This is a genomic window from Rhodopila sp., from assembly GCF_035548095.1.
Classification (GTDB): Bacteria; Pseudomonadota; Alphaproteobacteria; order Acetobacterales; family Acetobacteraceae; genus Rhodopila.
Map to the genome: position 1 here is coordinate 173015 of NZ_DASZUV010000028.1, position 56103 is coordinate 229117.

Here is a 56103-nt window from a genome sequence, read left to right on the forward strand (position 1 = left end):
CGTAAATACGGAATGACTATCACCGGCGTCCGCCCGGCCAACGTCACCGGCCCCGACAAGGTGCGCGGATCGGTCGACCATGTGAACTGCGTCACCCAGCCGGCGCGCGGCAAGCCGATCTCCTTCCCCTTCGCGGATGCGATGCGCTGCCCGATCCATGTCGACGATATCGCCGAGGTCTTCGTGCGGGTGCTGCTGAAGGACAAGCCAGCCCACAGCATCTACAACTCGGGCGGCCAGCCGATCAGCCTGGGCGCGCTGGCGGATATCGTCCGCGGCTACCTGCCGGACGCGCAGATCAGCTTCGACAAGCAGACCGGCGGCAAGGAAAGCTCCGGCAACTACCTGATCGACAACCGCCGGCTGGTGGAGGAATTCGGCGTTCAGTACCGGCCCTACACGGAACGCGTGTTGCAGATCATTAACGAAGTCCGTGCGCAGGAAGGGCTGCCGCCGGTCAAGGCCTGACCGCGGGGGCCGGCCAACCGGCCTGACCGCTCGCGACCTATGCCACCGTCTCGGCACGCCCGAACGGGTGACACAGCAGCGGCGACACCGGCACGGCGTCCAGGGTCACGAAGCGCGTTCCGGCCTCGCGCAGGGCGGCGATCCCGGCCGCCAGGCCTTCGCCGCTGGGCCGGTGCGGCTGGTTGACATGCCCGATGATGACATCGCCGCTGACCGCGGCCTGAACGCGGTGCATTACCGCGGCGGCGGGAAGCGAAGCACCCTGATCGGCGTTCAGGGAATAGGCGGCCACGCGAAAGCCCAGCGCCTCGATCGCCTGCATGGCATCCGACGAATACAGCGCAGTCGCACCCCGATACCAGGTTGGCCGCGGGGCGCCATGCGCGACAACCGCGGCAGCGCCCGCCTCCACCTCATGCCGGATCACCTCCAGCGTTCCCGCGACAGGCAGGCCGTAGATATGCCGCTGTCCCAGGATCGGCGGCAGGTGGCGTTCCCCGTGATCCTGCAGGCTGAACAGGTCGGGCCGCGCCATCAGGGACGCCAGCACCGGCGCATTGCCGCGCAGCCACAGCGCGGTGACGAAGATCGTTGCCGGAACCGCATGGTCCAGCAGCACCCGGATCACCCGCATGTCCGAACCGCCGCCACAGGCATCCAATGTCAGCGCCACGGTGCGCGGGCCACCGAGCGGTATCGCCAGACGCATGCGCGGATCGATGATGATGTCCGGGTTGTTCCCCGGACCGCTCCTGGAACCGTTCGCGAACCCGTTCCCGAAACCGGCCCCTGGCAGGCAGCCAGACACGCCCGCGGCGGTGAGCAGCCCGGCGGCGAGCAGCCTCTGACCCAAACGACGCCGAGACAGACCGCCGCAGACATTACACATAGACAGCGTCCATGAGACAGCGTCCATTCCAGGCCGATGATGGCCGATACGGCGCAGCAAGCACGCGCGACCCAGGGGGTTCAATGGAAAAGACCAACGACACGCCCAATGCCGGTCTGCGCCTGACGCATGTGGATGATCCGCCGCCCGAATTCCGAGCGGAACTGGGTCAACGGATCAATGCTTTCCATGCCCGGACGGTGCCGTTCACCTCCAGCCGCTTTGGCCTGCGCCTGACCGACGGCGCGGGCGAACTCGCGGGCGGGCTCAGCGGCCTGATGTCGTGGGGATGGCTGTTCATTGATGCGGTCTGGGTTCGCGCCGACCAGCGCCGGCGTGGCACCGGCCGCCGGCTGATGAACGCCGCGGAACGCCACGCCGCGGCGCAGGGCTGCCACGGCGTCTGGCTGGACACGTTCCAGGCGCGCGGTTTCTACGAAACCCTCGGCTACGAAGTCTTCGGCGCGCTGAACAACTATCCGGGCGGCCAGAGCCGTTACTTCCTGCGCAAGACCCTGCTCGCCGCGCGGGATCAGGACGCGGCCGGCGGATGATGGCGGCTCAGATGGCTATCGACCTCCATTCTCAGCTCATCCACCATGGTGGCGCTGACCGGATCGATTGCCTCGATCGCGGTCAGGATGGTCTGGCAGGTTTCGCGCAGGGCCGCCAACAGCCCGTCGCCGGCTTCCGCCAGCACGGCGTGCAGCCGCGCGGCATGCGCGACATGGCCCTTCCCGGCGAGTGCGTCCGCTACCCGCCGTGCGGAAGCCAAGGTATCGTCCGGCATGGCGTCTCTCTCCCCATCACGAACCAGCCGGTCGGTCCGCCGGCCGATGCACCTTCATATGGTCCACCACATCCGCCACACCGGGCGCGGCCCAGGCAGCGGTCTCGGCAATCCGGCGCTGCACAAAGCTGGGCACCGTGCCGGACAGCGTGACCCGGTTGCCGTCCACCTCCACCACGACGGCGCCGGCGTCCAGTTCCGAATGCCGGGCGAACGCGCGCAGCACGCGATCCCGCAGTTCGGCGGCCACGCCCGGTCGCGCACGCACCTCGATCCGATTCTCGATGCCGACCACCCCTTCGAGCTGGTGCACCCGCTCTTCGGCCACGCTCCGCAGATGCGGCCCGTCCACCGTGCCGGTCAGCGTGATCACGCCGGACGCCGCACTGGCGGCGATCGCATGGGCCGGGATCAGCGAATCCCACGCCAGCAGCCGGGCCGCCCGGCTGGCCAGTTCGAGATCCGATGGCTGTGCCGGCGGCTGCACGGCCAGGGAATCGCGCACGCCGACCACGCCGCGCAAATGCCAGATCGTGCGGTTGGCGATCTTCTTCTCGGCCAGGGACCGCACGATGCCGGACAGATGCACCACCCCGTCATGCACCTGCACCGTGATCCGCTCGGCGTCGAGATGTGGCGCCCATTCCAGTTCCTCTGCCACAGCGTGCTGCAAGGCGCTGTCATCCATGACGAAACCCCTTTCGAGCGCGACTCCCTTACGGAGACACCCCTTTTGACGGACGGCCTTTCACCGGTAGCATGGGGCCCGATGCTGCGACCGGCATTGAGGCAACTCAAGACCCCGCATTGGCGGCCAGGCCATCGTCGCAACGCGGACCGGGAATAAGCGGATCAGGAATAAAGGGGGATCATATGACGAATCGCACCGGCATCATGCCGCTGCTGCTTGGCGTGGCGGGCATGCTCGCCGCCGGCACATCCATCGCCGCCGCGGCCGGGGATCCCCGGGGACAGAAACTCGCAGAGCAATACTGCACCCGCTGTCATGTGATCGATCAATCCGGCAAGGCCGGCTGGACCAACGCCCCATCCTTCATGTCGCTCGCCAACCGGCCCGGCACGACCATGCAGTCGCTGGAAAAAGTCATCGGCCAGCCGCACATGGACATGGTGAACCTGCCCCGCCCGCCGGCGGAAACCCAGGCGATCGCCGCCTATATCATGAGCCTGCGCACACAGTAGAATATGGTCATGTGGACCATGACAGGGTCGGTCCGGTCCTGTCATGGTCCATTCATTGTGTCATCACAATCATTCACCGTCCGGCCGTCCTTCCCCGGGCGATCGTGCCCCGCGGCGGTCACAGGCGGGGATCGCACCCTGGCGCCTGATCACGGTACCAGAACGGCCGCGCCCTCGATCTGTCCGTTGCGCAGCCGGTCCAGCGCGGTGTTCGCCTGATCGAGCGGGAATGTCTCTGTCGTGGTGCGGACCGGCACCTGTGTCGCCACCGCCAGGAATTCGTCACCATCCTGGCGGGTCAGGTTGGCCACGGAGCGTATGACCCGTTCCTCCCACAGGATGCGATAGGGAAACGTCGGAATGTCGCTCATGTGGATGCCGGCGCAGACAATGGTCGCACCCTTGGCGGAGGCGCGCAGGGAAGCCGGCACCAGCGCACCGACCGGGGCGAACAGGATCGCGGCATCCAGCCGATCCGGCGGCATCTCATCCGATCCACCGGCCCAGACGGCCCCCAGTCCGCGCGCGAAATCCTGGCCGGCGGTATCCCCGGTCCTGGTGAAGGCGTAAACCTTCTGGCCGCGAAACCGCGCCACCTGCGCGGCGATATGGGCGGCGGCGCCGAAGCCGTACAGGCCCAGGCGCTCCGCATCCCCCGCCATGCGCAGGGCGCGATAGCCGATCAGTCCGGCACACAGCAGCGGCGCCGCCTGGACATCGCCGAATCCCGGCGGAATCGGAAAGCAGTAGCGCTCATCGGCAACCGTATACTCGGCATAGCCGCCATCGATCTGATAACCGGTGAAGCGTGCGCGGTCGCACAAATTCTCCCGTCCCGACTGGCAAAAGGCGCAGGCGCCGCACGTCCAGCCCAGCCAGGGGACACCGACCCGGTCGCCGATCCGGATGCCGGTGACGCCGTCGCCCAGCGCCGTGACCGTGCCGACGATCTCATGGCCCGGGATCAGCGGCAGCTTCGGTTCGGTCAGGTCACGATCCACCACATGCAGGTCGGTGCGGCAGACGCCGCAGGCATGGACGCGGATCTGCACCTGATGCGAGGAAGGCTGAGGCAGCGCCTTGTCGGGGTCCAGGCGCAGCCTCGCCTCGTGACCATCGAAGACCATGGCTCGCATGTCGTCGCTCCATCAACACCACAGCAATGCCGGGCGCCAGGGTAGCGGCATCCGCGCCCCGGCGCACCTTGCGTGTGCCGGCCAGGGCCTTCCGGTCAGCGGGGCGGGCGACCGACATACAAGCCTACGACGCGTGCCAGGATGATCGCCGGATAGAGCTGGCCCAGCAGGCCCTCCAGATTGGCCAGGCTGCGCGCCAGCGGGTGCACCGGCGCGATGTCGCCGTAGCCCACCGTCGTCAGCGTCGCCATGCTGAAATACATCAGATCGCCGGATGCCTTCTTCACGCCGAAATCGGCCGGCATGCCGGTGAAGGATCCCGGCCAGAGCTCCCAGATCAGCCGGTAGAACGCGGTGAACAGCAGGGCGATGTTCAGATACAGCACCACGGCGCCGACGATCCGATGCCGATCGATCGGGCCTGGGGAGAACACCAGGCGGATCACCACCCAGCTGAGGCCGGCGATCGCCAGCACCGACCCCAGGGCATTCACCCAGAAGGTGGAGACGGTCACGTGCGGCAGTCGCACCAGGACGATGGAAGCGCCGTCGAAGGCCAACGCCGCCAGGACCGCGATCGCCGGTCCCAGACTGGGTGCGGCCAGGATGACGATGGCCACGATCGTCACGAATAAGGTTGCCGAAACGGTCGTGGAGATCGGCAGCCCGAATTCCAGCATCGGGCCGACGGCAAAAATGAGGAAAACCTGAACCGCCAGCAGCGCGGTCAGTGACCAGCTGCGGAAGCGCGCCCGGGCCGCGGACAGATGTTTATGCGGTCCGCGATGTGTCAGGCCATTTCCCCCTGCATGCCGTGTGCATGCCGTCCCCGCACTGTCCCGGCACGATCACCTTGAAGAATGTTACCCTATCTGATCGCCGGTTGCGCGGACACGCTCCGATCGCCACCGGCGGGACGGGCGGCCTGCCACCGCGCCCCGCCGGCAACCGGCATCAGTTCATGATCGACAGTTCGACGCGACGGTTCTTCGCGCGGCCAGCCGCGGTCTTGTTCGACGCGACCGGATCCTTCTCACCGAAGCCCTTCGCCTCCACGAGGTCGGCGTTCGCACCCTGCGAGACGATGAAATCGCGTACCGCTTCGGCGCGCTTCTGCGACAGGATCTCATTGGAGGTCACGCCCTGGGCGGCCAGCGCCGGCGAGATCGGCACATTGTCGGTGTAGCCGGCCACCAGCAGATGGTGCTGCATGGTCGGCGCCAGCTTCTTGGCAAAGCCGGCGATGATCTGCTTGCCGCGGTCGCTCATGGTCCAGCTGCCCGAGGCGAACAGCAGGTCGCTGTTGACCGTGTACTTGATGGCGCCCTGCAGGCGCGCCACCGCGGCGTTCGCCGAATCGAGCTGCTGCGTCAGCGAGGCGTTCTGCTGCTGCAACTGGCCGTACTGCGCCTGCAGATCGTCAAACTTGCTTTTGGACACGCAGCCGGTGAGCCCGAGCGCGGACACCATCAGGACGGCGGTGAGCCGGCCCTTCGCGACATTGAACATAGGTTGGTCCCATTCATGAAAACGTCGATCCGTGCCGGCCGGCACGGGTTGCTTTTCAGCGGAACGACGCGTGGAGCTAGATTCCGTGCCGTGTCAATACGGGTGGGTTTCATCTCTGATATGCGACGTCTTTTCAGGCGGCATATTTTTGGCTTGCCTGCTTGAGATTCGGTGCAGGCCGCGGCTGTGTGATATTCCTGTCATGTACCAAAAGGTGACAGATCGCCATTCATCACGACCTGGTCGGTGCCGTTAACGAATCCTTTGCTGATTTCGCATAGACATGCATTCCAAGTCGGGTACGGGTCCCGCGGCGCGTCGCTGGACCCGTGATTTTGAGGAGAGACCAGAATGAACCGACTCTCGATCGCCTGCTGCGCCATCCTCGGCGTGATTTTAGCCGGTTGCGTCTCGGCACAGAAATATGACGCCCTGGAAAACGACTATAACCAGCTCAGCCAGCAATTATCCGGGGAGATTGCTTCGGATCAGGTGCGCATCACCCGTTTGCAGGGGGCGATCAAGGTGGCGGTGAACAGCGAATTGCTGTTCCCCTCGGGCGGGTGGGAGATGCCGCAGCAGGCACAGAAGCTGATCGCGCGCATCGCCCCGATCCTGGTGCCCATCCAGCAGACGCAGCTGCTGATCAATGGCTACACCGACAATGTCCCGATCGGGCCGGAGCTCAAGGCTCGGGGTATCAGGAACAATGAGGAACTGTCACTGAAGCGCGCGCAGGCGGTGGCCGACTTCCTGATCGCCCAGGGCGTGAAGTCGAATCTGGTCTATGTGAAAGGGTTCGGCGACGCGAATCCCGTTGCTTCCAACGACACCCCGGCCGGCCGGGCAAAGAACCGCCGGGTGGAAATCACCCTGAACGGACCAGGAAACTAGGGCCTTGCCCCGGAAGCGCGATCCGCATCCTCCGACCGCCGGATCCTCTGACCGCCGGATCCTCTGACCGCCGGTCGGGGCGATCGCGCTTGGGCAATGCCCCGCCAGCGCACCCGCCCGCACCGAGGCTTCCCATGAGACACACCGTTCTGCTCGCCGCCTGTGTCGGCTTTGTCTGCGGCGTCGGGGTCGCCAAATCCGAAGCCTGGATGCGTTCGTATAACAGCGGCGCCGCCATCCGGATGGAGCCCGGCCAAGGGACCGTCCTGATGCCGGCGATACCGGCCGGCCTGCCGGGCGACAGCCAGCAGGGCCGATACCAGCGCGACCTTCAACCGGAACCCCTTGACCCGCGCCATGGCGGCGCTCGTGATCCCGGGACCACCGCGGCGCCCGCGATACAGGCGCGGGAGATAGGGGCGCGGGAGATAGGGGCGCGGGAGATGGGGGCGCGGGAGATGGAGGGGGGCGGCCCGGCCGTCGTCGCGCAGGGGCAAGGGGCCCCATCCGGTTACGGCGGGTATTATCCCGCCACGCCGACGCATCCCGACGCTGCCGCCAGGGGATTCGGTCACGGCGGTTACGGCCAGCCATCGCCACCACGGGGCGATGGCATTGGCTGCCCCGGATGTGGCGGCGGATGGAACCCGGCCGCGGCCGCGGCGGCTGGTGCCGCGGTCGGCGCAGCCACCGGCGTCATGATCGGCGGAGCCGCGGGTGCCGTGGCCCCTTCGCCGGCCTATGCGCCGCCACCGCCCGCACCGGCGCCGCCGATCCATGCCGCGGTGCCCAGCGGCTGCAGCTACGACATTCTGGCCAACCGCTATACGTGTGCCGGCGGGCTGACGCTGGCGCCGGTCTACGGTCCGAACGGCATATCCTATCAGGTCGTGCCAGGCCCCTGACCCGCCGCGCCGCCAGCCGGTTGCCGGCCCAGGCATCCATGGCGCTTGATCATGACAGGGCCAGGCCGGAGGTATTGTTTCGGATATAATACGCCGGTTTCCTTTGATTCCGACCGTTCCGTCCCGCCACGGCGGGCGGACGCCCGACACCCATGCCTTTGCCGAAAAGGCACGGTACGGACCGGGACTTTCGGCGGAAGGCCGCGGCGGCGGGGCCGCATCCGGCGTGACGAGCGGCCGGTGATGAAGCAGGATTCCGCGCCGCCTGTTAGTGCACGCGCCCGGTTTGACAAGGCACGGCAACGCAGGCTTAACCGCGTCGGCCGCTCTCCGTCCTCCGACAGGTGGCTCAGCCACCCGGGCGGCCAGGCCGGCGGAAGGATCGACAGATGTCTGAGACACATGCGGCAGTGACACCGGCAGCCGACGGAACGCTGCCCCCGGAGCGCAGCCGGAAGCTGAAATCCGAATTCGGCCGCTGGCTCCTGCAGGCCCTGCCATTCCTCGTGCTGGGCATCGGGGCCCTGGTCGGCATGGCCTGGACCACAGCAACCGGCCAGCCGAGGCGCGAATATTGGATGTTCTATACGCCGCTGGCGATGGTGATCTGCATCGTCGAGGGGTACCGCAGCGCAAGGACGATGAAGGACTGGGGAATCCTGGTCCTGACACAAGTCCTGCAATGGGGCGCCGTCGGGATCGCCATGTACATCCTGATGGTCACCGCCGTCCGCGGGATGATGAACGAAGATTCGGTCGGCCTGACCTTGTTGACGCTGATCGCCCTTGGCGTCTTCCTGTCTGGCCTGCATGAACGTGTCGGCAGGCTGTGCGTCCTTGGCATTTTCCTCGCGGCGGCCGTGCCGGTGATCGCCTGGATGGAGTCCGCCGTCCTGCTGATGAGCGGCGTTTTCCTGCTGCTATGCGTGCTCGGCTTCGCGATATGGTATTTTACCCGGCGCTAGCGCGATCACGCCGCCCCTTTTCACGCCGCGGCGGCCAGGATCATGCGCGATGCCTTCTCCCCGATCATGATCGACGGCGCGTTGGTGTTGCCGGATGTCAGCGTCGGCATGATGGAAGCATCCGCCACGCGCAGTCCCTGAATGCCGCGCACGCGCAACTGCTCATCCACCACCGCCATCGGATCCTGCCCCATCTTGCAGGTGCCGACCGGGTGATAGGTCGTCTCGGCATTGTTGCGGACCCAGTCCAGCAGCTCATCGTCGGAGTCGATGTTCACGCCGGGTGCGAGTTCATCGGTGGCGATCCCCTGCATGGCCGGCGCGGTCATGATCTTGCGGGCGATGCGCATGCTGCCCACCGTCACGTCACGGTCCAACTGCGCCGACAGGAAGTTGAACTTCACCGCCGGCGGCTGGTTCGGCGACGCCGAGGTGATGTGGATGCAGCCGGTACTTTCCGACCGCAGGATATTGGTGATGACGGTGACGCCGGACTCCTTGGCCAGCTTGTAATTGTATGTCGAGAGGAAGGGAATCCAGGAGATCGCCGCATCCGCGGCCTCCAGCCCTGGCCGCGTGCGCACATACGCCCTGATTGGCGAAGCCGGCAGTTGCAGCAGCCCCTTCTTGTTGAACTGGTAGTTCAGCGCCTGCCAGACCAGCCCCAGACCCCGCGCCTTGGCATTGTATGTCATGTTGAGCCGCCGTGGCACCGCCCATTTCAGCCGGGGCGAGTAATGGTCCCGCAGATTCTCCCCCACCCCCTTTAGCGCGTGCTTCACCTCGATCCCGATCGCCTGCAGCACGTCGGGATTGCCGATGCCGGACAGCTCCAGAAGCTGCGGCGAGTTGATCGAGCCAGCGCTGACGATCACCTCGCGGCCGGCCCGCGCCTCCTTCTCCTCACCGTCCACCGTATAGCGGACGCCCACGCAGCGCGTGCCTTCCAGCAGCAGGCGCTGGGTCAGCGCGTTCGCCTGGATGGTCAGGTTCGGCCGGCCGCGCGCGGGATCGAGGTAGCAGACGGCGGTGCTCATGCGACGGCCACCGCGGATGGTCGTCTGCGTCATGGCGATGCCATCCTGCCTGGCACCGTTGTAGTCCCGATTGTATTCGATGCCGACCTGGCCAGCCGCCTTGATCAGCGCGTCATACAGCGGACCGGTCTCATTGTTCTCGGTCACATGCAGCAGACCGTTCCGGCCGCGATACTCCGCGTCGCCGTCACCCTGATAGCTTTCCATGTCGCGGAAGATCGGCAGCACCTCACGATAGCTCCAGCCGCGGTTCCCCAGCTGTGCCCAGGTGTCGTAGTCCTGCGACTGGCCGCGCACGAACACCATGCCGTTGATGGATGAGGAACCGCCGAGCAGCTTGCCGCGCGGGATCGGAATCCGGCGCTGGCCGGTGCCGGCCTCGGGCTCCGAGGAATACAGCCAGTTCGCTTCCGGATTGTCGATCAGCTTGGCGAAACCGATGGGGATGGGGGACCAGCGATGGGTCTCGCGCCCGGCTTCCAGCACCAGCACCTTGAAATTGGGATTCGCGCTCAGCCGGTTCGCCAGCACCGAACCCGCCGAGCCGGCCCCGACAATGACGTAGTCATAGGTCTGGCTTTCCATGGTGTCCCCCGCTGTTGATTTCGCCGCGTTGATCAAGTGGTAGCAGCGGAACCACGCGTGTCAAAGGGACCGGCCGGTCCGGGGTCGGGGGCTATTCCCAAGGAAGAATAGCGCAATCGGACCGGGACGGCGCCGGAACCGGGTCGATACCGGCACCTTCCCCCACCCCTTCGCGGAAGGGCGCGACCTGGGCTTCAGACTCGCCTGACATTCAGCGGCAGCACGATGCCACGCCTGATATCCGTCAAATCCTTCCGGTAGCCGGTGGCGGACAGATATTGCCCGAGTGGAATATACGGGACGTCGACGAAGAACTGCCGCTGGATGTCCGCCGCGATCGTTTTCTGCGCCGCCATGTCGGGCGCGTCGAACCACGCTTCCCGCAGCTCTTCCAGCCGCGGCGCGGTGGGCCAGCCGAACCAGGCGTCCTTGCCGTTGCCGCGCAGCAGGACGTTGCCGGCGGGCGTCATGAACTCGGCACCGCTGAACAATGCGATCAGCACGCTCCAGCCGCCCTGGTTCAGTGGCGATGTGTTGGCTCTTCGTTGCAGCAGCGTACCCCAGTCCGAGGTCGCATCGGTCGTCGCGAAGCCAAGCTGGCGCAGCATGTCGATGCCGACCGTCATCAACGCATCCTGGTTCGGCACATTGGTCGCGTGCAGGGCGACGATGGGGGCGCCGAAATGACCCGACGCGCGCAACGCCGAGCGCGCCGCGTCCAGATCGCGCGGAGAGGTCAGTGCGTCCATGCCGACATTCGAGGCCAGCGGCGTGTCCGCCGGAAAGACCCCGACCCCTTCGCGCCACATGCTGGGGTCGGTTCCGGCCACCGCGGTCATGAAATCGGATTGCTGCACCGCCTTCAGCAACGCCCGCCGCGCGGCGGGATCGTCAAATGGCGGCAGAAGATGGTTGAACCGAAGCGAGGCATACAGACCCAGTTGTTCCGGCTCATCCAGCACCACCTGCGACGACCGGGCAAGCAATGGACGCAGATCGGGCGTCACCGTCTCCCACCAGTCGATCTCCCCCGATTGCAGCGCGGCGGCGGCGGTCGCCGCGTCGGTGATGATCTGCCATTCCTGGCGCCTGAAGCCGGCGAGCTTGGGGCCGGCCATCAGGCTGGGCTTGCCCACCGGGGTCGGGCTGTAGCGGTCGAACCGTTCATAGACCAGTTGCGCACCCGAGACATGCTCGCCGGCGACGAAGCGGTACGGCCCCGATCCGACGACTTCGGTGAACGGCTTGGTGGGATCGATGGCAGCGAAACGTTCCGGATAGATGAAGCAGGGATAGGACCAGGGCTTGGCCAGCGCGTCCAGCATCGGGCCGAAGGGACGTGTCAGCCGGATCTCGAAGCGCCGATCATCCAGGACCTTGATGTCCTGCAGGCGCTGCGCCAGCACCTGTCCATGCGAATCCCGCGGCAGCCATCGCCGGATCGATGCGACCGCATCCTGCGCCCGGACCTTTTCGCCGTCATGGAACAGCAGTCCGTCACGCAGGGTGAAGGTCCAATGCTTGCCGCCATCCTCGACCACATGGCCTTCCGCCAGCTGTGGCGACGGGGCGAAGGCTTCATCCAGTCCGTACAGCGTATCCCAGCACATATGGCCGTGATTGCGCGTCGTATAAGCCGTGGTCGCCAGCGGATCCAGGATGGTCACATCCGCTTGCGGAATGAACCGCAACGTGTCGGCGGACGCCGCGGCGCGGGCCAGGAAGGGCCGGCCGAGCGCCAGGGCGGCGGAACCGGCCAGCAGGTGACGACGAGTTGGGGTCATGATGTCTCCCGACGGATATCGGCGCCGGCCCAATCCTCCATGAACCGGGCCACGGTACTCAGGTCCTGCGCGCCGGCGCCCTGAGAGGCGGCGAAGCGCCAGACCCGCGCGGCCTGCTCCAGGGTCCACATCGGCACGTCCAGCGCGGTCGCCTCGGCCAGGCCGAGCCGGACATCCTTGTCCAGGACCGTGATCGCGGCGCCGAAGGCGAACCGGCCGGAGATGATCTCTTCCAAGACCCGCTCCGTCGCCATGCTGCGGCCGGTGCCGGCATTGACCATCGCCAGCATGGTATCGGCGTCGAGCCCGGCCTTGGCGCCCATGGCGAAGCCTTCGATGGCAGCGATCAGGTTGGCGGCGAACAGCAGGTTGTTCACCAGCTTCATCACCTGCGCCTGGCCGGGACGGTCGCCGATGACGAACACGCTCTTGCCGATGCGCAATTGCCAGGGTTTCAGCGCCGCGACGGCGTCCGGCGCACCGGCGGCCAGCATCGCCAGGGTGCCGGCGCGGGCGCCCGGCGGGCCGCCGCTGATCGGCGCGTCGACGAAGCCGATATTGCGTGCGTCCATCATCGCCGCGATCCGCTCCATGGTCTCGCGGCCAATGGTGGACATATCGGCGTAAAGCCGCACGGCGCCGCCGCCGGCGACCTCGGCGGCCACGGCCTCACTGATCTTGCCGCTGGGCAGGCAGGCGAAGACGATCTCGGCCTCGGCCGCCACGGCCGCGGGCGAGGAGCAGGCGACGGCGCCCTGTTGTGCGAATGGCAGCATCGCCTCGGGGCGCGGATCGTAAACATACAAGCGCACGTCCGGCGCCAGCAGCCGCTCGGCCATCGGCGCGCCCATCTGTCCCAGTCCCAGAAAGCCGATCGTGGTCACGTTTGACATGGTATGGACGGGCTCCGGTTGTGTGGAGGCGGAATCCTGGCTTGCTCCGGACGGCGCTGGCAAGCCGCCTTGTCGACCAGGCCCAGTCGTCTCAGCCGTGCCGGCGCCCCCGTGCCGTCCGCGGTCAGGCCGACGCGCCGGCCACCACGCGGTCGCGCCGCACCGTCACGCGGTTGCCCGGCCGCTATGCGACGGCTTCGGCGGCCGTGACCAGCACAAAATCGGCGGCACAGCCGACGGCGGTGCCGTGCTCCGCCAAGCCGAGGGCCTTGGCCCATGGGAGCGGATATGGGTGACGCCATGGGAGACGGCGAGCCTGGCGTGACACTCCGACGGCTGTCTCGGGTGGTTTCCCCGACAGACCCTCCTACACGTCCAGATTCGCCACCTTCAGCGCATTGCCGACGATGAACTCCCGCCGTGGCTCCACCACGTCGCCCATCAATGTGCTGAACACCTGGGCGGCGTCCTCGGAATCGCCGACCTTCACCTGCAACAAGGTGCGCACCGCCGGATCCAGCGTGGTCTGCCAGAGCTGATCGGGGTTCATCTCTCCCAGCCCCTTGAACCGCTGGATCGACAGGCCGCGGCGCCCGTGGCCGATCATCGCATCGAATGCGGTCGCCGGACCAGCCACCGATACTTCCCTGGCGTCCAGCTTCAGCGTCGCCGGCTCCCCAAACCGCTCCGCCAACCCTTGGGCGCGATCGGCCAGCCAGCGCGCCTCGGCGCTGCGCAGGGCGGCGGGATCAAGGAAATAGCGCTCCGCCACACCGCGCACCGTGCGCGACAGCGACAGGCCGTTATCGGCCGCCACCACCCAGCCCTGCTCTGTCGGCAGCGACACCGTGTTCAACCGGCGGGCGAATTCGGGGGCGTTGGCGGTGGCGCGGCCGGCATCGGCGGTCAGCACACCGGCGATCGCCGCCTGCTCCAGCAGCGCCACCGGGATCACCGAGGACAGGCGCTTCAGGTTCAGCGTCGCCTCCCGCAGCAGCGGAATCTCGGCCTGCAGCTCGTCCTTCTCCAGCACGCGGCCGCTGGCATAGGTCAGCCGCGCATCGGCCAGCGCCTTGTCCAGCAGAAATGCCTCCAGCGCCGCGTCATCCTTCAGGTAGCGTTCGTCGTTGCCGCGCTTGGCGCGATACAGCGGCGGCTGGGCGATATACAGGTGCCCGCGCTCGATCAGCTCCCGCATCTGGCGGAAGAAGAAGGTCAGCAGCAGGGTGCGGATGTGGGAGCCGTCGACATCCGCATCCGTCATGATGACGATGCGATGGTAGCGCAGCTTGCTGACGTCGAACCCGCCCTGCTCCACCGGGCCCTGGCCGATGCCCGTGCCCAGCGCGGTGATCAGCGTGCCGATTTCCTGGCTGGACAGCATGCGGTCGAACCGCGCCCGCTCCACGTTCAGGATCTTGCCTTTCAACGGCAGGATCGCCTGGAATTTCCGGTCGCGTCCCTGCTTGGCGGACCCGCCGGCGCTATCACCCTCGACGATGAAGATCTCGCATTTCGCGGGATCGCGTTCCTGGCAGTCCGCCAGCTTGCCCGGCAGGGTGGAGACATCCAGCACGCCCTTGCGGCGGGTCAGCTCCCGCGCCTTGCGGGCGGCCTCCCGCGCCGCCGCGGCATCCATCACCTTCTGGATGATGCCCTTGGCTTCCTTGGGGTGCATCTCGAACCAATGCGCCACGGCATCGGCGACCGCCGCCTGGACCACCGGCTGCACCTCGGACGACACCAGCTTGTCCTTGGTCTGCGAGGAAAATTTCGGATCCGGCACCTTCACCGACAGGACGGCGGTCATGCCTTCGCGCATGTCGTCGCCGACCAGCTGCAACTGGTCCTTCTTGCCCATGCCCTCGGCGTATTTCGTCACCACGCGGGTCAGCGCGGCGCGGAACCCGGCCAGATGCGTGCCGCCGTCGCGCTGCGGGATGTTGTTGGTGAAGCACAGCATCGTCTCATGGAAGCTGTCGTTCCAGGACAGGGCGAATTCCACCTTGATGCCCTGCGTCTCATCCGCCGTCCGCAGGCTGATCGGTGGTGTGAAGACCGGGTTCTTCGACCGGTCCAGCCATTCCACGAAGGCGACGAGGCCGCCCTCGTAGTGCATCACCGCCTCCACCGCCGGCGCGTGGCGTTCGTCGCGCAGCACGATGGTCATGCCGGAATTCAGGAAAGCCAGCTCCCGCAGCCGCCGCTCCAGCAAAGTGAAATCGAAATCCGTCTTCGTGAACGTCGCCGGGCTGGGCTTGAACGTCACCTCGGTGCCGCTGGGCCGGTTGGAAGCGCCGAGCACGGCCAATGGCGCCTCGGCTTCGCCGTGGCGGAAGCGGATCATGTGCTCCTGCCCTTGGCGCCAGACGCGTACCTCCATCCATTCGGACAGCGCGTTCACCACCGCCGCGCCGACACCGTGCAGGCCGCCGGACACCTTGTAGGAATTCTGGTTGAACTTGCCGCCCGCGTGCAGCCTGGTCAGCACGACCTCGGCGGCGGAAATGCCTTCCTCGGGGTGGATGTCGGTCGGGATGCCGCGCCCGTCGTCACGCACGGTCACGCTGCCATCGCCGTTCAGGATCAGCTCGACGCGCTTGGCATAGCCCGCCTGGACCTCATCAACGGCGTTGTCGATGATCTCGAAGGCCATATGATGCAGGCCGGAGCCGTCATCGGTGTCGCCGATATACATGCCCGGCCGGCGACGGACGGCGTCCAGGCCCTTCAGGACCGAAATCGACGCGGCATCATAGGCTTCCGGATCGGACTCAGGCGGCGGAACGGCGTTATCGGACATGCCGGGATGCGACTCCAAATTGTCGAGTGGATACTCTAGATATATAGCGCCTACAGCGCCCGAGGGACAGGGACTTCGCCGCGAAAACGCGTGTCCCGGTGTAACGCCCCATCGCCTGTCGCATAGGCATCCGCCTGACCCGCCAGCGGCAGGAAGATGTCGGCATCGGTTCCGGTGACCACGGTTTGGGCAGGTGACACCGCCAGCGCCTCCCATAGCGCCTGGCGCCGGCCCGTATCCAGGTGGACGGCCGGTTCATCCAGCAGCAGCAGCGGCGGCGCGCCGCGGGCGGCGGCGATCAGGCCGGCATGCGACAGGACGACCCCGATCAGCAATGCCTTCTGCTGGCCGGTGCTGGCCAGGCCGGCGGCCAGCCCGGTCGCCGCATCGGTCAGACGCATGTCGGTGCGGTGCGCCCCCAACGCCGCGGCGCCGGCCCCGGCATCCCGGCCACGGCCGGATTCCAGTTCCGCCCGCAGCCAGTCCTCCACCGCCAGCGCCGGCTCCCGCGCCAGCCGCTCGGCGATCGGGCAGTCCAGGGCGATATGAGCCCGTGGGAAGCCGAACGTCGCCTGGTCGTTCAGCCGGTTGACCAGCGCCATCCTGGCGGCGGTGGCGGCAACGGCATGGCGGGCGATGGCGTCCTCCACCGCCGCCAGCCAGGCGCGGTCACGGCGGCCTTCGGCCAGCAGCCGGTTGCGGTTCGCCACCGCGGTGTCATGCGCCGCCATCTCCCGTGCATGGCCCGGCTCCATCGCCCAGACCAGCCGGTCCAGGAAGCGGCGCCGGCCCGACAGGCCCTCCTGGAACAACCGGTCCATGCGCGGCGTCAGCCAGACGGCGGACAGGCGCCGCGCGACCTCCGCCTGGCTGCGCGGCGTGGCGCCGTCCAAGCGGAAGACACGGCGATCATCGGTGCCGCCGGGCGGCGTCCCGGTGCCGATTTCAGTGTCTCCATCCGGCATCGCCAGCCGGGCGGCGACGGCCCAGGCGCCGCTGCCGCCCTGGCGCGGCAGATCGGCATGACGCGCGCCGCGCAGGCCGCGGCCGGGCACCAGCAGCGACAGCGCCTCCAGCAGGTTCGTCTTGCCGCTGCCGTTCGGGCCGTACAGCACGCTGACGCGCGCCTCCGGCCGCCAGGTCAGCGCGGCGTAGTTGCGGAAGTCGGTCAGCACGAGTCGGGTCAGGCGGGGCACGGGTTGAACATGGCGATCCAGCGCCGTCCGGGGAAGACGAAGCGGACGGTCCGGGCTGGGGAAGATGGCGAACAATTCGCGTGCAGTCCCTGCGCTTCCTCACTACGGTGCAGGCGGGTCGCCGCCAGGGCACCCGATCCATGTCGATAAGGTAACGTGGCCGGCAATGCACCGGCGGCGGCAGGGAGGCTTCATATATGACAAAACCACGTGCAATCGCGCGGCGATCGGTATTGGCCGGAAGCGCCGGGCTTCTGATGGCACCCGCCATCACCGGCCGGGCCGCCGCCGCCACGCGCGGCGTCACCGATTCCGAGATCGTCATCGGCACCATGACCGATCTGTCCGGCGTCACGGCCGTGCAGGGCGTCAACAACGCCAATGCCATGCGCATGGCATTCGATGAAATCAACGCACGCGGCGGCATCCATGGCCGAAAGATCAGATGGATCGTCGAGGACAACGAATACATCGTCCCCAAGGCGGTGCAGGCGATGAACAAGCTGCTGAACCGGGACAACATCTTCTTTGCACTCGGCAACGGCGGCACGCCGCACAATGAGGCGGTGATGCCGGCGATGTTCGAGAAGAACGTGCCGAACGTGTTCCCGCTAACCTGCGCGCGGTCGATGTATGAGCCCCTCAACCGGCTGAAATTCGGCCAGTTCTCCTCGTACTATGACCAGATGCGCGCGGCGGTGAAGTTCTTCGTCACCCAGCGCGGCAAGAAGACGATTGGCTCGATGTACCAGGACACCGACTTCGGCAAGGACGTGCACGCCGGCGCGGTGGCGCAGCTCGACGCGATGGGCATGAAGCTGGCCGGCTTCACCGCGCACCGGCCGACCGATACCGATTTCAATGCCGCGCTCGCCAGGCTGCACGATGCCGGCTGCGACATGATCTGCATGGGCACCATCGTCAAGGATTCCACGCTGATCCTGCAGACCGCGCGCAAGATGGGCTGGAACGTTGATTTCTGCGGCCAGTTCGCCAGCTACTCGACGGCGGTGGCCGAGGCGCCGGGCGGGGCGACGGAGGGATTCTATTCGATGGCGCCGGCGCTGTACCGCTATCCTGATTTCCCCGACCCGAAGGTGCAGGCGTTCACCAAGGCATTCCGGAACCGCTACGGTATCGACGTGAACTATCTCGGCGAAGCCGGGTACACCGCCGTCGCCTTCATCGCCGTGGCGCTGGACAAGGCCGGCCCCGACCTGACGCTGGACAGCTTCATCAAGGGCATGGAAAGCATGAAGGACTGGCGTGACATTTTCGGCGGTCCGCCACTGTCGCTCAGCGCCACGAATCACCACGCCTCCAACCAGTCCTTCCTGTCGGTGGTGAAGGGCGGGCGCTGGGTGCCGGTGATCGACGCGCCGCTGAGCTTCTGATATCGCCGCCCCATCTTTCAGCGATGGGGCGCGGGCGATAGGCTCCGCCCGCGATCAGTCGATCGCAATCAGTCGCCGGCGATCAGTCGCCCGCGATCAGTCGATCGCAATCAGTCGAAGGAAACCGACCCGTGGCCGCCACGATCTATCACAATCCCAGCTGCGGCACGTCGCGGAACGTGCTGGCCATGCTCCGCGACGCCGGGGAGGAACCGGAGATCATCGAATATCTGAAGACGCCGCCATCCAGGGCGACCCTGCAGGATCTGCTGAGGCGCGCGGGGTTGAAGCCGAGCGAGGCGGTCAGGCGGAAACAGCCCCAGTTCGCGGAACTGGGGCTGGACAAGCCGGGGGTGACCGAAGACCGGATCCTGGACGCGATGGTTTCGACACCGATCCTGATCGAGCGGCCGATCGTCGTCACCGGAAAGGGTGTGCGGCTGTGCCGGCCGAAGGAGAAGGTTCAGGAGATTCTGTAGCCGCCCAGAGATTCTGTAGCCCCAGATTCCGTGGCCGCCCAACCCGGCCTGACATCCCGCAACCCTTGCGTGCGGTCCCGATCCGTGCGGGGATCGTGCGCTGACAAGACGCAAAGGGAGGCGGACATGGCGGAGGTGGCGGTCTCACCGCGCATGCGGCGCATGCAATGGATCGCGATCGCGCTGGCCACGGGGGCCATCGCGCTGAACTACATCGACCGCTCGACCCTGGCGATCGGCAACCTGCCCATCCGGCAGGAGTTCGGGCTGAACGCCACCGCCATCGGCGCGCTGCAATCCTTCTGGTCCATTACCTACGCCATCTGCCAGGTGCCGATCGGCTTCGCGCTGGACCGGCTGGGGCCGCGCTACCTGATCGGTTTCGCGCTGGTCCTGTGGTCGGCGGCGCAGGCCGCGGGCGGCCTTGCCGCCACCTATACGCAGCTGATGTGGGCGCGCATCGCGCTGGGCGCGACCGAGTCGCCGGCTTTTCCGGGCGCCGTGCGCATCACCTCCGACTGGTTCCACGTCAAGGACCGCGGCAAGCCGACCGGCTTCTACAACTCGGGCGGCAGCATCGGCCCGGCCATCGCGCCGCCGCTGCTGACCTTCCTGATGCTGAGCTTCGGCTGGCGCGTGATGTTCATCGCCATGGGCGCCGCCGGACTGTTGGCCGCCGTGGCGTGGTTCAAGCTGTACCGCGATCCGGCGAAGACGGAGCTGGAACCGCGGGACGAGGCCTATCTGCGCGCCAACCGGGAGGCCGAGGCACCGGTCGAACTGCGCAACTGGGGCCGTTTGTTCCGCTTCCGGCCGATGTGGGGCCTGATGCTGGCGGCGTTTTGCGGCGGCTATGCGGTGTGGATGTACCAGACCTGGCTGCCGGCTTATCTGGAAATGCAGCAGCATATCAGCATCGCGAAGACCGGCTTCCTGGCCATGATCCCGCTGTGCTTCTCGGTGCTGGGCGCGCTGGCCGGCGGCTGGTTCACCGACCGCCTCGCGCGCTCCGACATGGACCTGATCGCCAGCAGGCGGCTGCCCTCGATCCTGGGGCTGCTGTTGTCCGGGCTGTGCACGATCGTGGCGACCCAGGCCGGCAACGCGACAGAGGCGGTGATCTGCATCTCCGCGGCGATGTTCTTCCTGTCCGCCGGCATTGCCGGGAAATGGACGCTGATCACCGCCGTGGCGCCGCAATCCTATTGCACATCGGTCGCCAGCATCCAGAATTTCGGCGGCTACCTGGGCGGGACGGCATCCCCGCTGATCACCGGCATGGTGGTGGACATGACCGGCTCCTTCGTCGCCGCCCTGGCGATCGGGGCCGGCATGACGATCCTGGGCGCGATGATCCTGCAGCTTGGCGTGCGATCGCCGATCGCGTCGGAGGAGCTGGACCGGACCGGGACGCCGCGAGCGGCCAGCGCGGCGGCCGGAAGTTGACCGGACCGGAAGTTGACGGGACCGGAAGTTGACGGGACCGGAAGTTGACGGGACCGGGAAGATGGGGGCCGCCGATCGCGGCCTACCGCGTGGCGACGATGAACAGCCGGGGAAAGGGCAGCAGCACGGACCCGTCCGGCAATGTCGGGTATTCGCGGGCGATGCCGGTCCGGTACTCGGCCAGGTAGTCGTCGGTCTCCGCCGGGTCGAGCGGAGCGAGGAACGGCCGCAATCCGCTGCCCTTGAACCATTCGATCACCGCGTCCGCCCCACCCGGCAGGACGTGGTGGTAGACGGTCAGCCAGACATCCACGCGTCCGGCGTGCGGCTTCAGCAAGCGATAGTACCAGTCCGCCCCGCGGCGCGGCGTGCGTGATCCGGCCGCGCCGGCCAGCTTGGCGGCAAAGCGGGGCAACGCCGCAACCTCCCGCATCAGGCGATGCGCCGGCTCCTCCAGATTGTCGGGCATCTGCACCGCCAGGCTGCCGCCGGGCGCCAACCGGTCCAGCAGGGCCGGCATCAGCGCCTCGTGATCGGGTACCCACTGCAGCACGGCGTTGGACAGGATCACGTCATAGGTTTCCGCCGGCGCCCAGCTTTGCAGGTCCACCAGGTCAAACCGCATGTCCGGCATCCGCTTGCGCGCGGCGGCGATCATGTCGGCGGAGTTGTCGAGGCCGGTGATGGCTGCCCCCGGATAGCGCGCGGCCAGAACCTCGGTCGAATTGCCGGGGCCGCAGCCCAGGTCGATCGCGCGCCTGACATCGGTATTGGGAACCGCGGCCAGCAGATCGCGCACCGGGCGCGTGCGCTCGGCCTCGAAGTTCACATATTGGGCGGCGGACCAGCTCATGACGGACGTCTCTCCCGCGCTGTTCAGACGGCACCCGCGGACCGCAGCCCGGCGCGCTCGGCCTCGTCGTAGCCCAGTTCGGTCAGGATGTCGTCGGTGTGCTCGCCCAGCGCTGGCGCCGTGCGACGGATGGCGCAGGGCGTGTCGGAGAATTTCACCGGAAACCCCAGCATGCGGACGCCGCCGATCCCCGGATGCGGAACCTCCATCACCATCTCCTGCGCCAGGATCTGCGGGTCCTGGAACACCGCGGGGATGTCCAGCACCGGCCCGCAGGGGACGCCGGCGGCGTTCAGCGCCTCGACCCAATGGGCGGTCGTGTTGGTCGCCAGCTTGCCGCCGACGATGGCGTTGATCTGTGCGCGGTGGGCGACGCGGGCGGTCTGGGTGGCATAATTCGGATCGGTCTTCAGCCCGGGCTCCCCCAGCGCGTCGGCCAGCCGGCCGAAGAACGCGTCATCCGGCGGAGCCAGCGCGATCTGCCCGTCGCGGGTGGCGAACAGCCCGTAGGGCGCGGCGATCGGATGGTCATTGCCGGCACGCGGCGGGACCTGGCCGGTGGCGAAATAATTGGTCGCGATATAGGCCAGCAGGCTGACCAGCCCGTTGGTCAGGCTGACCTCGGTCCGTTGCCCGCGCCCGGTCAACCGCGCCCGCGGCACCGCCGCGGCGATCGACAGGGCCGCGTAAAGTCCGGCGATCAGGTCGCTGATCGGCAGGCCGGAGCGCAGCGGCGGGTCGTCGGGACCGCCATTCACGCTCATGAAGCCGCTCATGGCCTGGGCGATGAAGTCGAAGGCCGGACGGTCGCGATACGGCCCGGAGGAGCCGAACCCGTTGATCGAGGTGATCACGAGGCGTGGCTGCAATGCGTGCAGGCGAGCGTCCGAAAACCCCATCCGCTCCAGTACGCCCGGCCGGAAATTCTCCACCAGCGCATCGGAGCGGGTGACCAGCCGAGCGAGGATATCCTTTGCCTGGGGCTTGCGGAGGTCGAGCACGATGGAGCGCTTGTTGCGGTTGAACTGGGCGAAATAGCCCGAAAACCCGTCGATGACGGCGCCCTGGCGGCGGACCGAATCGCCCTCCGGCGCCTCCACCTTGATCACGTCGGCCCCCATGTCGCCCAGCAGCGCGGTGCAGAACGGGCCGGAGAGCACGCGCGTGAGGTCGAGGATGCGGACTCCGGTCAAAGGCATGGCTGGCGTTTCCCTGATGGTCGGGCGCCAGTTTCCCATTACCGGGGGCAAACCGCCAGATTGCGGCGATTTAATCCGGATCAGCATCGTTTGCCACGATTCCGCCGCCGCCCCAGCGCGCTGGCGTCATAATCGGGGTCTCTTCTTCCGCCATCCGGAAGGAGCTCGAACCCCCTTCCGGCCGAGAAAGGATGATGATGATGAAGCGTCTTCTGACAGTGACCGCGGGCGGCCTGTTCGCGGCGATGGCGGTCCTGCCGATCGCGGCCTTCGCGGCCGACGTCGGCACCGCGCCGGCCGCCGACACGAAAGCCCCGGCGGCGGTGACCGCGCCCACGGATGCCAAGACCCCGGATGCCAGGACCCCGGATGTCGGGACCGACGCCCACGCGGCCGCCAAGACCACCGCGCCGGCGCATGAGACGAAGACCGAGGGCAAGCACCACAAGGTCGAGGCGAAGGCCGGCAAGCATGAGGGCGCCGGACACGAAGGCACGGCGAAAGCGCCGGCCGGCCAGTCGAGCGTTCAGCCGAAGCAGGTGGAACCCGGCAAATCGTGATGCGTTGCCGCCTTGTCGCCCGGCTCTCCTCCTCCTGAGCCGGGTGATCGAGGTCACCGGGCCGGTGGTACCCTCCCCAGCCAGGCCGGCACCGGTGATGTCAGGGCCCGCCTCTCAACCGGCGGGCCCTGCTTCACACCAGTCCGGCACCGGCCGGATGGAGTCTCCGGCTATTCCGCCGCGGCCTCCAGCGCCGGGCGCTCCTGCAGCATCTCCAGGGCCGCCTCGGTTTCGGGGGACAGCCGGGTGATGGCGATATCGGTGTAGGGGTTGACCAGATGCTCCGCCTCGATGCGCTTGCGCACGCGGTTGACCTGCCACAGCAGCCTGCCCAGGCGCAGCAGCTTGGCGAAGGTGTTCGACCAGTGCCACAGGTAGAACAGCGGCGGGACGGCGTGCACGACGCTGGCGGGCGATCCCGGCCGACGGCTGCGGCGGATTCGGCGGCGGATATAGCCGCCCTGCAATGGGTGGATTTTCTCGATCAGCGGCATGCCGCAGAACACCACCAGGCTCAGCATCAGGCGCTTCACCGGCAGCCCATCCGCCACGGCGCGGCGCAGCAGGGTCTCCATGTGGTCCAGGCTGTAATACTGGGTCCAGGCCTGCTGATAGACCCCCTCCCATTCGGCCTCGCTCATGCGCGCATGCGCGGTGCAGACATGTTCCAGGTCGTACTGGTTCATATCCGTGTTCATGGGCACGTTGCCGCGGGTCAGCTTCTGATGATCCTCCGACCCCGGCAGCGGCGTCAGGATGAAGAACTCCAGGCAATCGACCGGCAGTTCGCGCTTCAACGTCTCGATATCGTGCCTGATCGATTCGACCGTGTCCTCGGGGAAGCCCAGGATATAGCCGCAGAAGGTGATGATCCCCACGGCGCGCCAGGCCTGCAGCATTTCCCGGTATTTGCCGATCTTGTTCTGCCGCTTCTTGGCGTGCAGCAGGTTGGCGGCGTTGATCGTCTCCAGCCCGATGAAGACGCGCGAACAGCCGGCGCGCTTGCACTTCTCCACGAAGCCGGGGATGCGATAGGCCTGGGCGTCGACCTGGATCAGGAAGCCGAATTGCAGGCCCTCCCGCTCCCGCATCTCGATGATGCGGTCCAGGATCTCCTCCCAGTTGCGGTTCCGGGCGAAATCGTCGTCGGTGATGAAGAACCGGGTGACGCCCTTCTCCAGGTGCGCGCGCAGCAAGGCTTCCACGTCGTCGGCGCTGCGATGGCGGGATTTGCGGCCCTGCACGTTGATGATGGTGCAGAAGCTGCACTGGAACGGGCAGCCACGGCCCGCGTCGAAGGAGCCGATGGGCGGCGAGTAGCGCCGCAGCCGCTCCGCCGGCAGAAACGGCGCGACGGCACCTTCCAGGTTCGGCAGGTCTTTCAGGTAGTTGTAGATCGGCTTCAAGGCGCCGGCCTGGGCATCCCGCAACAGGTCGGCGATGCGGTCCTCGGCTTCACCGGCGAACAGGGTGATGCCCAGATCCAGCGCCTCCCTCAGATCGGCGGGCAGCGTCGGCAGCATCGACAGGCAGCCGCTGACATGGAAGCCGCCGATCATCACGTCGATGCCCTGGGCCCGGAACACGCGGCCCAGGTCCAGCGCGCGGGGGAACTGGTTGCTCTGCACGCCCACCAGAAAGACGATGCCCGCCCCGGCCTTCCGAATCCGCGCGACCACCCGCCGCTCGGAGATCACCGTGTTGCACTCGTCCCAGCCATCAAAGGTGATCGTCACGTCCTCACCCAGCGGCCTGGTTTCGGCGGCGGCCTGGACGATGGCGTAGAGGCTGGCCAGCGAATTGGACGGGATCGAGGCCTTCCACCACTGAATGACATAGCCGTCGTCATCGTAATGAGACGGCTTGATCATCTCGACGTGGAAGGTTCGGGCCACGATCGGTCCTTCAGGAAATACGTATACAACGGCACTTCCCTAGATTGTGAGCTGCATCAAGTCCACGCCTATTCGGCGGCGGTTCACATGCCACCGTCCATTTTGGTCGGAGCCGTGTCTCCGGCTCCGCACCCGTACGCGTGGCTGCTTCCTTACAAAGCCGTTATCGTTGACCCAACGGCCCCTGGGTCCTATCTGACGAGGGTCTTACGCCGCCGAACCCGGCTTACGCGCCCCTGGACCCGCCCGAATCGCGACCTTCGGCATTCGGGGCGGGGTCTGCGCCGCTGAGGTTTCCCGCTGGAAGGTCTGTATGCTCGCCGCCATCGCCCGTGCCATTTTCGGCTCCGCCAACGACCGCTCATTGAAGACGTATCAGCGGCGGGTTGCCGGCATCAATGCCCTGGAACCCGCCATGCAGGCCCTGTCCGACCAGGCCCTGGCGGCCAGGACCCAGGAGTTCCGTGAACGGCTGGCTCAGGGGGCGACACTGGATGAGCTGCAGGCCGAGGCCTTCGCCGTGGTGCGCGAAGCCGGGCGGCGGGTCCTGAACCAAAGGCATTTCGACGTGCAGCTGGTCGGCGGCATGGTGCTGCACGACGGCAAGATCTCCGAGATGAAGACCGGCGAAGGCAAGACGCTGGTCGCCACCTTGCCGGTCTACCTGAACGCGCTGTCCGGCAAGGGCGTGCACGTGGTCACCGTCAACGACTACCTGGCCCGCCGCGACGCCGAATGGATGGGCCAGATCTACCAGTTCCTGGGCATGAGCGTCGGCGTCATCGTCCATGGCCAGGATGAGGAGACCAAGCGCGCCCAATACGCCGCCGACATCACCTATGGCACCAACAACGAGTTCGGCTTCGACTACCTGCGCGACAACATGAAGTTCCGGCTGGAGGACATGGTCCAGCGGGATTTCAACTACGCCATCGTCGACGAGGTCGATTCCATCCTGATCGATGAGGCGCGGACCCCGCTGATCATCTCCGGCCCGGCCGAGGACAGTTCGGACCTGTACCGCCATGTCGACGTGGTGGTGAAGGAACTGGTCAGGGATCCGGAGACCTATGACAAGGATGAGAAGTTCCGCACCGTCTCATTGACCGAGGCAGGCAGCGAGAAGGTCGAGGACATGCTGCGGGAAGCCGGCGTGCTGACCGAGGGCAACCTGTACGACATCTTCAACGTGTCCCTGGTGCATCACGTGCAGCAGTCGCTGCGCGCCCACACGCTGTTCCACCGCGATGTCGACTACATCGTCCGTGACGACCAGGTGGTGCTGATCGATGAGTTCACCGGCCGCATGATGACCGGCCGCCGCTATTCCGAGGGCCTGCACCAGGCGCTGGAGGCGAAGGAGCACGTCACCGTCCAGGCCGAGAACCAGACGCTCGCCTCCATCACCTTCCAGAATTATTTCCGCCTCTATCCGAAGCTGGCCGGCATGACCGGCACGGCGATGACCGAAGCCGACGAATTCGCCGAGATCTACAAGCTGGACGTGGTGGAGATCCCGACCAACGTCGCCGTCCAGCGCAAGGATGAGGACGATGAGGTCTACCGGACGGCGCAGGAGAAATATGAGGCGGTCGCCACCCTGATCGACGAGGCCCGGTCCAAGGGCCAGCCGGTGCTGGTCGGCACCACCTCCATCGAGAAGAGCGAGGTGATCAGCAAGCTGCTGAAGCACAAGAAAGTGCCGCACGCGGTGCTGAACGCCCGGTTCCATGAGCAGGAGGCCGAGATCGTCGCCGATGCGGGCGCCCCCGGCGCGGTGACCATCGCCACCAACATGGCCGGCCGCGGCACCGACATCAAACTGGGCGGCAACCTGGAGATGCGCCTGCGCAAGGAGCTGGCGAACATCCACGACGAAAGCGACCGCGCGGTGCGCGAGGCTGAAATCCGCGATGAGCTGGCCGTCGCCCACCAGAAGGTGAAGGAGGCCGGCGGCCTGCTGGTGATCGGCACCGAGCGGCACGAAAGCCGCCGCATCGACAACCAGCTTCGCGGCCGGTCGGGCCGCCAGGGCGACCCGGGCCGGTCCCGCTTCTTCTTGTCGCTGGAAGACGACCTGATGCGCATCTTCGGCTCCGACCGGATGGGCGGGCTGCTGCAGAAGCTGGGGCTGAAGGAGGGCGAGGCGATCGTCCATCCGTGGATCAACAAGGCCCTGGAAAAGGCGCAGAAGAAGGTCGAGGCGCGCAATTTCGACACCCGCAAGAACGTGCTGAAATACGACGACGTGATGAACGCCCAGCGCAAGGAGGTCTATGCCCAGCGCAAGGAGTTCATGCGGGCCAACGACGTGTCGGAGATGGTCGACGACATGCGCCACGACGTGGTCGCCACCATGGTCGCCGCGCGCGTGCCGGAAAAGGCGTTCGCGGAGCAGTGGGCGCTGGGCGACCTTGCCGCCGATGTGCAGCGCGTGTTCGGCCTGAACCTGCCGGTGGAGGACTGGGGCCGCGAGGAAGGCATCGACGAGGTTCATCTGCGGGAGCGGATCGGCAAGGCGGTGGATGAGATGATGGCGGCGAAGGCGGCCAACATGGGTCCCGACCTGATGCGCTTCATCGAGAAGTCGCTGCTGATCCAGACGCTGGACGCCGTGTGGAAGGAGCACCTGTACGCGCTGGACCACCTGCGCCAGGGCATCGGCCTGCGCGCCTATGGCCAGCGCGACCCGCTGAACGAGTACAAGGCCGAGGCCTTCGCCCTGTTCAACGCCATGCTGGACGAGCTGAAGGAGCGCGTGACCTCCCTGCTGTCACGGGTCGAGCTGGCGCCGGAGCAGCCGCAGCTGTTCAACCCCGAACCGATCACCACGCGGATCATGGTGGAAAGCCATCCCGAACCGGCCTCGGCGCTGGGATCGGACCTGTCGCCGGTCCCGATGCCCGAGGATGACGGCGGCATGGTCGCCACCCTGCCGGTCCGTACCCCCGCGGTCGATCCCAACGACGAGTCGACCTGGGCGGCAACCCCGCGTAACGCCGCCTGCCCCTGCGGGTCGGGGAAGAAATACAAGCACTGTCACGGCCGGCTCACCTAAGCCCAGCGCGCCGTGCCGGACGTTGCACAAGCGGACCGGGCACGCACCGAAGGACTGCGCGCGGGCACGGTGGGCGCGGGCACGGTGGGCGCGGACAAGGTGGGCGCGGACAAGGTGCGCGGGGACCGGATGCGCGCGGGATGGGCAAACGCCGTTACCAACCCGATCCTGATCCTGGGCGCCCCGCGCTCCGGCACGACATGGCTGGCGAAGATCATCGACAGCCATCCTGACGTGCTCTACCGACACGAGCCGGACGAGACGCTGCCCAGCCCGGCGGTGGTGACGCCGGAGAGCCTGCCCGCGCTGCTACGGTCCTGGATCGCGGACCGGACGCCACGCAGCGTCGCCAAGCGGCCGTTCTTCGCCAAGTCCTGGCAGCCCGCGCCGGGTCGCTGGCTGCGCACTGCCTGGGCCGGTGCGGCCGGCCTGTCGTCCCGCCTGCCGGTCCCGTTCAGCGTGCTTGGCCATTTGCCGATACCGGACCTCGCGATCCACCCGCCACCCCGGGTGGCGTTGAAATCCGTGCGCTGGACGCAGGGAGCGCCGGTGCTGGCGCGCGCGATGCCCGACAGCCGCATCCTGTTCATCCTGCGCCACCCGTGCGGCCAGGTTGCCTCGGTGATGCGCGGCAACCGCCAGAACCGCTTCGATCTGCGCACCGAGGGCACCGACATGCCGTTCGATGAGGAGCGGGCGATCCGCCACGCCGCGGCTTTCGGGGTGGACGAGCCGAGCTTCCAGGCGCTGCCGGATGCGGGGAAGTACGCGTGGAGCTGGCGGGCGTTCAACGAACCCGCTGATGCCGCCCTGGCCGGCCTGCCGAACGTGCTGATCGTGCCATATGAGGCGCTGTGTGCGGCCCCGATGGCGGAAAGCCGCCGCGTGATGGCCTTCGTCGATCTGGCGTGGAACCGCCAGACCGAGGATTTCATCGCCCGCAGCACGACGCATGACGGCGACGCCGGCTATTATGCGATCTTTCGCAACGCCGTCGCCGCGGCCGGCCGGTGGCGCACGACGATGCCCGAGGCCGATCAGCGGGCGGTGCGCCATGTCGTCATGGCCTCGCCGCTGGCCCGGTACTGGCCCGACCTGGCAGCGGCCAGCCCCGCGGCCGGATAGCGGCGGACCCCCGTCGGCCGGAAGCCGCCTTGCCCGCAGCCGGACCAGGCCGGATGCCAGACAACTCCGGGTCGGACGATCCAGGATCAGGCGGCCCGGGACCAGGCGCCCAGGGTCAGACGACCCAGGGTCAGACGACCCAGGGTCAGACGGCCCAGGGTCAGGCGGCCCAGGGTCAGGCGGCCCACAGGTTGGGCACCATGTCGGCCGAGTATCCCGAAACGAACGGGCGTGCGGTGCCGGTGGCGGGATCGAAGCCGTGCCGGCGCATGGTGCCGATATTGCCGCCATACAGATGAATCGAGATCGACGGGCGGTCGGCCAGCGCGTTGGCCACGGTGTGTATGTCGCCCAGCATCGGTGAGACGGCATCGACCATCCCGGGCCGCAGACGCCGAGCCGGGCCGGCTTCCAGTCCCATCCGATCGGTTCGGGGCGTATAGGCCACGGCCTCCTCCTCTCCGCGCAGCATGCCGACCAGTCCCCAGATCAGGTGATCGTGCACCGGCGTCCGCTGGCCCGGCCCCCAGACGAAGCTGACCAGCGAAAACCGCTCCAGCGGGTCACAGTGCAGCAGGTATTGCCGATAGTGCTTCGGGTCATGCGCGGCGAACGGCTCCGGCAGCCAGTCGTCGTAAGCGATCAGGCTGCTCAGGATCTCCCGCGCGGGTTCCAGGACGGCATCCTCTCTGTTTCCCTGTCTCTCCACCAGACGTGTCAGGGCGCTGACGGCATTGCGCAGCCGGGCGATGGACATCTTCACGTGTCCCCTTTCTTGACCGGCCACACGGTGCAGGAACACCGATCCCGCGACAAGCCGGCGGCATATGTCGCCGCCGCGCGCCGGTCACGCCGGTTCAGCGCGTGACAATCCGGCGTCGAAGGCTCAGTATCGCGCCGTGAACAGCCTGTCCCCGCCACAGATCCGCCTGGGAATCGAGGTCGTCCATGACCTGGTGTGCCCATGGTGCTATCTGGGGGTCCGCCGCCTGGTGCGGACGCTGCGGCGGCGGCCGGACATCCAGTTCGAACTGACCTGGCGTCCGTTCCTCCTCAACCCCGACATGCCGCGTGGCGGCATGGCGCGACCCGATTACGTGGTGCGCAAGTTCGGCGGGGAGGATCGCGCGCGCCGGCTCTATGCGACGATCTCCGAGGTCGGGCGGAGTGAAGGGGTCGAATTCCGCTTCGACCGCATCCGCCGCACCCCGTCATCGATCGATGCGCATCGCCTGGTCCGCTACGCCGCCCGCTTCGGACAGGCCGATGACATGGTGGATGCGCTGTTCGCCGCCCATTTCACCGAGGGACACGATATCGGCGACCATGCCGTCCTGGTCTCGATCGCCGCCACCTTCGGCCTGGACCCGGTTGCGGTGCGGCGGTTCCTGGCCGCGGAGCAGGAGACGGAAGCGGTGCACGCCGATAATCTGCGCGCCCACCGGCTGGGCATCAACGGCGTGCCCTGTTTCGTGGTGGACGGCGCGCTTGCCATCGCCGGCGCCCAGGAGCCGGAGGTGATCGAGCGGTTGCTGGACGTCGCGCTGGTGGATCTGAAGGCCGCCACGAACGCCGTCGCGCCCTGATCGCCGGCCTGATCTTGCCGGGTCGGACAGAGCCGCCTACCGTCGGCGGATCAGTCAGAATGGAAATGTCCGCATGCCCGTCCAGGCAACCTCTTCGATCGTCGCGCAACTGGCGCCGCACGGCATGCTGCGTGCGGGCATCAACATGTCGAACTTCCTGCTGGTGACCGGCCGCACCGCCTCCGGCGACCCCGAGGGGGTATCTCCCAGCATGGCGCGCGCGATCGCCGACCGGCTGGGCGTGCCGGTACAGTACGTGCCCTTCCCGAAGCCGGGGGAACTGGCCGACCAGGCTGGCAACGATGTCTGGGATATCGGCCTGATCGGCGCCGAACCCGCCCGCGCCGAGAAGATCGCCTTCACCGCCGCCTATTGCGAAATCGAAGCGACCTACCTGGTGCCCGCCGGCTCGCCGCTGCGGAGCATCGCCGATGTCGACAAGCCGGGCGTACGCATCGCGGTGACCGCGCGCGCCGCCTATGATCTGTGGCTGGAGCGGAACATTAAACATGCCACGCTGGTGCGGTCCTCCAGCCTCGACAGCGCGTTGGAGCAGTTCATCGCCGACAAGCTGGAAGCCCTGGCGGGGCTGCGGCCGCGATTGATCACGGATGTGACGAAACTGCCCGGCGCGCGGATTCTGGACGGCCAGTTCACGGCGGTTCAGCAGGCCGTCGGCACGGCGAAGGCCAATACCGAGGCGGCGGCGTTCCTCAGTGCCTTTGTCGAGGAAGCGAAGGCGACCGGGCTGGTGGCGAAATTCATCGAGCAGCACAAGGTAAAAGGCTTGTCGGTCGCGCCGCCGGCCTGAACGGCCGACCTGATTGCCCGCGGCCTGAACGGCCGACCTGATGCCCGCGGCCTGAAGGGCCGACCGGCACGCGCGCCGTGCCGACCAGGAGGGCGGCGCGCGAAACCCGTCGATGAGACCGGCGCGGCGCCGACGGACCGTCACCACGGCGGAGCGTCATCACGGCGTCACGGCTGCGGCATCATGGTTGCGGATGCGGCCTCATGGCGTGTCCGGCTGAGAAACGTAGACCTGGCGGGACTTGAATGAGAGCCAGACCCGGCGGCCGGCCAGGAACTGCTCGCCCAGCAACGCATCGCCAAAGCCGGCATCGCCGGGCATCACCATCATATAGGATGGCTGATACGCGACCGGTCCGATCTGCAGCAGGTTGAACCGGTGCAGGCGCGCCATCACCTGGTTCGGTCCGACGCCGTGCTGCATCACCCTGGGATCGCCGTCGAAAGCCTGCTCCGACAGGCCCATGCGCCGGATCATGCCGCCGCTGACCAGATTGACCTGCGCGCCGGTGTCCAGGATCGCGGTGCCCGCCGTGCCGTCCAGCGTGAAGGGGATCAGCAGACGGTCCTTGCGTGCGCTGATGCCGGGGATCTCCACCGCCGGCGTCGGCCAGGGCGGCTTCACCGCGGGACAGACGGTGGCGTGATACAGCGTCAGGGTGCCGCCCGGCACGTCGATGTCCAGGTCGAAGGCCAGCAGGATATCGGCCCCCAGCAGCCCGTCCGCGTCCAGCCCGCGGCTGTTCTGCAGGTTGAAATCGCCGACCGCCAGCCGCTGCAGCGGGAACCGCACGCCGCCCAGCACCAGCCGGTCGATCTTGGCATCCTTCGAGGTGGTGATGCCGCCGACACCCAGGGAGCGGGTGGTGAAGCGCTCATCACGCGCCAGCCCCAGACGTTCGGCTGCCTTGCTGGACAGGGTGGTGCGTTCCGCGCCGGTATCGACGACGAGCTTGGCCCATTGGCCGTTGATCCCGGCCGGGACGATCAGCAGATGGTCCTGCACTTGCATTGGCATTTGCGCGACAACGCGCAGGTTGCAATCGATGATATCCGCGCCACTGGTACAGGCGGCCAGGACCAGTGGGACCAGCAGGCGGAACAGCAACCGGACATGCCGCATCATCCACAAATCCCAGCCCCGAATATCCAGTCCCGAATCCCAGCCCCAAATTCCAGCATCGAATCGCAGCGTCATCGGGCGCCAGTCTGCCACAGCGCGCACGGGTACGCCACGCGTTGACGCAAGCGGCGTGAAGCATTTCACAACCCGTGCTGATGCGAATCGAAAGTGGTTGACAGCATTCATATGATTGTGAGAGTGCACCAGCATAAAGCGCGCACCTTGATTGAAGCCGAAACAAAGGGGGGTTTCGTGACGGGAAGCGAAATATTTCAAAGTCTGTGGAGCATTGTCCGGCTTCCGCTGCAGATCATCCTGACCGGCCTCGCCATCATCGTTGTTGTCCTGATTGCCCGCTTTGTCTTTCCCGGCATCTTTGAATCCGGCGGTTCCGACACATTGTTTACCGGCAACGGCGCCACCCTTGTCGTCGGCACCCTGGTCTTCCTGCTTGGCATCGCCGCCTTCGCCTTTCTCTGGTGGCTGGTCAAGGCCGGATACGATCTGCTGGGAAACCGCGACATCGACGATACCCGCCTGCAAAGCTTGAATGAGCTGCCGCTTGGCCTGCCGGAAGGCACGGTCCGGGCTGTCCTGGCGCTGATCGTCGGGATGGTGGGCATTCCGCTTCTGCTGTTCTCCGCCCCGCTTGGCATTCCGCAAGGAACGGCCGGAATGATCGCAACGATCGTTTCGGGCGTCTTTGCCTATTATTTCGGAAGCCGCGTCGCCGGCGGCTCGGTCCAGACCGCCCGCAACCTGTCCACGGCCGTGGGGCAACTGCAGACGGACAACAGCCAGCTTCAGCAGGACAACACCACGCTGAAGGGGCAAAGCGAGCAACTCGCCAGCCAGAACCAGGCCCTGGCGGAGTCAGCCTCCACCGGCCGGAAGACCGCCCTCGCCAATCATCTCACGACACTCAGCGGTTATGTCGCCGTGCTCGATGTGCTGGTGAACACGTTGCAGCCGGTGCTTCCGAAGGGCCTGCTTCCCGCCGGTCTCGATACGTTACTGGGCCAGGCGAAATCGACGCTGGATACCGCGTCACAGCTGGCCGACGGTGACATCACGGACGAAACCATCTCCAAGGTGACCGGCATGATCGGCAGCATCGCCAGCGCCTCGCCGTTGGGCGGTCTGCTGAAGGCGGCGGCGCCGCTGCTGGGTCCGCTGGCCGCGGGCGCCGGGCCGCTGGGCGCGGTGGCGATGGTCCTGACGGTCGGCTGGGGCTTGACCGAGTCCGCCTATAAGCGCTGGTGCGCGCGCGTGCTGAACGCCCCCTTCCAACCCAACCTGGTCGATGTGGGCAGCATCTCGGCGGCGTCCGCCGCGCTGTGCCTGTCCGAATCACCGATCTTCAATGCCGCCTTTGCCGGCCTGAAGGACCAGCCGGGCTTCTATGCCGGACTGCTCAATGCCGTTCTGGCCGACCACGCGGCGACGGATCTGTGGGCGAAATACGGACCGCAGGGCTTGTTCACCGATCTCTCACAGGTACAGCAGGGCCTGGACGAGTTCCGCAAAGCCCTGCTGAACGACGCCTCGGCCGGCGACATCTCGGCCTCCGTGGTCCAAGACGCGGCCAGGAAACTCGCCAGCGGCGGCCCCGATGTGCAGCCGGGCAACCTCGGCATGTCGGACCTGGACAAGGCGATCAACGACCTGCCGACCGCCGCCGGAACGGATGACCAGAAGGCCGCCCTGGATGCCCTGGTTTTGCTGTCCACGACGATGCATGACAAGGACGTCGATATTGGCGGCATGATCGCCGATCTTTCCAAGGCGGGTGGGGCGCAATGAAAACGGCTATAATCAGTCTGGCACGCACAGGTCTTGCCCTCGCCGGGTTGTCGTTGGCGGGATGCCAGCAGGTTGCCAGCGTCGCCAATCCGGACATTGCGCAACTGGCCCGTTTCCAGGCAGCGAACGCCTCGCCGCAGGCGATCGCCGGGGAAACCGTCGTCCCGACCTGCGGCCCCGACACCTGCGCCAGGCTCTACGCGGCCCATGGCGTGGCCAATCTGCAGCTGGCGATGGCCGACCGCGCCGCGCCGGCGACCTGCCCGCCGCCCAGCCCGGCGGCGCAGAGCCAGCTGGACGCGGCGATCCATGATCTGGGCAAGGCGCTGGCCGACCTCGCAGGCATCGACCAGGCAGGGCAGACGCGGCTTTGGCGCGACAAGGCCCAGGCGCTGTATTGCAGGGCCGAACAGGATCGTCCCGCCAGCGGTCTGACCTTTGCCGTCCAGGCGGAGTCCGCCGCGCAGCGCGCCGAGCCGCCCGCCGGCAACGTCCTCGCCGGATGGGCGGCGCTGTATGTCGCCGTGTTCGCGCCCGACGCTTCCACCCGCTGTGACGCCGCCGCCCGCGCCAAGGCTGCCGCCGAGTCGGGGCTCAAGGCGGGTCCGGACGCCGCCAGCCGGGCCGCGCTGACCAGGATCGGCAACGATGCCCGCCAGTCGGCTGCCGCCGCCGGCTGTCCACTGTCCTGACGGGAGGTCACCATGGTTCTGCTCAGGGGCGATCTCGCCTTCCGCCTGCCGATGCAGCGGGGGGAGGATGTGCGCCAGACCCAGCTTGCCCTGGCACGGGCCGGCGTGTTCACCGGCGTCGCGGATGGCGTGTTCGGGCCGATAACCCGCACCGCGGTGGTGGCGTTCCAGACCCAGCTGCATATCCGCAATCCGAAGATCGTCGTCGACGGCATCGTCGGGCGCGACACCTGGAGCGCGCTGTTTCCCGATGACGCGCCGGTGGAGACGTCGGCGGGCCTCAAGGTGCCCCCATCGGTCATGCGCCCGACGGGAATGCTGCCGTGGCGTGTGAGCCTGGGCACCTATCTGCCGCGGCTGACCGCGTCGCACGGCTCGCCGCTCGGCCGCGGGCCGAAGCAATGGCAGTTGACCCCGCAAGGCATCTGTCTGGACGGCAACCCGTCCCCACCCCGGACCCAAGGCGCGCCAACCACGGCGGCCAATGTCTGGACGCGGTTCCGGACCGCGCTGGAGAAATGCGCGGCGGCCTATGGCGTGCCGGTGGAACTGCTGATTGCCACCGCCTGCACCGAGTCCGGCGGCGATCCTTCCAGGTCCCGGCAGGAACCGGGTTTCGTCTCCGATGACAGCACGCCGGACAAGGTGTCCCCCGGTCTGATGCAGACCCTGATCTCGACCGCCCGCCATGCCACCGGCGACCCGACGCTGACCCGGGACCGGCTGTTCGACCCCGAGACCTCCATCCGAGCGGGAGCCGCCTTTATCGCGCAGCAGGCGACGCGGGCGAGCATACCCACCGGCTTCGACCCGCCGCTTGTGGCAATCGCCTATAACGCGGGTTCGTTGAGAGAGGCGCAGAACCCGCCGCCCGCCAATAGCTGGGGCCTGGTGCAGACCGATCGCGGCGGCGGGGTCATGCACACCGATGCCTTCGTGGCCTATTTCAACGACAGCTTCGCCGTGCTGGCGGGCGATCCGCCCAATCCGCGGACACCCAGCCTGTGGGCGCTGCAACAACCGTAGGACGCGCCACGGCAGGCCGTCGCCTCGTAGAGCCGGGGTTCGCCGTCACGGCCGGTTGTCAGATCGCCGGCACGGTGGTCGGATGGGGACTGCCATTTCCTGCGCAGCGAGCCCCATGCCAGACGCGATCACCCCTCAGGCCGCCGATCCGGATACGATCACCCCGGACGCCATCACCCCCGATGCCATCACCCCCGATGCCATCACCGAGGAGCTGTTCCGCAACGCCATCTCCGCCATCGGCGATGAGATGGTGCTGACGATCTATCGCACCGCCTATTCGGGTGTATTGAAGAATATCATGGATTACAGCGCGGCGCTGTGTGACGACCAGGGCCGCCTGGTCGCACAGGGCCTGTCGCTGCCCGGCCATCTGTGCTCGATCCCCTCGGCGTTGCAGGCAGTGCTGCGCACATTTGGCGACGACATCGCCGAGGGCGACATCTTCATCAACAACGATCCTTACGACGGCGGGATGCACCTGCCCGACATCTTTATCTTCAAGCCGCTGTTCGCCCCAAAGGAATCTGCCCCAGGGGAGTCCGCCCCAGGGGAGTCCGCCCCAGGTGAACAAGGGAACCGCGTCATCGCCTATGCCGCCACGATCTGTCACCACACCGATGTGGGCGGCAGGGTGCCGGGCTCCAACGCCTCCGACAGCCAGGAGATCTATGCCGAGGGCCTGCGCATCCCGCCGCTGAAGCTGTACGAGAAGGGCCGGCCGAACGCGACGCTGTTCCGCATGATCGAACGCAACGTGCGGCTGCCCGGACGGGTGTTCGGCGACATCCGCTCCCAGCTCGCGGCGTGCGAGATCGCGGCGCGTGGCATGGCCGACCTGGTTGGACGTTACGGTGCCGAGGGGGTGCGCAGCCTGATGGTCGCGATGATGGACTACTCGGAGCGGCTGACCCGCCAATGCCTGCTGGAGCTGCCGGATGGCGAGGCCAGCTTCACCGACTGGATCGATGACGACCAGATCGATGCCGGCGTGCCGATCAAGCTGGTCTGCACCGTGCGCAAGCGCGCCGACACGATGGAGGTCGATTGGACCGGCAGCTCCCCGCAGGTGAAGGGGTCGATCAACAATACGCTCAGCTACACGCAGGCCATGAGCTTCACCGCCGTGAAGTCCGTGCTGTCGGTGAACATGCCGAACAATGACGGCGTGTTCCGTCCGATCACGGTGATCGCGCCGCCCGGCACCATCACCCATGGCAAGCTGCCCGCCGCCTGCGCCGCGCGCGGCCTGACCGGCTTCCGTGGCGTCGACTGCGCCTTTGGCGCGCTGGCAAAACTGTATCCCGACCTGGTGTTCGCCGCCTCCGACGGCGGCAACACCGGCCTGACCATCGGCGGCTACGACAAGGACCTGAACCCGTATATCTATGTCGACTTCATCTCCGGCGCCTGGGGCGGCCGGCCCTGGGCGGACGGGCTGGACGGCAACACCTGCATGTTCGCCAACATGGCAAGCTTCTCGGTCGAGGTGATCGAGGCGGAGAACCCGCTGGAGGTGCTGGATTACGAACTGGTCCCCGATACCGGCGGCGCCGGAAAATTCCGCGGCGGCATGAGCCAGCGCAAAACCTGGCGGATGCTGGCCGATGAGGGCGTGCTGCAGGTGCGGGCCGACCGCCAGACACATCGTCCATACGGATTGTATGGCGGCGGACCGGGCGCGCCCGGCCTGAACGTCATGAATCCCGGCCAGGCGAATGAGGCGAAGCTGCACGCCAAGATCACCATGACGTTGCGGAAGGGCGAGGTCTTCCGGCATGAACTGCCCGGCGCCGGCGGCTGGGGGCCGGCACTGGACCGAGACCTGGCGCTGGTGGCGCGCGACCTGCGTGACGGGCTGGTGACGATCGACGCCGCCGCCCGCGATTACGGCGTGGTCGCCGCCGGCGACCCGCCGGTCATCGACGAACCGGCGACCGAAATCCTCCGGGCCAGGCTGAAAGCGGAACGGACACCGCTGCCCGACGTGGCGTGGGAGCCTGCGGCATGAGCGGGCTGCGCGTCGGCGTCGATATCGGCGGCACTTTCACCGACCTGGTCGCGTTCGCGCCGGATGGACGCGTCACCACGCACAAGATCCTCTCCACCCCGCGCGATTATGGGGAAGGCATCATCGGCGGCCTGGCCGCGCTCTTGGCCGGCGGCAACGGGCCGGTGACCGAGGTGCTGCACGCCACCACCGTCGGCTCCAACACGGTGCTGGAAGGCAAGGGCGCGAAGACCGCGCTGATCACCACCAGGGGATTTCGCGACATCCTGGAAATCCGCGACCTGCGCATGCCGGTGCTGTACGACATTGGCTGGACCAAGCCCCGCGCGCTGGTGGAGCGCCGGCTGCGGCTGGAAGTGACGGAGAAGACGCGCCCCGACGGTTCGGTCGCCGTGCCGCTGGACCGTGCCAGCCTGGCGCCGGTGCTGACGATGTTGCGCGCCGAGAACGTCGCCTCCGTCGCCATCTGCCTGCTGCACAGCTACGCCAACCCGGCGCATGAGCAGGCAGTCGCCAGAATGGTGCGCGCCGCGCTGCCGGACATCGCCATCAGCGTCAGCAGCGAGATCCTGCCGGAGATCAAGGAATATCCCCGCACCTCCACGACCTGCATCAACGCCTATGTGCAACCGGTCGTGCGCGCCTACATCACCGCCCTGGACGCGCGGCTGCGCGCCATGGGCATCGATGCGCCGCTGCAACTGATGCAGTCGAATGGCGGTCTGGCCTCGGCGGCGTTCGCGGCGCATTCGCCCGCCCATATCGTCGAGTCCGGCCCAGCCGCCGGCGTGGTCGGCGCGGCGGCGCTGGCCCGCCGGCTGAATGAGACGCGGCTGATCACCTTCGACATGGGCGGCACCACCGCCAAGGCCGGGCTGGTGGAAAACGGCGAGGTGCTGCGGACCGAGGCGATGGAGGTCGGCGGCGGCGTCATGGCCGGCTCCCGCCTGCTGGTCGGCGCCGGCTACATGCTGAAGCTGCCGGCGATCGATCTGGCCGAGGTCGGCGCGGGCGGCGGCTCGATCTGCCGGCTGGATGCCGCGGGGGCGCCCAAGGTGGGACCACACAGCGCCGGGGCCGAACCGGGACCGGTCTGCTACGGCCGGGGCGGCACCGCGCCGACCATCACCGACTGCAACCTCGTGCTGGGCTATCTGGATCCCGGTGGCCTGGTCGGCGGCGGCATGCGGCTGGACCTGGGGGCAGCGCGGGCGGCCATCGCCCGCGACCTCGCCGAACCGCTGAAACGGTCCGTGGAGGAGGCAGCGCATGGCATGCTGCGCCTCGCCTCGGCGACGATGATGCGGGCCATCCGCTCGGTGTCCGTCGAGCGGGGACGCGACCCGCGGCAATTCACGATGCTGGCCTTCGGCGGCAACGGGCCGCTGTTCGCCGCCGGAATCGCGGCGGAGCTGGGTATCCGCCGGGTGATCGTCCCGCCGCTGCCGGGCGTGTTCTCCGCGTTCGGGCTGCTGGTCGCGGACGCCGAACATCATGCGCGGCAGAGCATCCGGCTGCGGCTGGACCATGCCGATCCGGACCGGATCACTGGCATCCTGACCGACCTTGCCGCCGCCGGGGCGCAGCGCTTGCTACGCGACGGCTTTCCCCAGGAACGGCAGGTGTTCCAGCGCGCCGCCGCCGCCCGCTACGCCGGCCAGTCCAGCGAGATCGAGGTGACGCTGCCCGAGGGCGCCGTGTCGCCGTCCCGGATCGCCGACCTGTTCGCGGCGGAGCATGAACGGACCTATGGCTTCCGCGCCCCGGCCGGTGAACCGGTGGAGCTGATGGGCCTGTCGGTGATGGCGCGCGGCCTGCCGGAACGCCCGCGGCTGCCATCCGCGATCCCGCCTTTGGCCCAATCGGTGCCGGCCAGCCGGAAGGCCTGGTTCCCGGGCGACGGATGGATGGAGACGCCGGTGACCGATCGTTCCGGCCTGACCGACAAGCGGTCCGGACCGCTGATCGTCCAGGAATACGACGCGACATGCCTGGTGCCACGCGGCATGACGGCGGAGCTGGACGGTTTCGGGAATATCCGGCTCGATCGGATTTGATGCGCCTGTTCCTCAACCCCCGCATGGGTGTTCCCGGCCTCGTCGTCCTGCCGGCCGGCGGGTTCCGGCGCGCGAAGGCCGAGATCACCACCTGGGACGGCTACGCGCCGACGCCGCTGCACGATCTGCCGGCGCTGGCGGCCAGGGCCGGCGTCGCGGCGATCCGGCTGAAAGACGAAGGCACACGGTTCGGGCTGGGCAGCTTCAAGGCTCTGGGCGGTGCCTATGCCGTCGCCGCGTTGCTGAGCGCCGAGCTGGCACGGCGCGGCGTGGCGCCGCGGGCTGGATCGGCGGAGCTCGCGTCCGGTCGCCACGCCGACGCCACCGGCGCCATCACCGTCACCTGCGCCACGGATGGCAATCACGGCCGGGCGGTGGCGTGGGGGGCGAGGCGGTTCCACTGCCGGTGCGTGATCTTTGTGCATGAGACGGTCAGCCAGCCGCGTGTCGATGCCATCGCCGCCTTTGGCGCCAAAGTGCGGCGGGTGCCCGGCACCTATGACGACGCGGTGCGGGAGGCGGACCGGCAAGCCAGGGCGAATGGCTGGTTTGTCGTCTCGGACACCGCCTATGCGGGCTACACCGAGGTTCCGCGATCGGTGATGCAGGGCTATCGGTTGATGGCGGATGAGGCCGCGGATCAGTGGGATGGCGCGCCACCCACCCATGTCTTCATCCAGGCGGGCGTCGGCGGTGCCGCTGCCGCTGTCTCAGTGCAGACCCGCGCTCGGTTCGATCCGTCCCCGGCGCTGATCGTGGTCGAGCCCGACAACGCCGCCTGCCTGCTGCTGAGTGCCGAACGCGGCGCGCCTGCGACCGTGCATGGCGACCTGGACACGATCATGGCCGGCCTCGCCTGCGGCGAGCCCAGCCTGCTGGCGTGGCAGGAGCTGGAGCGGGCGGCGACCGCCTTCATGGCGATCCCCGACCAGGAGGCGGCCAGGGCGATGCGCATTCTCGCGGATCAGAAGCTGGTGATCGGCGAATCGGGGGTTGCGGGAGTCGCCGCCTGCCTCTTAGCTTGCGGCGACGCCGACGCGCGCCGAAGCCTGGGCCTTTCATCCGACAGCCGCATCCTGCTGTTCGGCACCGAAGGGGCAACGGACCCGGAGATGTATCGTCGGATCGTTGATGCGGGTTAAAGGATTATCAACGACTTTTGGCGAGTGTCAGGATACCGCGGATGCAACTGCATACGATGGCGAGTGGTTCCTGGCTGAGCGACTGATCGGAGCGTCCTCCATGCGCGTCAGGTGGCCTCTTTTTGCGACGGTGGTAACGGCGACGGTCGCCTACGCCGCCTATCCTTATGTCACGCTATACCGGCTTGGCACCGCCATGCAGACCGCCGACGCGGCGACCCTGGAACGGCTGGTCGACTGGCATGCGGTGCGGGAAGGGATCAAGGAAGATGTGTGCGACTACGTTGTCGACACCGGTCCAGCCCAGCCGCAAGGGTCGCTGCCCACCTTTGGCAGCGGCTTCATCCGGGGGATCGCCTCCAACGCCATCGACCGGCAGGTGACGCCGCAGGCGATCGTCGCGGCATCGACGGCGGCGCCGTCCAAGGATGCACGGGGCGATTCACGGCAGGAGCCGCGGGCCGAGACGCCCGCGAGCGCCATGGCGCGGGTCTCGGTGGATTGGGCCTTCTTCGAAAGCCCGACCGTCTTCACTGTCGATCTGCGCGCCCAGGGCGTGCGGGAGCCGGTACGCATGGAGCTGGACCTGCGGGAGGGCATCTGGCAGGTACGCCGCGTCTGGCTGCCGGTGGAGATGCTGAAGGGTCCGCCCTCCCGCACCTGATAGGACGGGATCGCGGTCTGGCCGGACCGGGTCCTCTGGCCCGCATCGTGCTCTGTCAACTCTTTGATTCAAGAGGGGACTCAAGCCCTCCAGCCGCCGGCTTCAGGCGATCGCGCTCTACGCCTTCGGCTTGACCGCCTCGACCGGCCCGCCCGCCTTTTTCCAGGCGCCAAACCCGCCCTCGATATGGGCGACCTTCTCCAGCCCCATATCCTGCGCCGTCTTCGCCGCCAGGGCGGAGCGCCAGCCGCCGGCACAGAAGAAGATGAACGTCTTCGGCTCCTGAAAGATCGGCTTGGCGTAAGGGCTTTCCGGGTCGATCCAGAATTCCAGCATGCCGCGCGTGCAGGAGAACGCGCCAGGCATCCTGCCCTCGCGTTCCAGTTCCCGGGGATCGCGCAGGTCGATGAAGACGACATCGTCCTTCCCGTACCGGGCCTGCGCTTCCGCGACGGACAGCGTTTGTATCTGCGCGTCCGCTTCCGCCAGAAGCTGCTTATAACCTTTCTTGATCTGCATCCGCGCGTCCGCCTCTAAATGCTCAGGTCGAGCAGGTTGTAGTCGATGATGCCGGCTTTGGCCGCCGCATGCCAGCGATAGGTTTCGCCCTCCAGCGGCTGGCACCGACAGGGGGTCTCGTGCGGAAAGCGCTGCCGCCGTGCATCGATCGCGTCTCCTTGCTGGTGTAGGCGAAGGAGCCGTGCACGGTTTGCCGGTTGGTGATCGCAACGTCGCCAGGGCGCAGACGACGGGCATTGCGTCCGGCAGCCGCTCCGTCCCGGCGGCGGCCATGGCCTTGATATTCCGCCTTGCCCCAACCGTGGGAGCCGGGCACGCCCCAGACGTCGTTGGCCGGGGTGCAGCCACGAAGCTGGCCCATGAGGTTGTAGCCGTGCGAGCCGTGGTCCCAGTCCGGGCTGTCCCAGTGGGTGACGCCGTCCTGGTGCCACGCGACCGAAGCGCCGCGACCGGGTTCCTTGATGAACAAGGCTTCGTTGAACGGCACGAAATCATCACCGTTCACCGCCGCGGCCACAGCCAGTTCGGCCGGTTTCAGGACGTTTTCGAAGACGTGGAAGCCGCAACGCCAATACGCGTCCAGAATGTCGGGACGAATTCCCGCCATCCGCCGTGTAGCGGATCGGGCCGCGGTTCCCCCAGGGTTCGGGCGCGTTCCGCGCCGGCTTCCAGATAGGACCGCATCGCGGCCCCTTCCGGTCCGTAATCCGGCAGGGGGCTGGTCGCCATCGCATTCATGACCGTGCCTCGGGCGTTTTCCTGAAGCCATGACAGGGTCAGGTCGATCCCATCTCATGCTTTATCAACGTTTTGATTCAAGAGCGCGATTCACGCCTTCTCGCCGTCGGCTTCAGGTGATGGCGCTCGCGACCTGACGATAGGCCCCAGCGCGGCGGCTGGCAAAGGTGCCTTTCCGCCCGGTTGCGCGCCGACGGGAAACCGATGACCGTCACGGCGGCCAAGACAGCCACGACCCATGGCCGGCCGCCAGCGTCTTTTCATCAAGCGATGGCTGGCAATTCGGCGCAAGGTCTGCGAACACGTCGCCATGCTGACCCAGACACGCGCCCATGGACGGACGCCGGCCACGCCGCCGGCGTGTCTTCGACAACGCGGGGACGCTCCGCGCCGCCGCTGACACGGTGACAGCGGCCGGCGACCGGCTGGTTCGCCGCTCCTGCCCGGCGGGGGCGAGATGAACCCGGCCTGGACATTGCGCACGGGGCGGCTGCTGCTGACCCCGATCGGCGGCCAGGATCTGGCGGATTTTCGCGCCATCGCCGGCGATCCTCGGGTGTTCGCGGTGATGCTGGGCGGTGTCCGGGATCCGGTCAGGGCGGCGGACGACCTGGCGCGCTTCGTCATCGCCTGGGGGCGCTGCGGCTATGGTATCTGGGCGATCCGCGAGCCCGACAACCGGCACCGGTTCCTGGGGATAGTCGGGCTGGAGGACCGGCCGGACGGCCGTGGCACCGGCCTGCGCTTCGCGTTGTGGCCGGAGGCGCAAGGCCGTGGCCTGGCGCGGGAGGCTGCCTGGGCAGCCTTGCGCTTCGGCCACGATCAGGCCGGCCTGCGCCGTATCGTCGCGGTGGCGCGGGAGACCAATGTGGGTTCCCGCACCGTCCTGGGCTGCATCGGCATGCACGAGGCCGAGACGTTTACCCAGAACGGGTACTGCATGGTGCTGTATGAGAGTGTGAGCGGTCCGGCCGTCCGGACCGTACCGGGCGTCCCCTGACGCTGCTTCAGCGCGATCGCCTGAAGCCGGCGGTGAGAAGGCGTGAATCGCGCTCCTGCATCAAAGGGTTGCTAAGGGATGATAGAGTCAACCCGACCCTGTCATGCTTGATGGCGTGACCCGGCTGACCTGGCTGGCGCGCGGCCGCCCGCCCTGCCGGTCATCAATGATGCCGGTCATCAATGATTCTGCGCCACCTGCTGGCGCATCGCCGCGATCAGCGAGTTGATGTCCTCATTGTTACGGCTCAGGAAGGATGCGTAATCCTGCCGTTGGGTCAGCCGCAGCGAGGTTCCCTCGGCCACGACGTCGATGATCTGCGGCCTGGTCGCGGGGTTGGAGATGATCCAGTCGACGTCCGCGGGCGGGTTGTTGGGCCGCAGCACGGTCGTCATGACGGCCGCATCCTCATCCTGCATGCGCCGGCGGCCCATCGCGAAGGCGACACCCTGGTATTGCCCCAGCTTGGCCGAGATGTTGATGACCAGCACGGTCCTGAACAGTTCCAGGTACTGCTTCTGCTGCTCCGGCGTTGCCTTGCGCCAGAACCGGCCCAGGCAGAATCGGGCCACGCCATCGACATCCACCGCCTGATCGATGATCCGGGTCAGCGCGGCCCGCTTGTCGGCGTCGCTGCCTGGTCCGTTGATGACGGCGACCAGCTTGTCACCGGTTGCCTTGACGAAGACGGCGGCTTTTTCGGCCGGCGATGTGTCCGCCCAGGCCGGCAGGGCGGCGGCGAGGCTGGAAACAGCCAGGAGGCTCAGCAAGGTCCGGCGGTGAGTCATGTTCGATCAAACTCCGGTGGCAGGCCCGTCCCTATTGGGCGGCGGTCTTTTTCGGCTGCGGAAACCAGACCGGGATGGTGTGCCGGTCGTCGTCCTGCATCTCCTTGATCTGCGCCGCTCGGTGCTGCCGGTAAAGGCTGCGGAACGTGGCATAGGGATCAAGTGCCGTCTTCTTGATCTGCTCGATCGGGTCAAGCACCCGCTCCCGCGCATCGATGGCGTTCATCGCCAGGCGTGACCAGTTGAACGCCTTCATCGCCGTGCTGTGCGGGCTGCCCACCCAGGTGAACGGGTCAAGCGCGATGTCAACGCCGAAGCCGGCGGCGTCGCGCGGGTCCGACGGGCCCAGCACCGGCAGGTAGAGGAATGGGCCTTCCGGCACGCCCCAGTTTGCCAGGGTCATGCCGAAATCGCTGTCATGCTTGCTGTAGCCCCATTTCTGGGCGACGTCGAAGATGCCCAGAACGCCGGCCGTCGTATTGATGACGAAGCGCATGAAAGTGTCACCGGCGCGGCGCGGCTTGCCCTGCATCATGTCGTTCGCCAGCGCGACAGGGGTGCCGAGGTTGCCCAGCACGTTGTGCACGCCGTTCCGGACCGGCTCCGGGACCGCGAAGCGGTAGGCTTCTGCGGCGGGTTTCAGGATCACCGTGTCCAGGCCGTTGTTGATCGCATAAAAGACGCGGTTGGTCGGCTCCAGCGGATCGTTCGTCGCCTTGAAATCCGCCACGGCGTCGGGATCGTCGGCCGGCGGCGGCGTCGCGCAGGCGCTGAGAAGGGCAGCCAGGCTGACGGTGACGGTGCAAATTCGGAGTGCCCCAACGAGCGAGCGAAGAGGACGTGGGGCAGACGGCATCAGAATCCTCTGGCAAGGGACCGGTTTGGTCCCGAATAACCGACAAGCGCCAACATGGCGAGTTCGGCCAGGATTGGAAATCCCCGCAATCCGGTCTTCACGTAAACGAGATGTAATGTTGTGTTATCATGTCCGGCGCCGGCAAGGGAACCGACAAGGGAGTTGCCCCGCCGGACCGACCAGGGGGAGCGGCCAGAAGGCTTCGGGAAGGCCCCTCCTTCACCGCCTCCGGTGGGCACGGCCGGGGGCAGGCCCCACAGTCGCCGCGGCAGGTAGCGCTTGCGTCGTGCCCGGGATATGAGGATTGAGAGAGCATGGATGACACACCTGCCCCAACCTTGCATCGCTGGCTGACGGGCCCGCGCTTCAGCGGCCTGCCGATCCAGAACGCCGACCACAAGCCACCGGCCCTGTCGTTCGAGTTCTTTCCGCCTCGCACCGAGGCATTGGAGCAACAGCTTTGGGCGTGCATTCAACGCCTGGCGCCGCTGAGGCCCCGATTCGTCTCGGTGACCTATGGTGCCGGCGGTTCGACCCAGGCGCGCACCCACGCGACGGTTGCCCGCCTCGTGCGGGAGACGAGGCTGGTACCGGCCGCCCACCTGACCTGCGTGGGCGCGGTGCGCGAGGAGGTGGATGAAGTCGCCCGCCGCTACTGGGATGCGGGCGTACGCCATATCGTCGCCTTGCGCGGCGACCCGCCGCCCGGCTCCACCTATTCACCGCATCCCGGCGGTTACCCCTACGCGGTGGACCTGGTCGCCGGACTGCGCAAGGTGGCACCGTTCGAGATTTCGGTGGCGGCGTACCCGGAGGTCCATCCGGCGGCCTCGAGTCCGATGGCGGACTTGGAAAACCTGAAGCGCAAGCTGGATGCCGGCGCGACGCGCGCGATCACCCAGTATTTCTTCGATACCACGACCTATCTGCGCTTTCTGGACCTGTGCCTTGCCGCCGGGATCACCGCGCCGATCGTGCCAGGGATCATGCCGGTGTCCAATTTCGCGCAGGCGGCGCGGTTTTCTGCCATGTGCGGGGCCGCCGTGCCGGCCTGGATGGCCCGCCTTTTCGAAGGTACCGAGGAGGATGCGGAAACGCGTCGCATGGTCGGCATGGTGGTTGCCGCCGAACAGGTGCGCCTGCTGCAGGCCAACGGTGTCGACGAGTTTCACTTCTATACGCTGAACCGGCCTGACCTGACCTATGCGATCGCCCATGTCCTGGGGGTACGCCCCGACGCCGACGCCGCCTGAGACCCGCGGAGCCGGCGGCTCATTGCGGCCAGGCGCGGCGGTGTCAGCCTGGATCAACCGTCCTCGAGGCGGAAGCCGGCTTTCATCGTGACCTGGTAGTCGGCGATCTTGCCGTCCTCGATATGGCCGCGGATCTGCACGACTTCGAACCAGCCCAGCTGGCGCACGCTGGCCGCCGCCTTGGCGATGGCGGAGTCGATGGCTTTCGTCACGCTCTCCGGCGAGGTACCCACCAGTTCGATGACCTTGTATACGTGGTTGGCCATGGCCGCGGTTCCTCCCTGCTGCCCGAGCAGCGACGTGCTGCCTTGCGTAGGATAACACGATCCGCGCGGTCCGGTGCCGCTGCGGCAGGCGTCATCGCCGGTGGATCGAAACAACAATCCGAGAGTGTCGGCGGCCGCACCATGACGGGCGCGGCCGGCTCCTGGGGGTCTGCTCGCGTCAGCTGAACGCCATGCCGCCGGACAGGGCCACGGTCTGGCCCGTCATATAGGCATTGCCAACCAGCATCATGACGACCATCGCCACCTCCTCCGGCGTGCCGAAACGGCCAAGCGGAATGCGGGAGGGCGTGGCGGCGACCCCGGCGCGCACCATGTCGGTCTCGATCAGCGATGGCGCGACGGCATTCACGGTGATGCCTTCCTTCACCAGGCGGGCGGCATAGCCTCTTGTCATGCCCTCCATGCCGGCCTTCGACGCGTTGTAGTGCAGGCCGACGCCTCCGGCGCCGCGCGCGGCGCCGGAGGAGATGTTGACGATCCGCCCCCAATGCTGCTCCCGCATATGCGGGAGCACCGCCTGGGTGCAGAGGAACACCGATTTCAGATTGACGGCGATGGTCCGGTCGAAATCCGCTTCGGTCAGGTCATCGATGCCGCGGATCAGCGCGATGCCGGCATTGTTGACCAGGATGTCGATGGGCCCCAGCCCGTCTTGCACCGTCCGCACCAGTTTGGCCACTGCGCTCGCCTCCGAGACATCGGCCGCGACAGCCAGGGCCTTGCGCCCGATCGCCCGCACCTTCGCGGCAGCCGCATCCGCGTCGGCCGCAGCGCTGCGGTAATTGATCGCCACATTCGCCCCGGCTTCCGCCAGCGCCTGGACGATGGCGGCGCCGATCCCGCGCGATCCACCGGTCACCAGGGCGACACGGCCGGTCAGGTCAACGATCTGGGGCATTGGGGGCCTCGCGTAACGGGATTAGGCGAAAATTAACGCAGCGGTTCGAGGATCACGCGTGGTGCGCAAGTCGGAAAGGCATGATTAAATGGTATACGCGTTCGACACGCTGTCCTACGCCAGACGCCTGCAGGACGCGGGGGTCCCCTTGCCGGAGGCCGAGGCACACGCCGACGCGGTGCGCGCATTCATCATGTCTGACCTCGTCACCAAGGCGGATCTGGAGATCCTCCACCAGCAATTCGGCTGGGTGCGGGCCGAATTTGCCTGGGTTCGCGCCGAGTTCGGCGTGCTGCGCGGCGAGATCGCGTCGGGCGATCAGGCTCTTCGGGCCAGGATCGGGTCGTTCGAGCGCAGCTTCCACGGAGAGATCATATCCCTGGAACGCGGGTTGCGGGAGGAGATCGGGACACTGGGGCAGCGCGTCCACGAAGAGACTGCCACGGTCGAGCGGGGGTTGCGGGAGGAGATCGGGACGCTCGGACAGCGCGTCCATGATGAGACGGCCGCAGTGGAACGCGGGTTGCGGGAGGAGATCGGGACGCTGGGGCAGCGCGTCCATGATGAGACGGCCGCGGTCGAGCGCGGTCTGCGGGAGGAGATCGGGACGCTCGGACAACGCGTCCACGATGAGACGGCCACAGTGGAACGCGGGTTGCGAGAGGAGATCGGGACGCTCGGACAGCGCGTCCACGATGAGACGGCCACAGTGGAACGCGGGTTGCGGGAGGAGATCGGGACGCTCGGACAGCGCGTCCACGATGAGACTGCCACAGTGGAACGCGGGTTGCGGGAGGAGATCGGGACGCTCGGACAGCGCGTCCACGATGAGACTGCCGCGGTCGAGCGCGGGTTGCGGGAGGAGATCGGGACGCTCGGGCAGCGCGTCCAGGAGGCTATTGCCGCGGCGGAACGCGGGTTGCGGGAAGAGAGTGGGTCTCTCGAAGATAATCTTCGCAACGAATTCTCCATCACGAAGCAGGAACTCCGCGGGGAGATCGCCGCCACAAGGCAGGAGCTCCGAGAGGACATGGTGGCGATGAGGCGCGATCTCACCGAGGCCATATCCGCTGTGCGCCGGGAAATGACGGCTCTGATCGCCAATGTCGAGGTTCGAGTAACGATGCGACTCGGGGCCATGTTGACGGTCGCGGTCGGCATCCTTGCCGCCATCATCAAGTTGTAGCCCTCGGGCTCAAGCCTGCCCGTAGGCGCGAAACCGTTCGCGCGCCGCCTGCATCTCCTCCTTCGACAACAGCCGGGGCGTGCCGGCCGCCCGCGCCATCAGATATTGGCGGCACAGCGTTTCCAGCAGGACCGCGTCATCCAATGCCTGGCGAGCGGTGGCACCACCAACGATCATGCCATGGTTGGACAATAGACAGGCCGAGCGGCCGTGAATCGCCACCGCCGCGAGATCGGCGAGTGCCTGGGTACCCAACGTGGCATACCGGGCGCAGCGCACATCGTCACCGCCGAAGCGGAGCACCATGTAATGAAACGGCGGCAACCGCTCATTCAGGCAGGCCAGCGCGGTCGCGGCATCGGCATGGGCGTGCACCAGGAAATTCAAGCCGGGACAGGTCGCATAGACGGCGGCGTGCGTCGCCCATTCGCTCGACCGCGGGTTCTGGTTCAGCGCCTGCCCCTGCATCGTCGCGCTGGCCAGGTCGGCGACCGATAAACCGGCCGGCGCGCTGCCGGTGGGGGTCATCAGCATGCCCTCCGGCGTGCGCGCACTGACATTGCCCGACGTGCCGACAATCAGCTTTTCCGCCGCCGCCTTGTACAGCCAGACAATGTCATCACCGATCATATCAGGAAGACGCCCTTCCCATCAGCCTGCTTGTCGAACAGCTTGTACGCCGTGTCCGCCTGATCCAACTTCCAGCGGTGGGTGAACAGCGCGTCCACATCCACTTTCCGCTCGACGCAGAACGTCGCGCATTCCGCCTGGATGATGTTGGAGAAGGTCCAGGAGGCCACAAGGGTCATCTGCCGGCGCAGCAGCATCGGGCTGACATCGATATCGACATGTCCGCCCTCGCCCACGAAGCACATCGTGCCCCAGACCTTGGTGGACTTGATGGCATTGGCCCGAGCCTCGGCGTTGGAGGAGGTGTCCAGCGACAGGTCGGCATAGCGGCCATGGGTCAGGTCCTTGATCGCCGCCACCGGGTCATTGCTGCCGGGGTCCACCACCTCATCGGCGCCGAATTCCTTGGCCCGTTTCAACCGCTGCGGGCTGATGTCCAGGGCGATGACGCGGGCGCCCATGGCCTTGGCAAACTGGGTCGCCGCCAGCCCGACCGGACCCTGGCCGAAGATGGCGATGGTATCGCGGCCGTTGATGTTCATCCGCCGCAGGGCGCCGTAAGCGGTGCCGGAGCCGCAGGCGATCGCCGCGCCGGCCTCGAATGTCAGCTCATCGGGCAGCGGCACCAGCGTGTCGGCCGGTACTTTCATGTATCGGGCGTGGCCGCCATGGGCGTTGTTGCCGTACACCTTCACCGGCACTTCCTGGCAGAGCTGCTGCCAACCCGACCGGCAGTGGCCGCACTGGGTGCAGCCGGTGTAGTGATGCACCATCACCCGTGCCCCGATCCTGGCTTGCGCCGGCAGGACGTCCGGACCGATCGCGACCACCACGCCGCAGGGCTCGTGTCCAGCAATGGTCGGGTTCGGGTTGAATGGCAGCCCGGTGCCCTGGCGATCCTGGTTCCGCGGCCGGCGATATTGGTGCAGATCGGACCCACACATGCCGGATGCCTTCATCTCCAGCACCACTTCGCCGGATCCCGGCGTCGGGTCGGGGAACGTCATCAACTCCAGTTCACGATCACCCGTGAAGACGACACCTTGCATGGTTTCCTCCTGCTGCCGCCGGGCTGTCGCCCGAGCCGCGGTGATCATAGCGGCTTCGCCCGGTGGTGAAAGCCGAGGAGCCGGGCTGGACGCCGCCGCGAGCGCGGACGTGGCGGTCGAGATCGGCCGGCAGCCAGGCTTCCGATCGGGCGGCCATGCGCCTCCACCGCCTTATATCACCCGCCTTATATCAAAGAACGGACCTGCCGGGCGGAACCGGTCCTGCAGCGGCCGTGCGCGGTAGCGACGCGGCGCACTACACGCGGCGCATGACAGCGGTCTCTGCGTCCGTGGTTCAGGTTCAATCGAGAAAATTCATAACGTGACGAACTTCCATGAGCGCGGCATCTACTCTAAACTGCCCGTGCTGGGTGTTTCGCAGCCAGTCCGATCCGGCGGCGCTGCACGCCTGGTCGGCCGGTATCACCCATCCGGATTGTGCTGAAAAGGAACTATCATGGCTACGCTGAAGGGAAGTAAGACCGAAGAGAATTTGAAGGCTGCCTTCGCCGGCGAATCGCAGGCCAATCGCCGCTATCTGTATTTCGCGCAGAAGGCGGACGTCGAAGGCCATAACGACGTCGCGGCGGTGTTCCGCTCGACCGCCGAGGGCGAAACCGGCCATGCCCATGGCCATCTGGAGTACCTGGAAGCCTCGGGCGACCCGGCCACCGGCCTGCCGATCGGCGCGACCGACAAGAACCTGGCCGCCGCGATCGCCGGTGAGACGCATGAATACACAGATATGTATCCTGGTATGGCGCGGACGGCACGCGACGAAGGATTCGACGAAATCGCCGACTGGTTCGAAACACTGGCGAAGGCGGAACGGTCGCATGCCGGCCGCTTCCAGAAGGCGTTGAACGAACTGGCCGCCTGACCGCGGTCCCCACGGCTCGGCGCTGCAAGTCGAACTGGATTGATCATCATCATGGCTCGCCGGCATGGCGGGCCATGATGCGTGTCTGGGCACGCGCGCGGCCCGGCAATGAAGGAACGAGGCGTCAATGAGAGAAGGCAGCCTGGAGGCGCCGACCCGCCATCCGATCCCCTGGCAATCGCGGGAGTTCTACGATACCGCCGCCATCGAGAAGGAGCTGCACCGGGTCTTTGACATCTGCCATGGCTGCCGCCGCTGCTTCAACCTGTGCCAATCGTTCCCGATCCTGTTCGATCTGGTCGATGAATCGCCGACGCAGGAGCTGGACGGCGTCGATCCGAAGGATTTCAAGCGCGTCGTCGATGCCTGCACGCTGTGTGACATGTGCTTCATGACGAAGTGCCCCTACGTCCCGCCGCACGAATTCAACCTGGACTTCCCTCATCTGATGCTGCGCTATCGCGCCATGGAGGCGGACCAGGGCAGGCTGACCTTCGCCGACAAGCAGCTGGCCGAGACGGACCGCAACGGCATGGTGGCCAACATGGTGTCCAGCCTGGCCAACTGGACGACGGATCGCGGCAACCGCACCCTGGGCACCGTGTTCCGGGACGCCGCCGGGCTGCATCCGGAAGCGGAATTGCCGAAATACGCGGAACATCGGCTGCAGACGCTGGCCGCCGCCTATGTGCCCAGCGTGAATGCCGAGGCGCCGGCCTTCGGCCGCAAGGCGGTCATCTATGCCACCTGTTTCGGCAACTACAACGCGCCCGAGGTCGGCATCGCCGCCCGCGCCGTGCTGGCCAGGAACGGTGTCGAGACGGAAGTGGTCTATCCCGCCTGTTGCGGCATGCCGCTGCTGGAACAGGGACGGGTAGCCGACGTCGCCGCCAACGCAAGGAAGGTCGCGGCAGAGATGGGGCCGTGGATCGACAAGGGCTACGACGTCATCGCGCTGGTGCCGTCCTGCGCGCTGATGCTGAAATTCGAATGGCCATTGATCGAGCCGGATGACCCCACCGTCGCCAGGCTGGCCAAGGCGAGTTTCGACTTGAGCGAATACGTCGTCGACATCGCCAAAAAGGAAGGGATTGCCCCCGGCATGAGTGACATGCCGGAACTGATGACGCTGCACATGGCCTGCCACGCCAGGGCACAGAACATGGGGCAGAAGGCGGCTGAGATGCTGCGGCTGGTGCCGAAGGCCAAGGTGAAGGTGATCGAGCGCTGCTCCGGCCATGGCGGCAGCTGGGGCTTCAAGAAGGAGCATTTTGATATCGCCATGAAAATCGGCCGCCCGGTGGCACGGCAGGTGGCGCAGGCGGAAAAGGGCTTCGTGACGTCGGAATGCCCGCTGGCCGGCGTCCATATCGCCCAGGGCGTCGACAAGGCGGCCCCCGATGCGTCACATCCGACCCTGGTCACCCACCCGATCCAGATCATCGCCCGCGCCTACGGCATCGACGCCGTGCCCGGCGGCCGGTCCCTATGAGGTAATGATGACGAAGCGCGTTCTGACCGCAGCCGATATCCTGCCCATGGAGGACTACACCCGAAACCGGACAGAGCACCGCCGCCGCGTGTCATTGAAGAAACGAAACAGGCGGGTCGCTGTCGGACCTTCGATCACCTTCTATTTCGAGTGCTTCGAGACCATGTGGCTGCAGGTGCAGGAGATGGTCTACATCGAGAAGGGCGGCGCGGAGCAGGTGCCCGGCGAGCTGGAAGCCTACAACCCGCTGATCCCCAACGGCAGCGAGCTGACCGCTACCTTCATGATCGAGATCGATGACCCGATCCGCCGCAAGCGTACCCTCGCCTCATTGGGCGGCATCGAGGACGCCGCCTTCCTGCGCGTCGGCGGCGAAACCATCGGCGGTATCGCCGAAGCCGACCAGGACCGCACCACGGCAGAGGGCAAGGCATCCTCGGTCCAGTTCGTCCATTTCCCGTTCACGCCGGAGCAGATCGCCGCCTTCTCCACCCCGAACGCCGAGGTGGTGCTGGGCTTTTCGCACCCGCACTACCGCCACATGACCGTGCTGCCGGAGGCGGTCAGAGCGGAGCTGGCGACGGATTTCGGCTGACATCGCGCGGCCGGTAGGTCCGAAGTCGATTCCGTCAAGACCGGGACCGCGCCGCCGCGATAGCATCAAGGCAAGCCGGGCGCGTAACATGACGCGGGCGCCCGCGCAGCCGGCAAGACCGGCTGACGGGCCGACCGAAAGGGAACGTTCAAGAGGAACGTCATGGAAAGCGCCATCATCCTGGTCTGGATCGTCATTCTGATCCTCGTCGTCGTCACCCTGTTCGCCGGGGTGAAGACGGTACCGCAGGGCCAGATCTGGACCGTCGAGCGCTTCGGCGCCTTCACGCGCCTGCTGTCGCCGGGTCTGAACTTCGTGATGCCCTATATCGACCGCATCGGCCGCCGCATGAACGTGCAGGAACAGGTCGTCGATATCCCCGAACAGAGCGTCATCACCCGCGATAATGCCACCGTGGCCGTCGACGGCATCATCTATTACCGGGTGATGGAGCCGGAAAAGGCAGCCTATCAGGTCGCCAACCTGGATCGGGCCCTGACCACCCTGGCAATGACGAATATCCGCGCGGTGATCGGCGAGATGGAGCTGGATGCTACGCTGTCGTCGCGCGAGCGCATCAATTCCTCGCTGCTGGAAACGCTGGACGGCGCGACCGCCCCCTGGGGCGTGAAGGTCAGCCGGGTGGAAATCCGCAAGATCGAGCCACCGACCAACCTGATCCATGCCATGAACCTGCAGATGACCGCCGAGCGCGAACGCCGGGCCGTGGTTGCTCGGGCTGATGGCGAACGCCAGGCGGCGATCATGCGCGCCGAAGGCGAGAAGCAGGCGCTGATCCTGGCCGCGGAGGGCCGGCAGCAAGCGGCGACGCGTGACGCCGAGGCCCGCATCGCCCTGGCACGCGCGGAGGCCAGCGCGACCGAGATGGTGTCTACCGCGGCACAGCAGCATGGCCAGGCCGGTCTGAACTACTTCATCGCCGATCGGTATATCCGGGCATTCCAGTCACTCGCCGCCTCACCGGGCTCGCGGCTGGTGGTGGTGCCGATGGAAAGTGCCGGCCTTGCCGGCGGCGTCGTGCAGGCGATGCAGTGGCTGCGGGAAGGCAACGCCGATCCCGGGACCGCCGCGCGGCCGCCCGCACCGCGCGGATCGGTGCCGCCGGCGTGACGGGGCTGCCGGCCGTGGAAGACTGGATCACCTGGCTGCTTGTGGGGTTCGTGCTGCTGATCGCGGAGCTGCTGCTGCCCGGCGTGTTCCTGATGTGGATCGGCCTGGCGTGCCTGGGGACCGGACTGGTGGCGCTGGCCGTATCGTCGGGGTTCGGCACCCAGGTGGTGGTGTTCTGCGTGCTGGTGGTCGTGGCGCTGAGCCTCGGGCTGAAGGCGCGGCGCCGGCCACCACGGCTGGAAACGCAGACCGGTGGCCTGGCCGGCCGGCGGGCGATCGCCCTGCGGTTCGACGGCAGTGAGGGACGGGTCCGTGTCGGCGACAGCGACTGGGCGGCTCGGATCCTGCCCGGCGAGCCCATGCCGGCGCCCGGCGCGCGGCTGCGGGTGGAGCGGGTCGAGGGGACGGTGCTGGTGGTGCGGGCGGACGCCGAGACAAAATAACGCCCACCGACACAGGCGGGGCGGCCCATCATGGCCCGGAGCCGCAGAACCTGCCCCCGATCGCGGAGCACGGAGGCGAAGGTGGTGCAGGTGGTGAACTAGAGAGGCGAAGCTAGTGAACTAGAATCGCAACGGTCGGGCTTTTCGCGGGTGACTGGTGCGCCACGCCTCCTCAAGATACGGCATCCATTCGAGGATGACGATCGCGGCCAGCAGCGACCCGATATAGGTGGCCGGTAACTTCTGCCGCTTCCATCGTATGGACCAATCCGCCGTCCGGCCCCGCATCCCGAATATGCTCGACACCTGAGGCCAGTGCAGGACAGCAACGAAAGCAAGGGCCATCAGCGGAATCATTTCAAGAAAACTGTGCACATG

Annotated in this window: 54 protein-coding genes (2 of these 54 only partly in view); 29 read left to right on the top strand and 25 right to left on the bottom strand. The window is 67.1% G+C overall.

Annotated elements, in window-relative coordinates:
* Nucleotides 1–468 carry the end of an NAD-dependent epimerase/dehydratase family protein gene (locus VHC04_RS20080; protein ID WP_325684511.1) on the top strand. Its footprint begins 468 nt before the window's first position, so the window shows 468 of its 936 coding nt (coding positions 469–936); the start codon falls outside the window, past its left edge; its stop codon occupies nucleotides 466–468.
* Nucleotides 469–505: 37 nt separating this feature from the next.
* Here the strand turns inward: VHC04_RS20080 and VHC04_RS20085 are convergent, their stop codons facing one another.
* A complete protein-coding gene (locus VHC04_RS20085; RefSeq protein ID WP_325684512.1) occupies nucleotides 506–1177 on the bottom strand; it encodes a polysaccharide deacetylase family protein in 672 nt (223 codons plus the stop codon).
* Between the two features lie 263 nt (nucleotides 1178–1440).
* On the opposite strand from VHC04_RS20085, the gene VHC04_RS20090 reads away from it, so the two are divergent.
* Entirely contained in the window at nucleotides 1441–1911 is a 471-nt protein-coding gene (locus VHC04_RS20090; protein ID WP_325684513.1) for a GNAT family N-acetyltransferase, read from the top strand.
* Here the strand turns inward: VHC04_RS20090 and VHC04_RS20095 are convergent.
* Nucleotides 1890–2147, bottom strand: a complete 258-nt coding sequence (locus VHC04_RS20095) for a hypothetical protein (RefSeq protein WP_325684514.1) — start codon at nucleotides 2145–2147, stop codon at nucleotides 1890–1892. The two genes, VHC04_RS20090 and VHC04_RS20095, sit on opposite strands and share 22 nt — an antisense overlap.
* Before the next feature lie 16 nt (nucleotides 2148–2163).
* Nucleotides 2164–2835, bottom strand: coding sequence for a BON domain-containing protein (locus VHC04_RS20100; RefSeq protein ID WP_325684515.1), 672 nt, complete (start codon nucleotides 2833–2835; stop codon nucleotides 2164–2166).
* 185 nt (nucleotides 2836–3020) lie between these two features.
* Between VHC04_RS20100 and VHC04_RS20105 the strand changes: the two genes are divergently transcribed.
* A complete protein-coding gene (locus tag VHC04_RS20105) occupies nucleotides 3021–3350 on the top strand; it encodes a c-type cytochrome (protein WP_325684516.1) in 330 nt (109 codons plus the stop codon).
* A gap of 149 nt (nucleotides 3351–3499) precedes the next feature.
* Here VHC04_RS20105 and VHC04_RS20110 read toward each other — a convergent pair whose 3' ends face one another.
* The 3 genes from VHC04_RS20110 to VHC04_RS20120 form a co-directional block, all read right to left on the bottom strand.
* The gene (locus tag VHC04_RS20110; protein WP_325684627.1) at nucleotides 3500–4477 is read right to left on the bottom strand and encodes a zinc-dependent alcohol dehydrogenase family protein; all 978 of its coding nucleotides are present in this window, start codon (nucleotides 4475–4477) and stop codon (nucleotides 3500–3502) included.
* Between the two features lie 104 nt (nucleotides 4478–4581).
* Nucleotides 4582–5115, bottom strand: a complete 534-nt coding sequence (locus VHC04_RS20115) for a potassium channel family protein (protein WP_325684517.1) — start codon at nucleotides 5113–5115, stop codon at nucleotides 4582–4584.
* A 325-nt stretch (nucleotides 5116–5440) separates the two neighbouring features.
* Nucleotides 5441–6040, bottom strand: coding sequence for an OmpA family protein (locus VHC04_RS20120; protein ID WP_325684518.1), 600 nt, complete (start codon nucleotides 6038–6040; stop codon nucleotides 5441–5443).
* Nucleotides 6041–6346: 306 nt separating this feature from the next.
* Here VHC04_RS20120 and VHC04_RS20125 point away from each other — a divergent pair, with 306 nt between their 5' ends.
* The 3 genes from VHC04_RS20125 to VHC04_RS20135 all read left to right on the top strand — a co-directional run bounded on the left by VHC04_RS20125 (nucleotide 6347) and on the right by VHC04_RS20135 (nucleotide 8759).
* Nucleotides 6347–6889, top strand: a complete 543-nt coding sequence (locus tag VHC04_RS20125; RefSeq protein WP_325684519.1) for an OmpA family protein — start codon at nucleotides 6347–6349, stop codon at nucleotides 6887–6889.
* Nucleotides 6890–7023: 134 nt separating this feature from the next.
* Nucleotides 7024–7794 carry a hypothetical protein gene (locus VHC04_RS20130; RefSeq protein WP_325684520.1) on the top strand — a complete coding sequence of 257 codons (771 nt, stop codon included), beginning with the start codon at nucleotides 7024–7026 and terminating at the stop codon, nucleotides 7792–7794.
* 389 nt (nucleotides 7795–8183) lie between these two features.
* Nucleotides 8184–8759, top strand: coding sequence for a hypothetical protein (locus VHC04_RS20135; RefSeq protein ID WP_325684521.1), 576 nt, complete (start codon nucleotides 8184–8186; stop codon nucleotides 8757–8759).
* A gap of 20 nt (nucleotides 8760–8779) precedes the next feature.
* Here VHC04_RS20135 and VHC04_RS20140 read toward each other — a convergent pair whose 3' ends face one another.
* From VHC04_RS20140 to recF, 5 genes are all read right to left on the bottom strand, one after another.
* Entirely contained in the window at nucleotides 8780–10381 is a 1602-nt protein-coding gene (locus VHC04_RS20140; protein WP_325684522.1) for a GMC family oxidoreductase, read from the bottom strand.
* A gap of 194 nt (nucleotides 10382–10575) precedes the next feature.
* A complete protein-coding gene (locus VHC04_RS20145; RefSeq protein ID WP_325684523.1) occupies nucleotides 10576–12165 on the bottom strand; it encodes an ABC transporter substrate-binding protein in 1590 nt (529 codons plus the stop codon).
* Nucleotides 12162–13058 carry an NAD(P)-dependent oxidoreductase gene (locus VHC04_RS20150; protein ID WP_325684524.1) on the bottom strand — a complete coding sequence of 299 codons (897 nt, stop codon included), beginning with the start codon at nucleotides 13056–13058 and terminating at the stop codon, nucleotides 12162–12164. Before VHC04_RS20150 ends, VHC04_RS20145 begins: the two co-directional genes overlap by 4 nt.
* 367 nt (nucleotides 13059–13425) lie before the next feature.
* Nucleotides 13426–15861 carry a DNA topoisomerase (ATP-hydrolyzing) subunit B gene (gene gyrB / locus VHC04_RS20155; RefSeq protein ID WP_325684525.1) on the bottom strand — a complete coding sequence of 812 codons (2436 nt, stop codon included), beginning with the start codon at nucleotides 15859–15861 and terminating at the stop codon, nucleotides 13426–13428.
* A 50-nt stretch (nucleotides 15862–15911) separates the two neighbouring features.
* Nucleotides 15912–17057 carry a DNA replication/repair protein RecF gene (gene recF, locus VHC04_RS20160; protein WP_325684526.1) on the bottom strand — a complete coding sequence of 382 codons (1146 nt, stop codon included), beginning with the start codon at nucleotides 17055–17057 and terminating at the stop codon, nucleotides 15912–15914.
* A 197-nt stretch (nucleotides 17058–17254) separates the two neighbouring features.
* On the opposite strand from recF, the gene VHC04_RS20165 reads away from it, so the two are divergent.
* From VHC04_RS20165 to VHC04_RS20175, 3 genes are all read left to right on the top strand, one after another.
* Complete coding sequence (locus VHC04_RS20165; RefSeq protein WP_325684527.1) at nucleotides 17255–18451, top strand: ABC transporter substrate-binding protein; 1197 nt, start codon at nucleotides 17255–17257, stop codon at nucleotides 18449–18451.
* A 131-nt stretch (nucleotides 18452–18582) separates the two neighbouring features.
* Nucleotides 18583–18930, top strand: coding sequence for an arsenate reductase (glutaredoxin) (gene arsC, locus VHC04_RS20170; RefSeq protein WP_325684528.1), 348 nt, complete (start codon nucleotides 18583–18585; stop codon nucleotides 18928–18930).
* A 126-nt stretch (nucleotides 18931–19056) separates the two neighbouring features.
* Nucleotides 19057–20376, top strand: a complete 1320-nt coding sequence (locus VHC04_RS20175; RefSeq protein WP_325684529.1) for an MFS transporter — start codon at nucleotides 19057–19059, stop codon at nucleotides 20374–20376.
* 82 nt (nucleotides 20377–20458) lie between these two features.
* Here VHC04_RS20175 and tam read toward each other — a convergent pair whose 3' ends face one another.
* Together tam and VHC04_RS20185 are read right to left on the bottom strand one after the other, a co-directional pair.
* Complete coding sequence (gene tam, locus VHC04_RS20180; protein WP_325684530.1) at nucleotides 20459–21229, bottom strand: trans-aconitate 2-methyltransferase; 771 nt, start codon at nucleotides 21227–21229, stop codon at nucleotides 20459–20461.
* 23 nt (nucleotides 21230–21252) lie between these two features.
* Nucleotides 21253–22428 carry a CaiB/BaiF CoA transferase family protein gene (locus tag VHC04_RS20185; RefSeq protein ID WP_325684531.1) on the bottom strand — a complete coding sequence of 392 codons (1176 nt, stop codon included), beginning with the start codon at nucleotides 22426–22428 and terminating at the stop codon, nucleotides 21253–21255.
* A gap of 200 nt (nucleotides 22429–22628) precedes the next feature.
* Between VHC04_RS20185 and VHC04_RS20190 the strand changes: the two genes are divergently transcribed.
* Nucleotides 22629–22988: a hypothetical protein gene (locus VHC04_RS20190; RefSeq protein WP_325684532.1), complete on the top strand. Its 360-nt coding sequence runs from the start codon at nucleotides 22629–22631 to the stop codon at nucleotides 22986–22988.
* A gap of 170 nt (nucleotides 22989–23158) precedes the next feature.
* Here VHC04_RS20190 and VHC04_RS20195 read toward each other — a convergent pair whose 3' ends face one another.
* The gene (locus VHC04_RS20195; RefSeq protein WP_325684533.1) at nucleotides 23159–24883 is read right to left on the bottom strand and encodes a B12-binding domain-containing radical SAM protein; all 1725 of its coding nucleotides are present in this window, start codon (nucleotides 24881–24883) and stop codon (nucleotides 23159–23161) included.
* Nucleotides 24884–25196: 313 nt separating this feature from the next.
* Between VHC04_RS20195 and secA the strand changes: the two genes are divergently transcribed.
* Nucleotides 25197–27941 (top strand): preprotein translocase subunit SecA, encoded by a 2745-nt coding sequence (gene secA, locus VHC04_RS20200; protein WP_325684534.1) that lies wholly within the window; start codon nucleotides 25197–25199, stop codon nucleotides 27939–27941.
* Nucleotides 27942–27953: 12 nt separating this feature from the next.
* On the top strand, nucleotides 27954–29066 hold the full coding sequence (locus VHC04_RS20205) for a sulfotransferase family protein (RefSeq protein ID WP_325684535.1): 1113 nt from the start codon (nucleotides 27954–27956) through the stop codon (nucleotides 29064–29066).
* A 175-nt stretch (nucleotides 29067–29241) separates the two neighbouring features.
* Here the strand turns inward: VHC04_RS20205 and VHC04_RS20210 are convergent, their stop codons facing one another.
* The gene (locus VHC04_RS20210) at nucleotides 29242–29823 is read right to left on the bottom strand and encodes a cysteine dioxygenase (RefSeq protein WP_325684628.1); all 582 of its coding nucleotides are present in this window, start codon (nucleotides 29821–29823) and stop codon (nucleotides 29242–29244) included.
* A gap of 142 nt (nucleotides 29824–29965) precedes the next feature.
* On the opposite strand from VHC04_RS20210, the gene VHC04_RS20215 reads away from it, so the two are divergent.
* Nucleotides 29966–30652 (top strand): DsbA family oxidoreductase, encoded by a 687-nt coding sequence (locus VHC04_RS20215; RefSeq protein ID WP_325684536.1) that lies wholly within the window; start codon nucleotides 29966–29968, stop codon nucleotides 30650–30652.
* Between the two features lie 73 nt (nucleotides 30653–30725).
* Nucleotides 30726–31463: a transporter substrate-binding domain-containing protein gene (locus VHC04_RS20220; protein ID WP_325684537.1), complete on the top strand. Its 738-nt coding sequence runs from the start codon at nucleotides 30726–30728 to the stop codon at nucleotides 31461–31463.
* Between the two features lie 201 nt (nucleotides 31464–31664).
* Here the strand turns inward: VHC04_RS20220 and VHC04_RS20225 are convergent, their stop codons facing one another.
* Nucleotides 31665–32660 carry a retropepsin-like aspartic protease gene (locus VHC04_RS20225; RefSeq protein WP_325684538.1) on the bottom strand — a complete coding sequence of 332 codons (996 nt, stop codon included), beginning with the start codon at nucleotides 32658–32660 and terminating at the stop codon, nucleotides 31665–31667.
* A 177-nt stretch (nucleotides 32661–32837) separates the two neighbouring features.
* Between VHC04_RS20225 and VHC04_RS20230 the strand changes: the two genes are divergently transcribed.
* The 7 genes from VHC04_RS20230 (at nucleotide 32838) to VHC04_RS20260 (ending at nucleotide 41980) form a co-directional block, all read left to right on the top strand.
* On the top strand, nucleotides 32838–34388 hold the full coding sequence (locus tag VHC04_RS20230; protein WP_325684539.1) for a hypothetical protein: 1551 nt from the start codon (nucleotides 32838–32840) through the stop codon (nucleotides 34386–34388).
* Complete coding sequence (locus VHC04_RS20235) at nucleotides 34385–35080, top strand: hypothetical protein (protein WP_325684540.1); 696 nt, start codon at nucleotides 34385–34387, stop codon at nucleotides 35078–35080. The genes VHC04_RS20230 and VHC04_RS20235 overlap by 4 nt, the downstream gene beginning before the upstream one ends.
* A gap of 12 nt (nucleotides 35081–35092) precedes the next feature.
* Nucleotides 35093–36106 carry a peptidoglycan-binding protein gene (locus tag VHC04_RS20240; protein ID WP_325684541.1) on the top strand — a complete coding sequence of 338 codons (1014 nt, stop codon included), beginning with the start codon at nucleotides 35093–35095 and terminating at the stop codon, nucleotides 36104–36106.
* Nucleotides 36107–36221: 115 nt separating this feature from the next.
* Nucleotides 36222–38117: a hydantoinase B/oxoprolinase family protein gene (locus VHC04_RS20245; RefSeq protein ID WP_325684542.1), complete on the top strand. Its 1896-nt coding sequence runs from the start codon at nucleotides 36222–36224 to the stop codon at nucleotides 38115–38117.
* Nucleotides 38114–40174: a hydantoinase/oxoprolinase family protein gene (locus VHC04_RS20250; protein WP_325684543.1), complete on the top strand. Its 2061-nt coding sequence runs from the start codon at nucleotides 38114–38116 to the stop codon at nucleotides 40172–40174. The genes VHC04_RS20245 and VHC04_RS20250 overlap by 4 nt, the downstream gene beginning before the upstream one ends.
* A complete protein-coding gene (locus VHC04_RS20255; RefSeq protein ID WP_325684544.1) occupies nucleotides 40174–41316 on the top strand; it encodes a diaminopropionate ammonia-lyase in 1143 nt (380 codons plus the stop codon). Before VHC04_RS20250 ends, VHC04_RS20255 begins: the two co-directional genes overlap by 1 nt.
* 100 nt (nucleotides 41317–41416) lie before the next feature.
* Nucleotides 41417–41980 (top strand): DUF2939 domain-containing protein, encoded by a 564-nt coding sequence (locus tag VHC04_RS20260; protein WP_325684545.1) that lies wholly within the window; start codon nucleotides 41417–41419, stop codon nucleotides 41978–41980.
* 117 nt (nucleotides 41981–42097) lie between these two features.
* On the opposite strand, the gene VHC04_RS20265 is transcribed toward VHC04_RS20260, so the two are convergent.
* Complete coding sequence (locus tag VHC04_RS20265) at nucleotides 42098–42499, bottom strand: rhodanese-like domain-containing protein (RefSeq protein WP_325684546.1); 402 nt, start codon at nucleotides 42497–42499, stop codon at nucleotides 42098–42100.
* A 22-nt stretch (nucleotides 42500–42521) separates the two neighbouring features.
* Nucleotides 42522–43106: a phytanoyl-CoA dioxygenase family protein gene (locus tag VHC04_RS20270; protein WP_325684547.1), complete on the bottom strand. Its 585-nt coding sequence runs from the start codon at nucleotides 43104–43106 to the stop codon at nucleotides 42522–42524.
* A 588-nt stretch (nucleotides 43107–43694) separates the two neighbouring features.
* On the opposite strand from VHC04_RS20270, the gene VHC04_RS20275 reads away from it, so the two are divergent.
* Nucleotides 43695–44237 carry a GNAT family N-acetyltransferase gene (locus VHC04_RS20275; RefSeq protein WP_325684548.1) on the top strand — a complete coding sequence of 181 codons (543 nt, stop codon included), beginning with the start codon at nucleotides 43695–43697 and terminating at the stop codon, nucleotides 44235–44237.
* Between the two features lie 179 nt (nucleotides 44238–44416).
* Here the strand turns inward: VHC04_RS20275 and VHC04_RS20280 are convergent, their stop codons facing one another.
* Nucleotides 44417–45025 (bottom strand): MlaC/ttg2D family ABC transporter substrate-binding protein, encoded by a 609-nt coding sequence (locus tag VHC04_RS20280; RefSeq protein WP_325684549.1) that lies wholly within the window; start codon nucleotides 45023–45025, stop codon nucleotides 44417–44419.
* A 31-nt stretch (nucleotides 45026–45056) separates the two neighbouring features.
* On the bottom strand, nucleotides 45057–45881 hold the full coding sequence (locus tag VHC04_RS20285) for an MlaA family lipoprotein (protein ID WP_325684550.1): 825 nt from the start codon (nucleotides 45879–45881) through the stop codon (nucleotides 45057–45059).
* A 314-nt stretch (nucleotides 45882–46195) separates the two neighbouring features.
* Here VHC04_RS20285 and metF point away from each other — a divergent pair, with 314 nt between their 5' ends.
* Entirely contained in the window at nucleotides 46196–47134 is a 939-nt protein-coding gene (metF, locus tag VHC04_RS20290; RefSeq protein WP_325684551.1) for a methylenetetrahydrofolate reductase [NAD(P)H], read from the top strand.
* Between the two features lie 53 nt (nucleotides 47135–47187).
* On the opposite strand, the gene VHC04_RS20295 is transcribed toward metF, so the two are convergent.
* Together VHC04_RS20295 and VHC04_RS20300 are read right to left on the bottom strand one after the other, a co-directional pair.
* Complete coding sequence (locus VHC04_RS20295) at nucleotides 47188–47400, bottom strand: dodecin (RefSeq protein ID WP_325684552.1); 213 nt, start codon at nucleotides 47398–47400, stop codon at nucleotides 47188–47190.
* A 178-nt stretch (nucleotides 47401–47578) separates the two neighbouring features.
* The gene (locus VHC04_RS20300) at nucleotides 47579–48319 is read right to left on the bottom strand and encodes an SDR family NAD(P)-dependent oxidoreductase (RefSeq protein WP_325684553.1); all 741 of its coding nucleotides are present in this window, start codon (nucleotides 48317–48319) and stop codon (nucleotides 47579–47581) included.
* 88 nt (nucleotides 48320–48407) lie between these two features.
* Between VHC04_RS20300 and VHC04_RS20305 the strand changes: the two genes are divergently transcribed.
* Entirely contained in the window at nucleotides 48408–49505 is a 1098-nt protein-coding gene (locus VHC04_RS20305) for a hypothetical protein (protein ID WP_325684554.1), read from the top strand.
* Between the two features lie 9 nt (nucleotides 49506–49514).
* Here VHC04_RS20305 and VHC04_RS20310 read toward each other — a convergent pair whose 3' ends face one another.
* Complete coding sequence (locus VHC04_RS20310) at nucleotides 49515–50135, bottom strand: class II aldolase/adducin family protein (protein WP_325684555.1); 621 nt, start codon at nucleotides 50133–50135, stop codon at nucleotides 49515–49517.
* A complete protein-coding gene (locus tag VHC04_RS20315; protein ID WP_325684556.1) occupies nucleotides 50132–51184 on the bottom strand; it encodes a zinc-dependent alcohol dehydrogenase family protein in 1053 nt (350 codons plus the stop codon). The genes VHC04_RS20310 and VHC04_RS20315 overlap by 4 nt, the downstream gene beginning before the upstream one ends.
* Nucleotides 51185–51641: 457 nt before the next feature.
* On the opposite strand from VHC04_RS20315, the gene VHC04_RS20320 reads away from it, so the two are divergent.
* The 5 genes from VHC04_RS20320 to VHC04_RS20340 all read left to right on the top strand — a co-directional run bounded on the left by VHC04_RS20320 (nucleotide 51642) and on the right by VHC04_RS20340 (nucleotide 55725).
* Nucleotides 51642–52064 carry a rubrerythrin family protein gene (locus VHC04_RS20320; RefSeq protein WP_325684557.1) on the top strand — a complete coding sequence of 141 codons (423 nt, stop codon included), beginning with the start codon at nucleotides 51642–51644 and terminating at the stop codon, nucleotides 52062–52064.
* 127 nt (nucleotides 52065–52191) lie between these two features.
* On the top strand, nucleotides 52192–53556 hold the full coding sequence (locus VHC04_RS20325; RefSeq protein WP_325684558.1) for a heterodisulfide reductase-related iron-sulfur binding cluster: 1365 nt from the start codon (nucleotides 52192–52194) through the stop codon (nucleotides 53554–53556).
* Nucleotides 53557–53563: 7 nt separating this feature from the next.
* The gene (locus VHC04_RS20330; protein WP_325684559.1) at nucleotides 53564–54151 is read left to right on the top strand and encodes a DUF3501 family protein; all 588 of its coding nucleotides are present in this window, start codon (nucleotides 53564–53566) and stop codon (nucleotides 54149–54151) included.
* A 162-nt stretch (nucleotides 54152–54313) separates the two neighbouring features.
* The gene (locus tag VHC04_RS20335) at nucleotides 54314–55282 is read left to right on the top strand and encodes an SPFH domain-containing protein (protein WP_325684560.1); all 969 of its coding nucleotides are present in this window, start codon (nucleotides 54314–54316) and stop codon (nucleotides 55280–55282) included.
* Nucleotides 55279–55725 (top strand): NfeD family protein, encoded by a 447-nt coding sequence (locus VHC04_RS20340; RefSeq protein WP_325684561.1) that lies wholly within the window; start codon nucleotides 55279–55281, stop codon nucleotides 55723–55725. The genes VHC04_RS20335 and VHC04_RS20340 overlap by 4 nt, the downstream gene beginning before the upstream one ends.
* Nucleotides 55726–55845: 120 nt before the next feature.
* Here the strand turns inward: VHC04_RS20340 and VHC04_RS20345 are convergent, their stop codons facing one another.
* Nucleotides 55846–56103: the final stretch of a hypothetical protein gene (locus tag VHC04_RS20345; protein WP_325684562.1), read on the bottom strand. Its footprint extends 258 nt past the window's final position; the window shows 258 of its 516 coding nt (coding positions 259–516); the start codon falls outside the window, past its right edge; its stop codon occupies nucleotides 55846–55848.

What these genes read in the sequence shown, in the direction of transcription:
- VHC04_RS20130 (WP_325684520.1), top strand. Translation starts at nt 7,024, where the DNA reads ATGAGACACACCGTTCTGCTCGCCGCCTGTGTCGGCTTTGTCTGCGGC.
- metF (WP_325684551.1), top strand. Translation starts at nt 46,196, where the DNA reads ATGGATGACACACCTGCCCCAACCTTGCATCGCTGGCTGACGGGCCCG.
- VHC04_RS20110 (WP_325684627.1), bottom strand. Translation starts at nt 4,477, where the DNA reads ATGGTCTTCGATGGTCACGAGGCGAGGCTGCGCCTGGACCCCGACAAG.
- VHC04_RS20145 (WP_325684523.1), bottom strand. Translation starts at nt 12,165, where the DNA reads ATGACCCCAACTCGTCGTCACCTGCTGGCCGGTTCCGCCGCCCTGGCG.
- VHC04_RS20315 (WP_325684556.1), bottom strand. Translation starts at nt 51,184, where the DNA reads ATGCAAGGTGTCGTCTTCACGGGTGATCGTGAACTGGAGTTGATGACG.
- VHC04_RS20165 (WP_325684527.1), top strand. Translation starts at nt 17,255, where the DNA reads ATGACAAAACCACGTGCAATCGCGCGGCGATCGGTATTGGCCGGAAGC.
- VHC04_RS20090 (WP_325684513.1), top strand. Translation starts at nt 1,441, where the DNA reads ATGGAAAAGACCAACGACACGCCCAATGCCGGTCTGCGCCTGACGCAT.
- secA (WP_325684534.1), top strand. Translation starts at nt 25,197, where the DNA reads ATGCTCGCCGCCATCGCCCGTGCCATTTTCGGCTCCGCCAACGACCGC.
- VHC04_RS20265 (WP_325684546.1), bottom strand. Translation starts at nt 42,499, where the DNA reads ATGCAGATCAAGAAAGGTTATAAGCAGCTTCTGGCGGAAGCGGACGCG.
- VHC04_RS20295 (WP_325684552.1), bottom strand. Translation starts at nt 47,400, where the DNA reads ATGGCCAACCACGTATACAAGGTCATCGAACTGGTGGGTACCTCGCCG.
- gyrB (WP_325684525.1), bottom strand. Translation starts at nt 15,861, where the DNA reads ATGTCCGATAACGCCGTTCCGCCGCCTGAGTCCGATCCGGAAGCCTAT.
- VHC04_RS20125 (WP_325684519.1), top strand. Translation starts at nt 6,347, where the DNA reads ATGAACCGACTCTCGATCGCCTGCTGCGCCATCCTCGGCGTGATTTTA.
- VHC04_RS20175 (WP_325684529.1), top strand. Translation starts at nt 19,057, where the DNA reads ATGGCGGAGGTGGCGGTCTCACCGCGCATGCGGCGCATGCAATGGATC.
- VHC04_RS20255 (WP_325684544.1), top strand. Translation starts at nt 40,174, where the DNA reads ATGCGCCTGTTCCTCAACCCCCGCATGGGTGTTCCCGGCCTCGTCGTC.
- VHC04_RS20270 (WP_325684547.1), bottom strand. Translation starts at nt 43,106, where the DNA reads ATGGCGGGAATTCGTCCCGACATTCTGGACGCGTATTGGCGTTGCGGC.
- VHC04_RS20245 (WP_325684542.1), top strand. Translation starts at nt 36,222, where the DNA reads ATGCCAGACGCGATCACCCCTCAGGCCGCCGATCCGGATACGATCACC.
- VHC04_RS20220 (WP_325684537.1), top strand. Translation starts at nt 30,726, where the DNA reads ATGCCCGTCCAGGCAACCTCTTCGATCGTCGCGCAACTGGCGCCGCAC.
- VHC04_RS20305 (WP_325684554.1), top strand. Translation starts at nt 48,408, where the DNA reads ATGGTATACGCGTTCGACACGCTGTCCTACGCCAGACGCCTGCAGGAC.
- VHC04_RS20325 (WP_325684558.1), top strand. Translation starts at nt 52,192, where the DNA reads ATGAGAGAAGGCAGCCTGGAGGCGCCGACCCGCCATCCGATCCCCTGG.
- VHC04_RS20105 (WP_325684516.1), top strand. Translation starts at nt 3,021, where the DNA reads ATGACGAATCGCACCGGCATCATGCCGCTGCTGCTTGGCGTGGCGGGC.
- VHC04_RS20335 (WP_325684560.1), top strand. Translation starts at nt 54,314, where the DNA reads ATGGAAAGCGCCATCATCCTGGTCTGGATCGTCATTCTGATCCTCGTC.
- VHC04_RS20260 (WP_325684545.1), top strand. Translation starts at nt 41,417, where the DNA reads ATGCGCGTCAGGTGGCCTCTTTTTGCGACGGTGGTAACGGCGACGGTC.
- VHC04_RS20285 (WP_325684550.1), bottom strand. Translation starts at nt 45,881, where the DNA reads ATGCCGTCTGCCCCACGTCCTCTTCGCTCGCTCGTTGGGGCACTCCGA.
- VHC04_RS20235 (WP_325684540.1), top strand. Translation starts at nt 34,385, where the DNA reads ATGAAAACGGCTATAATCAGTCTGGCACGCACAGGTCTTGCCCTCGCC.
- VHC04_RS20320 (WP_325684557.1), top strand. Translation starts at nt 51,642, where the DNA reads ATGGCTACGCTGAAGGGAAGTAAGACCGAAGAGAATTTGAAGGCTGCC.
- VHC04_RS20250 (WP_325684543.1), top strand. Translation starts at nt 38,114, where the DNA reads ATGAGCGGGCTGCGCGTCGGCGTCGATATCGGCGGCACTTTCACCGAC.
- VHC04_RS20275 (WP_325684548.1), top strand. Translation starts at nt 43,695, where the DNA reads ATGAACCCGGCCTGGACATTGCGCACGGGGCGGCTGCTGCTGACCCCG.
- VHC04_RS20100 (WP_325684515.1), bottom strand. Translation starts at nt 2,835, where the DNA reads ATGGATGACAGCGCCTTGCAGCACGCTGTGGCAGAGGAACTGGAATGG.
- VHC04_RS20225 (WP_325684538.1), bottom strand. Translation starts at nt 32,660, where the DNA reads ATGACGCTGCGATTCGATGCTGGAATTTGGGGCTGGGATTCGGGACTG.
- VHC04_RS20190 (WP_325684532.1), top strand. Translation starts at nt 22,629, where the DNA reads ATGAAGCGTCTTCTGACAGTGACCGCGGGCGGCCTGTTCGCGGCGATG.
- tam (WP_325684530.1), bottom strand. Translation starts at nt 21,229, where the DNA reads ATGAGCTGGTCCGCCGCCCAATATGTGAACTTCGAGGCCGAGCGCACG.
- VHC04_RS20140 (WP_325684522.1), bottom strand. Translation starts at nt 10,381, where the DNA reads ATGGAAAGCCAGACCTATGACTACGTCATTGTCGGGGCCGGCTCGGCG.
- VHC04_RS20210 (WP_325684628.1), bottom strand. Translation starts at nt 29,823, where the DNA reads ATGTCCATCGCCCGGCTGCGCAATGCCGTCAGCGCCCTGACACGTCTG.
- VHC04_RS20330 (WP_325684559.1), top strand. Translation starts at nt 53,564, where the DNA reads ATGACGAAGCGCGTTCTGACCGCAGCCGATATCCTGCCCATGGAGGAC.
- VHC04_RS20085 (WP_325684512.1), bottom strand. Translation starts at nt 1,177, where the DNA reads ATGCGTCTGGCGATACCGCTCGGTGGCCCGCGCACCGTGGCGCTGACA.
- VHC04_RS20095 (WP_325684514.1), bottom strand. Translation starts at nt 2,147, where the DNA reads ATGCCGGACGATACCTTGGCTTCCGCACGGCGGGTAGCGGACGCACTC.
- VHC04_RS20280 (WP_325684549.1), bottom strand. Translation starts at nt 45,025, where the DNA reads ATGACTCACCGCCGGACCTTGCTGAGCCTCCTGGCTGTTTCCAGCCTC.
- VHC04_RS20185 (WP_325684531.1), bottom strand. Translation starts at nt 22,428, where the DNA reads ATGCCTTTGACCGGAGTCCGCATCCTCGACCTCACGCGCGTGCTCTCC.
- VHC04_RS20150 (WP_325684524.1), bottom strand. Translation starts at nt 13,058, where the DNA reads ATGTCAAACGTGACCACGATCGGCTTTCTGGGACTGGGACAGATGGGC.
- VHC04_RS20300 (WP_325684553.1), bottom strand. Translation starts at nt 48,319, where the DNA reads ATGCCCCAGATCGTTGACCTGACCGGCCGTGTCGCCCTGGTGACCGGT.
- VHC04_RS20310 (WP_325684555.1), bottom strand. Translation starts at nt 50,135, where the DNA reads ATGATCGGTGATGACATTGTCTGGCTGTACAAGGCGGCGGCGGAAAAG.
- VHC04_RS20135 (WP_325684521.1), top strand. Translation starts at nt 8,184, where the DNA reads ATGTCTGAGACACATGCGGCAGTGACACCGGCAGCCGACGGAACGCTG.
- VHC04_RS20240 (WP_325684541.1), top strand. Translation starts at nt 35,093, where the DNA reads ATGGTTCTGCTCAGGGGCGATCTCGCCTTCCGCCTGCCGATGCAGCGG.